57 protein-coding genes (1 of these 57 only partly in view) are annotated in these 57142 nt (G+C 46.8%); 23 read left to right on the top strand and 34 right to left on the bottom strand.

Annotated features, from left to right (window positions below; all coding sequences use genetic code 11):
• Both BCT27_RS23735 and BCT27_RS23730 read left to right on the top strand, forming a co-directional pair.
• Window positions 1-43, top strand: partial view of a DUF6500 family protein gene (locus BCT27_RS23735; RefSeq protein ID WP_102396979.1) — the 3' portion only. The gene continues 182 nt to the left of window position 1, outside the view; only the last 43 of its 225 coding nucleotides appear in the window; the start codon falls outside the window, past its left edge; the stop codon is at window positions 41-43.
• A gap of 52 nt (window positions 44-95) precedes the next feature.
• Window positions 96-491, top strand: a complete 396-nt coding sequence (locus tag BCT27_RS23730; protein ID WP_102317858.1) for a VOC family protein — start codon at window positions 96-98, stop codon at window positions 489-491.
• Window positions 492-563: 72 nt separating this feature from the next.
• On the opposite strand, the gene BCT27_RS23725 is transcribed toward BCT27_RS23730, so the two are convergent.
• On the bottom strand, window positions 564-1076 hold the full coding sequence (locus tag BCT27_RS23725; RefSeq protein WP_102396978.1) for a hypothetical protein: 513 nt from the start codon (window positions 1074-1076) through the stop codon (window positions 564-566).
• A 337-nt stretch (window positions 1077-1413) separates the two neighbouring features.
• Entirely contained in the window at window positions 1414-2214 is an 801-nt protein-coding gene (locus BCT27_RS23720; RefSeq protein WP_422386148.1) for a delta-class carbonic anhydrase, read from the bottom strand.
• A 570-nt stretch (window positions 2215-2784) separates the two neighbouring features.
• Here BCT27_RS23720 and BCT27_RS25520 point away from each other — a divergent pair.
• Complete coding sequence (locus BCT27_RS25520; RefSeq protein WP_157939250.1) at window positions 2785-2946, top strand: hypothetical protein; 162 nt, start codon at window positions 2785-2787, stop codon at window positions 2944-2946.
• Between the two features lie 149 nt (window positions 2947-3095).
• Entirely contained in the window at window positions 3096-4343 is a 1248-nt protein-coding gene (locus tag BCT27_RS23715) for a coiled-coil domain-containing protein (protein WP_102396976.1), read from the top strand.
• A 56-nt stretch (window positions 4344-4399) separates the two neighbouring features.
• Here BCT27_RS23715 and BCT27_RS23710 read toward each other — a convergent pair whose 3' ends face one another.
• Window positions 4400-4648, bottom strand: a complete 249-nt coding sequence (locus BCT27_RS23710) for a DUF3653 domain-containing protein (protein WP_338418006.1) — start codon at window positions 4646-4648, stop codon at window positions 4400-4402.
• Between the two features lie 760 nt (window positions 4649-5408).
• Here BCT27_RS23710 and BCT27_RS23705 point away from each other — a divergent pair.
• The 8 genes from BCT27_RS23705 (at window position 5409) to BCT27_RS23670 (ending at window position 14233) form a co-directional block, all read left to right on the top strand.
• Window positions 5409-5993 (top strand): cysteine dioxygenase, encoded by a 585-nt coding sequence (locus tag BCT27_RS23705; protein ID WP_102389942.1) that lies wholly within the window; start codon window positions 5409-5411, stop codon window positions 5991-5993.
• A gap of 97 nt (window positions 5994-6090) precedes the next feature.
• Complete coding sequence (locus BCT27_RS23700) at window positions 6091-6435, top strand: YajD family HNH nuclease (protein WP_017011059.1); 345 nt, start codon at window positions 6091-6093, stop codon at window positions 6433-6435.
• A gap of 263 nt (window positions 6436-6698) precedes the next feature.
• Window positions 6699-7448: a winged helix-turn-helix domain-containing protein gene (locus tag BCT27_RS23695; RefSeq protein WP_102396975.1), complete on the top strand. Its 750-nt coding sequence runs from the start codon at window positions 6699-6701 to the stop codon at window positions 7446-7448.
• Window positions 7445-10027, top strand: coding sequence for a PAS-domain containing protein (locus BCT27_RS23690; protein ID WP_102396974.1), 2583 nt, complete (start codon window positions 7445-7447; stop codon window positions 10025-10027). The genes BCT27_RS23695 and BCT27_RS23690 overlap by 4 nt, the downstream gene beginning before the upstream one ends.
• Before the next feature lie 184 nt (window positions 10028-10211).
• Complete coding sequence (locus BCT27_RS23685; protein ID WP_102396973.1) at window positions 10212-11234, top strand: sugar ABC transporter substrate-binding protein; 1023 nt, start codon at window positions 10212-10214, stop codon at window positions 11232-11234.
• Window positions 11235-11336: 102 nt separating this feature from the next.
• Window positions 11337-12395, top strand: coding sequence for an ABC transporter permease (locus BCT27_RS23680; protein ID WP_102389934.1), 1059 nt, complete (start codon window positions 11337-11339; stop codon window positions 12393-12395).
• Window positions 12392-13186 carry an ATP-binding cassette domain-containing protein gene (locus tag BCT27_RS23675; protein ID WP_102396972.1) on the top strand — a complete coding sequence of 265 codons (795 nt, stop codon included), beginning with the start codon at window positions 12392-12394 and terminating at the stop codon, window positions 13184-13186. Before BCT27_RS23680 ends, BCT27_RS23675 begins: the two co-directional genes overlap by 4 nt.
• An 87-nt stretch (window positions 13187-13273) precedes the next feature.
• Complete coding sequence (locus BCT27_RS23670; RefSeq protein ID WP_102389930.1) at window positions 13274-14233, top strand: substrate-binding domain-containing protein; 960 nt, start codon at window positions 13274-13276, stop codon at window positions 14231-14233.
• A gap of 93 nt (window positions 14234-14326) precedes the next feature.
• On the opposite strand, the gene BCT27_RS23665 is transcribed toward BCT27_RS23670, so the two are convergent.
• From BCT27_RS23665 to BCT27_RS23655, 3 genes are all read right to left on the bottom strand, one after another.
• Complete coding sequence (locus BCT27_RS23665) at window positions 14327-14788, bottom strand: RES family NAD+ phosphorylase (protein ID WP_102317871.1); 462 nt, start codon at window positions 14786-14788, stop codon at window positions 14327-14329.
• Window positions 14788-15210 carry a type II RES/Xre toxin-antitoxin system antitoxin gene (parS, locus tag BCT27_RS23660; protein ID WP_017011067.1) on the bottom strand — a complete coding sequence of 141 codons (423 nt, stop codon included), beginning with the start codon at window positions 15208-15210 and terminating at the stop codon, window positions 14788-14790. The genes BCT27_RS23665 and parS overlap by 1 nt, the downstream gene beginning before the upstream one ends.
• A gap of 209 nt (window positions 15211-15419) precedes the next feature.
• Window positions 15420-15872 (bottom strand): Lrp/AsnC family transcriptional regulator, encoded by a 453-nt coding sequence (locus BCT27_RS23655; RefSeq protein WP_198597622.1) that lies wholly within the window; start codon window positions 15870-15872, stop codon window positions 15420-15422.
• A 247-nt stretch (window positions 15873-16119) separates the two neighbouring features.
• Between BCT27_RS23655 and BCT27_RS23650 the strand changes: the two genes are divergently transcribed.
• Window positions 16120-17949 (top strand): trans-sulfuration enzyme family protein, encoded by a 1830-nt coding sequence (locus BCT27_RS23650; RefSeq protein ID WP_102396970.1) that lies wholly within the window; start codon window positions 16120-16122, stop codon window positions 17947-17949.
• Between the two features lie 199 nt (window positions 17950-18148).
• On the opposite strand, the gene BCT27_RS23645 is transcribed toward BCT27_RS23650, so the two are convergent.
• On the bottom strand, window positions 18149-18691 hold the full coding sequence (locus BCT27_RS23645) for a hypothetical protein (RefSeq protein WP_241908636.1): 543 nt from the start codon (window positions 18689-18691) through the stop codon (window positions 18149-18151).
• Window positions 18692-19351: 660 nt separating this feature from the next.
• Between BCT27_RS23645 and BCT27_RS23640 the strand changes: the two genes are divergently transcribed.
• Window positions 19352-20860 carry an alanine/glycine:cation symporter family protein gene (locus BCT27_RS23640; protein WP_102389924.1) on the top strand — a complete coding sequence of 503 codons (1509 nt, stop codon included), beginning with the start codon at window positions 19352-19354 and terminating at the stop codon, window positions 20858-20860.
• A 124-nt stretch (window positions 20861-20984) separates the two neighbouring features.
• Here BCT27_RS23640 and yciH read toward each other — a convergent pair whose 3' ends face one another.
• From yciH to BCT27_RS23625, 3 genes are all read right to left on the bottom strand, one after another.
• Window positions 20985-21311, bottom strand: coding sequence for a stress response translation initiation inhibitor YciH (gene yciH / locus BCT27_RS23635; RefSeq protein ID WP_017011073.1), 327 nt, complete (start codon window positions 21309-21311; stop codon window positions 20985-20987).
• Between the two features lie 141 nt (window positions 21312-21452).
• The gene (locus BCT27_RS23630) at window positions 21453-21791 is read right to left on the bottom strand and encodes a DUF3319 domain-containing protein (RefSeq protein ID WP_102317876.1); all 339 of its coding nucleotides are present in this window, start codon (window positions 21789-21791) and stop codon (window positions 21453-21455) included.
• A 140-nt stretch (window positions 21792-21931) separates the two neighbouring features.
• On the bottom strand, window positions 21932-22285 hold the full coding sequence (locus BCT27_RS23625; RefSeq protein ID WP_102318022.1) for a DUF3319 domain-containing protein: 354 nt from the start codon (window positions 22283-22285) through the stop codon (window positions 21932-21934).
• Between the two features lie 218 nt (window positions 22286-22503).
• Here BCT27_RS23625 and BCT27_RS23620 point away from each other — a divergent pair, with 218 nt between their 5' ends.
• Window positions 22504-23466 (top strand): tyrosine-type recombinase/integrase, encoded by a 963-nt coding sequence (locus tag BCT27_RS23620; RefSeq protein WP_102389922.1) that lies wholly within the window; start codon window positions 22504-22506, stop codon window positions 23464-23466.
• Here the strand turns inward: BCT27_RS23620 and BCT27_RS23615 are convergent.
• Both BCT27_RS23615 and BCT27_RS25930 read right to left on the bottom strand, forming a co-directional pair.
• Complete coding sequence (locus tag BCT27_RS23615; protein WP_102389920.1) at window positions 23463-24464, bottom strand: D-alanine--D-alanine ligase; 1002 nt, start codon at window positions 24462-24464, stop codon at window positions 23463-23465. The genes BCT27_RS23620 and BCT27_RS23615 overlap by 4 nt on opposite strands.
• Window positions 24465-24752: 288 nt before the next feature.
• A complete protein-coding gene (locus tag BCT27_RS25930; protein ID WP_241905054.1) occupies window positions 24753-25352 on the bottom strand; it encodes an SPOR domain-containing protein in 600 nt (199 codons plus the stop codon).
• A 314-nt stretch (window positions 25353-25666) separates the two neighbouring features.
• On the opposite strand from BCT27_RS25930, the gene BCT27_RS23600 reads away from it, so the two are divergent.
• Window positions 25667-28351: a bifunctional acetate--CoA ligase family protein/GNAT family N-acetyltransferase gene (locus BCT27_RS23600; RefSeq protein ID WP_102396969.1), complete on the top strand. Its 2685-nt coding sequence runs from the start codon at window positions 25667-25669 to the stop codon at window positions 28349-28351.
• Window positions 28352-28464: 113 nt separating this feature from the next.
• On the opposite strand, the gene BCT27_RS23595 is transcribed toward BCT27_RS23600, so the two are convergent.
• Both BCT27_RS23595 and BCT27_RS23590 read right to left on the bottom strand, forming a co-directional pair.
• Window positions 28465-28761 (bottom strand): Dabb family protein, encoded by a 297-nt coding sequence (locus BCT27_RS23595; protein ID WP_102317881.1) that lies wholly within the window; start codon window positions 28759-28761, stop codon window positions 28465-28467.
• An 88-nt stretch (window positions 28762-28849) separates the two neighbouring features.
• Window positions 28850-29746: a LysR family transcriptional regulator gene (locus tag BCT27_RS23590; RefSeq protein ID WP_102396968.1), complete on the bottom strand. Its 897-nt coding sequence runs from the start codon at window positions 29744-29746 to the stop codon at window positions 28850-28852.
• A 322-nt stretch (window positions 29747-30068) separates the two neighbouring features.
• Between BCT27_RS23590 and BCT27_RS23585 the strand changes: the two genes are divergently transcribed.
• Complete coding sequence (locus BCT27_RS23585; protein ID WP_102396967.1) at window positions 30069-31697, top strand: DUF2813 domain-containing protein; 1629 nt, start codon at window positions 30069-30071, stop codon at window positions 31695-31697.
• Between the two features lie 18 nt (window positions 31698-31715).
• Here BCT27_RS23585 and BCT27_RS23580 read toward each other — a convergent pair whose 3' ends face one another.
• From BCT27_RS23580 to BCT27_RS23520, 13 genes are all read right to left on the bottom strand, one after another.
• Window positions 31716-32237: a DUF3833 domain-containing protein gene (locus BCT27_RS23580; RefSeq protein WP_102396966.1), complete on the bottom strand. Its 522-nt coding sequence runs from the start codon at window positions 32235-32237 to the stop codon at window positions 31716-31718.
• A gap of 2 nt (window positions 32238-32239) precedes the next feature.
• Window positions 32240-32914 carry a chalcone isomerase family protein gene (locus BCT27_RS23575; RefSeq protein WP_102396965.1) on the bottom strand — a complete coding sequence of 225 codons (675 nt, stop codon included), beginning with the start codon at window positions 32912-32914 and terminating at the stop codon, window positions 32240-32242.
• A gap of 47 nt (window positions 32915-32961) precedes the next feature.
• Window positions 32962-33483, bottom strand: coding sequence for a DUF2878 domain-containing protein (locus BCT27_RS23570; RefSeq protein WP_102396964.1), 522 nt, complete (start codon window positions 33481-33483; stop codon window positions 32962-32964).
• 71 nt (window positions 33484-33554) lie between these two features.
• Complete coding sequence (locus BCT27_RS23565) at window positions 33555-34793, bottom strand: SAM-dependent methyltransferase (RefSeq protein ID WP_102396963.1); 1239 nt, start codon at window positions 34791-34793, stop codon at window positions 33555-33557.
• A gap of 2 nt (window positions 34794-34795) precedes the next feature.
• Entirely contained in the window at window positions 34796-35533 is a 738-nt protein-coding gene (locus BCT27_RS23560) for a DUF1365 domain-containing protein (protein ID WP_102396962.1), read from the bottom strand.
• Complete coding sequence (locus BCT27_RS23555) at window positions 35530-36816, bottom strand: NAD(P)/FAD-dependent oxidoreductase (RefSeq protein ID WP_102396961.1); 1287 nt, start codon at window positions 36814-36816, stop codon at window positions 35530-35532. The genes BCT27_RS23560 and BCT27_RS23555 overlap by 4 nt, the downstream gene beginning before the upstream one ends.
• Entirely contained in the window at window positions 36813-37544 is a 732-nt protein-coding gene (locus tag BCT27_RS23550; RefSeq protein WP_102317890.1) for an SDR family NAD(P)-dependent oxidoreductase, read from the bottom strand. Before BCT27_RS23550 ends, BCT27_RS23555 begins: the two co-directional genes overlap by 4 nt.
• Window positions 37541-38008 carry a nuclear transport factor 2 family protein gene (locus tag BCT27_RS23545; protein ID WP_102396960.1) on the bottom strand — a complete coding sequence of 156 codons (468 nt, stop codon included), beginning with the start codon at window positions 38006-38008 and terminating at the stop codon, window positions 37541-37543. The genes BCT27_RS23550 and BCT27_RS23545 overlap by 4 nt, the downstream gene beginning before the upstream one ends.
• Window positions 38005-39456, bottom strand: coding sequence for a deoxyribodipyrimidine photo-lyase (gene phrB / locus BCT27_RS23540; protein WP_102317892.1), 1452 nt, complete (start codon window positions 39454-39456; stop codon window positions 38005-38007). The genes BCT27_RS23545 and phrB overlap by 4 nt, the downstream gene beginning before the upstream one ends.
• Window positions 39453-40397, bottom strand: a complete 945-nt coding sequence (locus tag BCT27_RS23535) for a MerR family transcriptional regulator (RefSeq protein WP_102396959.1) — start codon at window positions 40395-40397, stop codon at window positions 39453-39455. The genes phrB and BCT27_RS23535 overlap by 4 nt, the downstream gene beginning before the upstream one ends.
• A 10-nt stretch (window positions 40398-40407) precedes the next feature.
• A complete protein-coding gene (locus tag BCT27_RS23530) occupies window positions 40408-41364 on the bottom strand; it encodes a YbgA family protein (protein ID WP_102396958.1) in 957 nt (318 codons plus the stop codon).
• Window positions 41365-41528: 164 nt separating this feature from the next.
• The gene (gene sbmA, locus BCT27_RS23525) at window positions 41529-42533 is read right to left on the bottom strand and encodes a peptide antibiotic transporter SbmA (RefSeq protein ID WP_102396957.1); all 1005 of its coding nucleotides are present in this window, start codon (window positions 42531-42533) and stop codon (window positions 41529-41531) included.
• 285 nt (window positions 42534-42818) lie between these two features.
• The gene (locus BCT27_RS23520; protein WP_102317896.1) at window positions 42819-44339 is read right to left on the bottom strand and encodes an EAL domain-containing protein; all 1521 of its coding nucleotides are present in this window, start codon (window positions 44337-44339) and stop codon (window positions 42819-42821) included.
• Window positions 44340-44931: 592 nt separating this feature from the next.
• Between BCT27_RS23520 and BCT27_RS23515 the strand changes: the two genes are divergently transcribed.
• A complete protein-coding gene (locus BCT27_RS23515) occupies window positions 44932-47112 on the top strand; it encodes a putative bifunctional diguanylate cyclase/phosphodiesterase (protein ID WP_102396956.1) in 2181 nt (726 codons plus the stop codon).
• A gap of 64 nt (window positions 47113-47176) precedes the next feature.
• Here BCT27_RS23515 and BCT27_RS23510 read toward each other — a convergent pair whose 3' ends face one another.
• The 3 genes from BCT27_RS23510 to BCT27_RS23500 all read right to left on the bottom strand — a co-directional run bounded on the left by BCT27_RS23510 (window position 47177) and on the right by BCT27_RS23500 (window position 48788).
• Window positions 47177-47728, bottom strand: a complete 552-nt coding sequence (locus BCT27_RS23510; RefSeq protein WP_102317898.1) for a YaeQ family protein — start codon at window positions 47726-47728, stop codon at window positions 47177-47179.
• 12 nt (window positions 47729-47740) lie between these two features.
• Entirely contained in the window at window positions 47741-48073 is a 333-nt protein-coding gene (locus BCT27_RS23505) for a GIY-YIG nuclease family protein (RefSeq protein WP_017011101.1), read from the bottom strand.
• A 73-nt stretch (window positions 48074-48146) separates the two neighbouring features.
• Window positions 48147-48788, bottom strand: coding sequence for a YceH family protein (locus BCT27_RS23500; RefSeq protein ID WP_102389909.1), 642 nt, complete (start codon window positions 48786-48788; stop codon window positions 48147-48149).
• Window positions 48789-49091: 303 nt separating this feature from the next.
• Here BCT27_RS23500 and BCT27_RS23495 point away from each other — a divergent pair, with 303 nt between their 5' ends.
• Together BCT27_RS23495 and BCT27_RS23490 are read left to right on the top strand one after the other, a co-directional pair.
• Window positions 49092-49514, top strand: coding sequence for a bactofilin family protein (locus tag BCT27_RS23495; protein WP_017011103.1), 423 nt, complete (start codon window positions 49092-49094; stop codon window positions 49512-49514).
• Between the two features lie 131 nt (window positions 49515-49645).
• A complete protein-coding gene (locus BCT27_RS23490) occupies window positions 49646-50080 on the top strand; it encodes a DUF3069 domain-containing protein (protein ID WP_102317902.1) in 435 nt (144 codons plus the stop codon).
• Window positions 50081-50130: 50 nt separating this feature from the next.
• Here BCT27_RS23490 and BCT27_RS23485 read toward each other — a convergent pair whose 3' ends face one another.
• The 4 genes from BCT27_RS23485 to nhaD form a co-directional block, all read right to left on the bottom strand.
• Window positions 50131-51042 carry a BRCT domain-containing protein gene (locus BCT27_RS23485; protein WP_102397028.1) on the bottom strand — a complete coding sequence of 304 codons (912 nt, stop codon included), beginning with the start codon at window positions 51040-51042 and terminating at the stop codon, window positions 50131-50133.
• Window positions 51043-51212: 170 nt separating this feature from the next.
• Entirely contained in the window at window positions 51213-51491 is a 279-nt protein-coding gene (ppiC, locus tag BCT27_RS23480; RefSeq protein WP_017015542.1) for a peptidylprolyl isomerase PpiC, read from the bottom strand.
• An 83-nt stretch (window positions 51492-51574) separates the two neighbouring features.
• Entirely contained in the window at window positions 51575-52027 is a 453-nt protein-coding gene (locus BCT27_RS23475) for a dCMP deaminase family protein (RefSeq protein ID WP_017011106.1), read from the bottom strand.
• Window positions 52028-52174: 147 nt separating this feature from the next.
• A complete protein-coding gene (nhaD, locus tag BCT27_RS23470) occupies window positions 52175-53602 on the bottom strand; it encodes a sodium:proton antiporter NhaD (protein ID WP_102317904.1) in 1428 nt (475 codons plus the stop codon).
• An 810-nt stretch (window positions 53603-54412) separates the two neighbouring features.
• On the opposite strand from nhaD, the gene BCT27_RS23465 reads away from it, so the two are divergent.
• From BCT27_RS23465 to BCT27_RS23455, 3 genes are read left to right on the top strand one after another with little or no spacing between them, the layout of a single operon-like run.
• On the top strand, window positions 54413-55381 hold the full coding sequence (locus BCT27_RS23465; RefSeq protein ID WP_102396955.1) for an ABC transporter substrate binding protein: 969 nt from the start codon (window positions 54413-54415) through the stop codon (window positions 55379-55381).
• Between the two features lie 14 nt (window positions 55382-55395).
• Window positions 55396-56307 (top strand): ABC transporter permease, encoded by a 912-nt coding sequence (locus tag BCT27_RS23460; protein WP_017011109.1) that lies wholly within the window; start codon window positions 55396-55398, stop codon window positions 56305-56307.
• Window positions 56304-57098, top strand: a complete 795-nt coding sequence (locus BCT27_RS23455) for an ABC transporter ATP-binding protein (protein WP_017011110.1) — start codon at window positions 56304-56306, stop codon at window positions 57096-57098. The genes BCT27_RS23460 and BCT27_RS23455 overlap by 4 nt, the downstream gene beginning before the upstream one ends.
• Window positions 57099-57142: the final 44 nt, after the last annotated feature.

Genomic DNA, 57142 nt, shown 5'->3' with positions numbered 1-57142 from the left:
CACCAAGATCTTGTCCTTGGTGCGCGAAGACGTTGATGGATGAAACATATCACCAACAAACGCACCAATAACCCAAAGCATTCTAGGAGTATGCCATGACCATTTTTAGCCACGTCACGTTAGGCACCAATGATTACGAAAAAGCCGCGTTATTCTATGATGCCGTGCTCGCGCCACTGGGTATGCATCGCGTGCCAAAGCCTGCCGGTAAACCGCTCAAGTATGCAAAGGGGGATGAATTCACCGTGCTCTACATTTATCTCCCGTTCGACGGAAACCCAGCCTCATGGGGAAATGGCACGCACGTCGCGTTCTTAGCAGAAAGCAGAGATGCTGTTGATGCGTTTTATGCGCAAGCCATAGCAAAGGGCGGTGTTGATGAAGGCAAGCCAGGGCTGAGAGAAAACTACAGTGCCAATTACTACGCCGCGTATGTGCGGGATTTAGATGGGAACAAGCTACAAGCGGTCTGTTATGCAGAGCAGGCGTGAAAAGGTTAACTTATGGAAATGAAGCACGTCGCCCAGCAACGTGCTTCAGTAATCATGATTGCACAAGCATCATTATTGAACAGGCATCATGGGATATTGTGGGTCAACCACTTTCACAAAAGCGACTTTTTCAGCCATGTGACAAGCGTTGCACACCGCTTTTGTTGTTTCGTATGTTTCCCAAATCTTCTCATCGTCTTTTGAATCAATGGCAGCCTGCATCACTTTCCATTGGGAATCAATAAACATGGCATCGGCGTTGGCTTTTCGTGCAGGGCGACGCACTGTGCCATTCACGATCGTTTTCTTTATCTTCTTCCATTGATACGTTGCCATATCGTAATTCTGGTTTTTAAGCGCAAAGTAAAACGTATTAAAGCGTGCGCCAGTCTCGAACATGGTCATGTCGAAGCCACGCATTTGTTTTTGAAGCACTTCGAATCGCTCATCATTGGTTTCTTTATTCATCACCCAATCGTTTTGGCCTTTGAATTGCGTCACGGTCGCAGTGGCCGTTGCGGATGAGAGCAGAGCAGGGGTTAGCACTAAACCGATACACAGGGCGCGTTTTAATATTGGCAACATTGTTCACCGTCCTTATTTCATTGTGATTTATTGAGCGTTGACAGGCTAACGCAATCAAGAAGACGAGGGATACAGTGAAAGCAGGGTATTAGAACGAGAGAGCATGAATAGAGCATCAATCAATGTATTAATACGCACTGCGTCATGATGAGAAAACGACATAACATCGACAAATTATTGATAGATAACGCTTTAAATTTCACAACTCCTGACAAGTGCGCATTAATAAATAGTGTTATGGTAAATAGGAAGGCAAGAAAAGAGGCCATGAGTCTTGCAGAGAAAAGGGCGCACTGACACGGCTAAAGCACGTGCTGCGCACCCCAATCGTTAAAGATTACTTCTCGATGTCAGAAAGCAGATCTTTGTTAACCACAAGGTTTCTTACACCGTGTGCGTGGTCTTCATCAAAATCATTGCCTTCACACCACTCGCCAACGGTCGCGATGTTAACTTTGGCAATTTTTGGACGAACGCTCCATGTCACTTGGAACGGTGAGCCTTCTTCATTGTAACCTGGGCCCGTCGTTGAACCTGCGTACTGAATAGGCTTGCCTGTGTTGTTAGGAATGTTGATCGCCTGATGCACACCGTCTTTTTTCTCGTACTCATTCAGTTCTTCAAAATCCAGCGCATCGGCATCATTCACTACCACGTAAACTTGGGTTTCTACGCGCAGTTGTGGGTTTTTGTTCGCATCGTTAAAGCATGAACCCAAAGTCGCGCCTGGTTCAACCTGCGCAGTGGTATGTACATAGTGTACTTCAATGGTGTCACCCGGCTTTACGTCGCCATGTTTGCTTGGGCACATTTCGCCTTTCACCGGCGCCAGTTCAGCCGCCGTCAGTTGACCAGAATACTTGAAGCCGCTTTGGTAACCATGACCATCGCCATTACCCGCGTACTTAGTGAATTCCCCACCTTTATGCTCCGCATTTTTATGGAAGTGGATATTACACAAATTCATCTCTGTGTATGCCGGCGCAGCGTTGAACGATAACGTGTTGCTACCTGCAGTTGAATCAATGTCACGTGGCGATTGAGGGCCAAAGCCTTCGCCTTCAGTATTCTCTGCCAGCTCTTGACGCTGTTCCGCAATCACCTTGTCAGATACGTTCTCATGGCCGCTTTTTGCCATCGCACCAAAAGACGCGGAGACGGCGAATGCGATGATGCACAATTTGGTAGTTTTCACTGGTTCATTCCCTTATTCGTTGAAATCAGAGGGTCGGCACATAGAAATACGCAATGCTTTACGCGCCGATCTGCATTCACTAAGACTGCGAACACCTTAGAAGAGTAACGAATGTTAGACATGTTTTTTACCCAATCACCAAAGACCTGCCACGTATTTGAGGCAATTCTCTAAATTGCATCACATTGAAACAGACAGGTCGGCATGACTGTGAAGCAAAACAGAAACAGGGCGCATATTGATAGAAGCGTTGATAGAAGGGCGCTGATCAGAACGTAGTGCTGCACAGAAGAAACAAGCAACTTCCGCTCTTAGTGCATTACGTGTCGAATCGACCGCAAGCCTTAATTCAAACTCAATATTGACTCAAACCTCCGCTCTCATCCTCCAACTTTCCAAGGGGGAGTTAGTGGGGGGTGTTTGCTCGAAGAGCAAAGGATTTTAGCTTTGAGTCAGAGACAAAGTGAACGACCATGAGCGCCGCATTCGTGAACTAGAAGCCATGGTGACGAAATGTCTAAATCACTCACAGTAAAACAAGCAGGCCGTAAAGGTGGTAATGCGACGGCCAAAAGCTGGAAGAATGACCGCAAGTTTGCCGCCACCATGCGCAAGAAATTGAGCGCCGCAGGTAAAAAGGGCGCAAAGGCTAAGAAACAGGGGAGACTGTTTTGATAAAGCACGCCAGAAAGACAGCACGCAAGGTTGATAGAACGTTTGCGAAGAAGCGCAAACAGGAAGAAGAAAAAGCCCGCAGTTAGCGGGCTTTTGCATAACCTTGGTGATATAGTGGTTACTTGAGATGTCAGATAGTCAATGAGAAAATGAAAGACTTCCAAAACCTATATTCCGCAATAAATCCACGTTACCTTCAAACAACACCCAGTTTCATCCATAGCCCATTTAATGAAGATGCAGAAATTGTATTTTTTAATGAAGAAAGCGCTATAATATATAAATCAGAAGAGTCTTTCTGGATTGATTCTTTATTTGTCATGACGCCACTTGGAGAAGTATCTAATGGTTCGTCACTTTCCATTGAGTTATTTAATGGGGATACAAAATCCACAATTGGCTATTCAAGAAAAACAAATGAAAGAGGAATGGATAAATTCCATTTCACTATCGAAGGTTTGTTTAAACAGATATCATTAAAATCAAATGATTTTAGTAAAAGTGTTTGTGTCAAAGGAGCTTCTGTTTTAGGGTGGTCAGTTAACAATTTAATTTCCATAGGTAGTGAAATTAGAGACGCTAGGGAAGGATACAAAAAAGAGCTCCAAGATATTACTAATGAAGTAAGTGATAAAAATCTAGAAATTACTGTATTAAGTGAGCAGATTGAGCTAAAAAAAGATGAGGTTGCGAGTCTTGATACAAGCATTGCTAACAAAAGTGAATTCAGAAAACAGATTGATGAGGAAATTTCATTATCCATAGGAAAAAATGGCGATTTAAACACAGAGTTTGAATTACTCGAAGATAAAATCAAGGTGCTATCGTTAAATTTAGAAAAAAAGAAAAATGAAAAAATAAAACTTAGCTCAGAGTTATCTAGTGTTAAAAATAGTATTCTTACATTGGAGGCTACAACAATAGAAAAAAAAGAAAAACTAGCTAAGTATGAAAGTAAATTGCGGTTTTTCTCAGAGGACTATGAAGGATTAAAAGCAGAGGTTTTCTCTCAGAATGGAACGTTATCATTCGGCGTGTTTTTTCTATTAATAGTATCATGCATAGTGGCAACCAATATGTTCACATCTGCGACCATGGTGATAAATGAATTCACAGCCTATCAAAGTGTAAATGTTTTCAATCTATTTCTTAGTAGGCTCCCTTTATTATCTATAAACTTGATGGTTTTGGGTTTTGCGATAAAGGTTATAACTAAGTTAATAGATGAGATTCTATTGAATAATAAGACAATCACAGACATTAAAAAGATTGAGTTCCTTGTTAGTCAGACGGTAACAAGTGAGGCGTTAAACGACGAAGAAAGAAGAAAGAAAAATATTGAACAGAAAATAGATGTTATAAAGTCCTATTTGAATTTTAAGAATGAAAATACTTAAAAATATCAATAATTCATTGAAGAGATAAAAAAAGCCCGTAGTAGCGGGCTTTTTTATCACTTCAATTTATCCCGAATCGGTATCCACGGCGCAGGCTGTTGGCGTTTTCCGCCACGATACGAGCTCATAGAGTCGAGCGGTTTTTGTGGCTGCACAATCTCAATGACGCCATAACGCTCACGCAGCGCATAATATTGGTCTCTCCATAGCGGGAAGCCATCAAGCTCACGGAGGTTAAATTCTTGGCCGTCTGGGGTGATAACAACGGCACGGTGCTCACTGACGCGAAAGCCTTGCCAGTTCATTTAATTGGGCAAATACCCACGGGCTTTGATGAGAAGCAGCTTTTCAGCCATCGGATTGACCATCACGGAGCTATCGAGCCCGCGACGAACCGTGACAGGTTGAACGTGAAAATAGGTCGCTTTCAGTAAATGTTAAATCATCACGATTCAGTGCGCATTATCTATCTTATGTTAAATAATATATGCAGGAGAATGAAATCTGCTTCCCTCGTGTCCGTAATCACCTTCTTTTGGTGCACTTTTCTCTTGTCCTTCAATCTATTGAACGTAATTATCTATTTACCATAAAGTAGATAATTACCATTCTACTAAGACGCCTGCCATGAAACGTGGTTTCCTGTGGCTTCTTCTTACTCTGGGAATTATTTAAGAGCGCGCGGATTTGAATCCTTTTAGCAAACGACATCATTTACGTTTTGTTGTTGCGTTTGATTCTGCACGAAGCACAACAATGCAATGTGGTTTGTCGTTGGGTGCAGACTTCACATGAACCTTTGCCAGATTAACCGTTAGGTTGTTAAGCGCAAATGGATGAAGGCTATTGCCATACCTGGATGGTGAGAATGAAATCCTTACCGGTTTTCACAGCGATACCATTTACGGTTTGTTCGCTACAACACAATGACAACCTGTGGAATCGTGACCTTTTATCCAGATCCTAAACTTTTCAACTGCTCGCGCTTGTGGCACGTAATCATGGCGCTATATTCCACAATGGTCTAAATAATAACATATAGACATTAAGGGAATAATAACGCGTATGGATATCACTAAACCCTCGTCGTTGCCGCTTGTGCCGTTGTTTGATGCGGATTATCAGTTCACCTTTGATGAGCTTCTGGCGCAATTGGCACAGACGAAAAAGCCATTGTCATTGCCTAGCATTCGGTTTGTGCTTGAAAATCTCGCACTCGGTGACGAGCAGATCAGCACTCTGTCGAGTTTTACATCCGATACTTACTGTCGTAAGCGTTTGTTTAAAAATGAATGTTGTGAGATTTTGATTCTGAGTTGGCTTAATGGTCAACGCAGTAAAATTCATGATCACAAGCATACGTCATGTGGCGTGCGTGTCCTGAATGGCGAAGCAACCGAAACCACCTTTGATACCGCTGCAAACGGCCATATTTACGCGACACAATCATCGTTATTTGCAGAAGGTAGCGTTACGGCGAGCAAAGATGACGACATTCACCAAATATCCAACCTTCAATGTGACAACAAACCTTTGGTGACGCTGCACATCTATTCACCACCATTGCATCAGTTCAATATCTACAGCCTAGAAGACGGCAAAGTGACACTGCTAGATATGCTCGAAGATTCATGGATTTACGAGATTTAAGCAGCGTGTTTTCACATAACATTGATTTGAAATCTGGTAACTCTCTGCCTGTTTGATATATTGAGCCCATACCAATAACGGAAAGCAAGATACCAGCATGTCATCAGATTATTACGGCACCAGTGCCAGTTACGCGCGTCAAGAAAGCGGATACCGTGAAAAAGCGTTGAAGCTCTATCCTTGGGTTTGTGGCCGTTGTGCGCGTGAATTTGTGTATTCAAACCTGCGTGAACTGACGGTTCACCACATCGACCATGATCATACCAACAACCCGCCAGACGGCAGTAACTGGGAATTGTTGTGCCTTTTCTGTCACGATCATGAGCATTCAAAGTACACCGATCATGACCAATATGGCTCTGAAATCAAAGCTGGGGATGATGATCACGTAGCCGCTACGCACAATCCTTTTGCCAATTTGAAAGACTTAATGAAGAAATAGCATCGGTTTTTATTGCCATTAAACGTCAGCGTTTAAGGCCTAATTATCGACAACAGAAGCCAGAATGAGCGCGTTTAAGACACGCCAATCTGGCTTTTTTACGTCTGCTTTTCCAATAAATACATCATATTCTCAAACCTCAATCACCACGCAACCCTTGATTAGCCCTATGGTAAACAAGCAATTGTTAGAAATCAGTGGGTCGACAAATGCAAAGACATGATGTCTGTAAGGTCGGTTCACTCTACGCAGGAGTTGTACAGTTGAAACCGGCAAGGATTGTCATCGTAGACGACGAAGCGTCTATTAGGGACGTTTTATCTGATGCGCTGTCCCAACAAGGGCATGATGTAGTGTGTGCTGCCAATGGCCAAGAAATGGCGGCAGTGGGTGCCGTTGATTTAGCTGTCATCGATCTCAGGTTAGACAATGAAGATGGACTGCAACTGGCTCGAGAAGTGAGGGAAACCAGCAACATTCCCATCATGATGCTCACGGGGAAAGGCGATGAAACCGATAAAATCGTAGGGCTGGAAGTCGCGGCTGATGACTATATGTTGAAGCCATTTAACCTCCGCGAGTTTACGGCACGCATCACCGCCCTACTTCGCCGAAGTTTCGCTCCGCAAGCCTTGTCTGCGGCGACAGAGCCAGTCACCACAGAAGAAACCGTCTACCGTTTTTCATCCTGGACATTAAATGCAACGCGCAGGCAATTGACGCATGAAGACGGCCAACAACCCGTGTTAACCCATGGCGAGTTTACTTTGCTTGAAGCCTTGGTCAGCGCGCCTCATCGCGTGTTATCCCGCGAACAGTTGATCGTACAAACGCATGGATACAACTGCGATTCATTAGACCGAACTATCGATGTGTTAATACTGCGCTTACGGCGGAAAATTGAACCCAACCCACGCGTACCTTCGCTGATCAAAACCGAACGTGGCATTGGCTATGTCTTTGCGCACGATGTACTGCGTTCCTCTGGTGTGAATCAGGATGCGTTCGCATGATGAAAACAACCAGCATCCGATTTCAGTTGATGTTAGCGTTGTTTGTTTTGCTCGCGCTCACCACCGGCATGGCTGCGGTGTCCATGTCGACGCTTTGGAAAAACCAAACCATTCTGGATACCGTCTCCACCACCACACTGACAGATACCAACACGGCGCTCAATTTGTCAGAGGGGGTTGCGCAAATCGCCGCGATTGCACCGTATGCCGCCAACTCTGTTAGGCCTATTTTGGTACAGATAGAAAGAACGCACCTTGAAACCCGCATTGATGAATTAAAGCGCCAAGCCTTGAGCCTTCACCAGAAAGAGTTCTCTGACGAGCTGTTGTCGCGAGTATCACAAGTAGAAACCTTGATCTATCAACTGCTGGCAAACATCGAGAACGAGCTGTTCATTCGCGAAGATCTGCTGGCGAGCCAGTTTTCCCTCGATCCTTTTTTATCTTCGCCAACGGAATTGAGCTTCATAGAAGCCTTGTCTCAAGACCCGTCATCCATTCCTGATGGCTGGATTGCTTTCATCGAAAATGCGCTCACTCAAACCTACCGTGCGGATTCTGTTGTGTTGCAACAACTGCTGCCCGTGCTTTCGTCACTGCGCCGCAGCAAGGTGCAAATCCAAGCCCTTAAAGCAGAAAATGCCTTTTTACTGTCGTCCATACGCGCCCAATCAGACCGAATGGCAGCGTATGTACTTAACCTGGTGAAAACGCATCAAGCTGACGTTAAGCAGCAGCAAAAAGAGAGCCGTGAAGCCATTAACAGTGCCTCAGGAATCATGGTGTTTATCTTGGTGATCTTTCTTGGCGGGGTGTATTACCTTTACCGATTCAACAGCAAGATGACGAAAGATTTATCTGCCGTCACCGATGAAATGTTAAGCCTTGCCATGGGGGAAACCAACATGACTGCGGCGCATATTCCTCGGCAAGATGAGATTGGGCAATTGGCGAAAGCCTTTCGCGCATTTCATCGCAATGCGTTGGATAAACAACGTGTAACGGCGGATCTCAATAGACAAAACATCATGCTCGAAACCATTTTCAACCAGATGCAAGATGGCCTGAGCGCGTTTGATGGGAACAACCGCTTGCTGGTGTGGAATCAACGATACCCGATCTTGATGAAACTCAATCCCGCCTTGCTCTCCCCAGGCATGCACCTCGACGACATCAAAGCACTGATAGCAAACACAGGACATGAAAACCGGTTGCCCGACCGATCTGTTGCGGAATACGACGAAATGGCGGCAAATCGACACATCAAGCCCGTGGTGTTTGAACGTCATTTTGAAAACGGCACCATCATTGAATTCAGCAGCCGCCCTATTCCGTCCGGCGGCTTTGTCACGCTTTACCGAGATTTAACAGAACGCCGCAAGATAGAACAGCAGCTTGTTCAGTCACAGAAAATGGAAACGTTAGGTCAATTAACGGGCGGGATTGCCCACGATTTTAATAATCTACTCGCCGCGCAAAAAGGCAATTTAGAGCTCATGGACATGACGGCCAGCCTCGATGATACCAATCGACGGTATTTGAATCGCGCGCTGACGGTCACGGAAAAAGGCATTCAAATGGTGGAACGTTTGCTGGCCTTTAGCAGCAAACAAGCTTTGAACCCGAGTGCGGTGGTGATTGATGCGTTGATTGAGGAAATTCTCGACCTATTAGATTACACCGTATCGTCTGGTGAAGAGCTTCGCGTCGAACTCTCTACGACGCCATCTGAGGTCTATGTCGACATTGGTGGCTTAGAAAATGCATTGTTGAATCTGGCACTTAACGCCAATGCAGCCATGGATGGACAAGGTACTCTCACCTTGAGTACCGGGCATTGTTGCTTGGTCGCGTCAAAACAAATGGCCGTTGCCATTGAGGTGCGAGACACAGGTAAAGGCATGGATAACGATGTGTTGAATCGCGCCATTGAGCCTTTCTTTACGACCAAAGAAAAAGGACAAGGTAGCGGATTAGGATTGAGCATGGTGTTTGGGTTTGTGCAGCAATCCGGCGGGGAATTATGCCTTTCATCCAGCCCTGAACAGGGTTCCTCTGTGGCTATTCTGTTGCCTCTTCATGAACGGGAGCACCTTTTGAGTCATGAAGAAACACATGGCGATGATGAGCGGAATAAAGCACACGACAAAGACGCGGCATTGTTGGCCAATGATCAGGCAGCCTTAATCGGAAAACGGGTGTTGTTGGTGGAAGATGACGCGGATGTCGCTTCGCCACTCATTGAAATCCTCACACATTATGATCTGGATGTGTGCCCTGTTCGCAGTGCGGAAGAGGCACTCAATGTATTGCGAGATACAGGCAATGAAAACAATGTCGATCTGGTTCTGAGCGACATTAACCTCGGCAGCACCCGCACTGGCGTTTGGTTGTATGAAGAGGTTTCAACACAATATCCAAACGTACCAGTGGTGCTCATGTCGGGGCTGCCCGCGCATGAACTCGAAATGCACTATATGCTCAAGCCACATTGGCCACTGCTTGCGAAACCTGTTTCCCGCCAACAATTGCTTCGCGCCCTCAGTATGCAATTAAAAAGGCACACTGAGTCGGATTAACGTGCGCCTTTCTTAATGTAAACCCTTGAACTATCAGCTTCTTAGTCGTTTTATTTCAATTGTTAATGGCAATTCTTCAACACTGAAACCGTTCATTCGTATTGCACCGTCATTCTCTCTATTACGGAATGGAGGATGCGACTTTCCTTCGAATTTAGCGTGTTACCGTAATTGGAGAATAGACATGAAGTCTTTGTTTAGAACTACCCTTCTCGCAGCCATGATGGCGTCAGTCCCTTTCGCAAATGCACAAGCTGAAGACGTGCTTATCGGTCTTATCACGAAAACCAATACCAACCCTTTCTTCGTCAAAATGAAAGAAGGGGCAAATGCCAAAGCGGAAGAGCTGGGTGCAAAAATCAGTTCATTTGCAGGACGCTACGACGGCGACACCGATTCACAAGTGCAAGCGATTGAGAACCTGATTGCGGCGGGCGCAAGCGGCATCCTTATTACGCCAAGCGACCCTGATGCACTCGCACCTGCGGTTAAACGTGCGCGAGATGCGGGCGTGCTGGTCATTGCTTTAGATACCCCTTTTACGCCAGCAAGCATGGCAGACGCGACATTTGCTACGGATAACTTCCTTGCAGGCAAGCTGATCGGCGAATGGGCAAAAGCCAAAATGGGCGACAAAGCGGCGGATGCAAAAATTGCACTGTTGGATTTGAGCACTTCAAACATTTCTGTCGATGTGGCGCGTAATCAGGGCTTTTTGACCGGGTTTGGCATCAACGTGATGAAGCCAAACATCATGCGGGATGAAGACGACCCACGCATTGTCGGCAATGACGTTACGCAAGGTTCGGAAGAAGGCGGACGCCGCGCCATGGAAAACCTGCTGCAAAAAGATCCAAGCATCAATCTTGTTTACACCATCAATGAGCCTGCTGCTGCGGGTGCGTATGAAGCGTTAAAAGCCGTTGGCAAAGAGAAAGAGGTGCTGATTGTGTCTGTTGATGGCGGTTGCCCTGGCGTTGCCAATGTGGGCGACGGCGTGATTGGGGCGACATCCATGCAGTTCCCGTTGCAAATGGCCTCTTTGGGTGTAGAAGCCGTGGTTGAGTTTTCTAAATCAGGCGTGAAACCCGGCGCGACACCCGGTAAAGCCTTTTTCGATACCGGCGTAGAGCTCATTACTGACCAACCTGCTGATGGTGTTCCTTCTTCGACATCAAGCGAAGGCAAGTCGAAATGCTGGGGCTAACTTAACCCGCCAGCCCCCAAGCGCAGTGCTTGAACTCTGATGCCTTGGGGGCAATGCCTCATTTTACATCTTTGTTGTTGGCCACTCTCTACAGGATTATTCATGGGAACTTCACAAGGAAATGAAGACCAAGATCAACGCCGTACAGCCGGTGAATCGCTAGGCGATCAATCTTTACCGCTCGGGCTTCGCGTCCAACGTTATCTGCATAACCACCCTACTGCCGCCCCCATTTTGGTGCTATTGCTCGCCGTGACCGTGTTTTCTGCGTTGATTGGCGATCGCTTTTTCCACCCCTTTAACCTCTCTTTGGTGGTGCAGCAAGTCACCATCATTGGCATCATCGGCATTGCTCAAACCTTGATCATTCTGACAGCAGGTATCGACTTGTCCGTTGGTGCCATCATGGTGCTGTCATCTGTGGTCATGGGACGTATGGCCATTGATTTTGGGCTGCCGCCCTCGGTGTCATTATTGATTGGTATTGCGGTTGGTGCTGCCGTGGGTGCAGTGAACGGCTTTTTGGTTTCTCGGATCAAGCTGCCGCCTTTCATTGCAACGCTCGGCACCTGGAACATTTTCTTTGCCCTCAACCTTTGGTATTCGAACAGCCAAACCATTCGTTCTCAAATCATTGCCAGCCAAGCACCGCTGTTACAGTGGCTCGGCACCACCATCGACGTGTTCGGCGCACGGGTGACGTACAGTTCCCTCTTAATGTTGGCGCTCTTTGGCTTCGTTTGGTATTTGCTCAACTGGACAGCATGGGGCCGCCATGTGTATGCCGTGGGTGATGATGCGGATGCCGCACGCTTAGCAGGTATTCGCGTGCGTCGCATCCAGCTCTCTGTTTACGTTCTCGCCGGTGTGATTTGTGCGATTGCTGCGTGGGCACTCATTGGGCGTATCGGCTCTATTAGCCCGCAATCAGGGTACACCGCCAACCTTGATTCCATTACGGCGGTGGTGATTGGTGGCACCAGTTTATTTGGTGGACGCGGCTCGGTACTGGGCACCTTAATTGGAGCATTGGTTGTCGGGGTGTTCAGAAATGGCTTGGCACTGTTAAGCGTTGATGTGCTGTGGCAAGAATTCACGGTGGGGTTATTGATCATCATTGCGGTCAGCATTGACCAGTGGCTAAGGAAGGCGTCGTCATGACTGTAAATCAAGAGACAAATGTGACCCCCGCACTGCAAGCTCGAGGGTTAGTTAAGCGTTATGGCAGAGTAACGGCGCTAAATGGGTCTGATTTTGACCTGATGCCGGGTGAAATCCTGGCGGTTATCGGCGACAACGGCGCAGGAAAATCCAGCTTGATAAAAGCGCTCTCCGGTGCAATTACACCGGACTCAGGCGAGATCATGCTTGAGGGTAAACCGCTACGCTTCAGCAATCCGATGGAAGCGCGAGAGATTGGCATTGAAACCGTTTACCAAAACCTCGCTGTCGCACCTTCACTGAACATTGCGGATAACCTGTTTTTGGGGCGTGAACTCTTGTGCTCTGGCTTTCGTGGCAAATGGCTGCGCATGCTTGATAAGAAAGCCATGCGTGAAAAGGCAAAAAAACAGCTGACAGAGTTGGGGCTTTTGACGATTCAAGATATTACTCAGGCGGTGGAATCCTTGTCTGGCGGTCAGCGACAAGGCGTAGCAGTGGCGCGTTCGGCTTTATTTGGCAGCAAGGTAGTTATCATGGACGAACCCACCGCTGCCCTTGGTGTGAATGAATCTCGCCGCGTGCTGAATCTGATCCAAGAAGTGCGTGCAAGAGGTTTGCCCGTGATCCTTATCAGCCATAACATGCCCCATGTGTTTGAAGTCGCGGATCGGATCCATGTTCATCGCTTGGGCAAGCGCATCGACATTATTTCGCCACAAACGCATACTATGTCGGATGCTGTTGCCATCATGACCGGGGCTATGGCCCCTAGCGAGGTGACAGCGTAACGTAGGAGCTAACGGAATCAGCCCTCGTTTATACGCAGATAAAACCGACGACTAACGCTTAAATATCATAGAGATAAGGACGCTTACATGAAGCAATGTTTGTACCGAATAGGCGGGTTCATCGCTTTATTGTTGGCTTTCTTATCCCCTGCAAAAGCCACGTCGGAATCCATCACCTCTGGCTTTGTTTTTAAAGAGAAAGTGACGGTCGGCATCAGCGTATTTGACCTGAGCAACCCTTTCTTCGTGACCATGGTGAGAAGCATTCGCGATGAATTAACCGTGATTTATGGTGAACCGCCGCATTTATTGGTGCGCTCAAGCGCTCATATGTTTGAGCGCCAAGAACGCCAATTGGCGGAGTTCATTGCGGAAGGTGCAGACATGATTTTCTTGGTCGCATCAGATGAACACAGGTTGAAGCCCACTATTCAGCGTGCAATCAGCAAGAACATTCCCGTGATTGCCGTTGATGCGCATGCCATGGGTGCATCAGCCAGTATCACCACAGACAATGTCCAAGCAGGCGAAATAGCGTGCCAACGCTTAGCTGAACATCTTGATAATCAAGGCAACATCGTGATCCTCAATGGCCCTGCGGTTTCTTCCGTGATTGAACGTGTTGATGGCTGCAAACGGGCGCTGTTGGGCACTGAGATTAACATTCTGTCAGACGAGCTAAATGCGACAGGCAGCTACGAAGGCGGGCTTGAAACCATGGCCTACGCGCTTCAAGCCTTTGAACGCATTGATGGTGTGTTCGCCATTAACGACCCTTCAGCCTTGGGCGCAGAGCAAGCGTTAAAACAAGCCGGGGCAGACGCGGTGTTGGTGTCCGTTGATGGGAGCCCAAAGGTGCGTGAAGCATTGCAGCAAAAACGTCAATGGTGGTTAGCAACAGCCACACAATTCCCTGACAGAATGAGCCGTGAAGCGGTAAGAATTGGGCATCAAATTCGCCAGAATGGCGTGTTATCAAACACACATAAACTGATCCCCACCGAACTCATCGACAGTGAAAACGTTCACCAGTTTGTAAGGTGGTAAGGTGGTAATTGAGATTGAAGCTGCGCTTGATGGGCTTTTGAAAAGGCGCTTGAGATAGCGCGTTCAAGAATGAGCGTAAAGCCTTTGCTTGCCTTAACGCATCATGCGTTTTAAGCGGCTATCGTAATAGAAATCACGCTCATCGATGATTTTAATGGCGCGGCTTTCTGGGTGCATAGGGTTAATCAGGAAGTTGTACTCGCTGGCGATAATGGCGGAAGGCAGCTGGATCACCGGTGTGCTCATGCTTTGTAGCCACTCTGTACCATAACGCCTTGATACATCCGCATCCGGCACGGCATCCCACCCTTCAGGCAGCTCTTTTTCGCTAACGCGCACCATGGCAATATCGTCGGGAATGTAGATGGTCATCATCACCAACTGCGGCATTTGCACTGGGCTTTCATGCACAAAACGTTCAAGCGCTGACAATGACCGTGAGCCTGCAGTGTAAAGAATAGGCTGCCCTTTTTGGTGCCAACGTCCTGAACCAAACATGCCGCCTGTGCCCGTCAAATCGGCATAGCGTTTTACGGAAAGGCGGAACACTTCCATTATGCGGTCATGCCATGCATGAGGCGGTTCAAGATAGTTTCGACATATTGAATGCCGGTGTTGGTATCCAAGTAATCCACGGCAGCTTTCCCACCGAAGGCCACTTGCGGGGTTTTCAACCAATCCAATGCGACAGGACGGCTCCCGTAGTAATCGACGGCTAAATCGACGACTCGGCGGATTGCTAAGGTTTTTTCTGATTGAGAAGGCGTGAGTAAGTCAGTATCACTTTTACGCTGCAAACTGCGCGGGCTTAAACCAATCAGGCCTACCCATTCGCCGCTGCTCATGGCCATGTCTTTCATGACTTTGCGTGCGTGCTTCACTGACAAACCGTGTCGGATAATGTCCAACTCTGTGTCTTGGTTAATCACCTGCCCTTTCTTTACAAGGCCAAGCGACACTAGCTGTTCTGCATACATACACACCTCCACATACCAATGGTTAAATTATGAGCGCCATTTGTCGTATTGTAAAGCGTCATTTGTCGCACACCTACTTTCAAGGGCCTACCGAATTTCAAGAACACGCCTTACTCCAAGAGCACAACCTATCTCAGATGCGCTGCCTTCTCGTATCCGACGTTTTCTTCAAAACAACAACGATGCCATAGCGATGCGGGTGATAGAACTTACAATGGAAGACGAGAGCGTTTCTTCACTTGCCCAAACGCGAAGCTGGATTCAATGGCCGCGATGTTTGGCAGCGGCGTGAGCTCTCGTCGTATAAAGCGTTCATAGGTTTTAAGCGACTCACTGACCACGTGCAGCAGGTAATCATGGGTGCCTGTCATGAGGTAACACTCGAGTACCTCATCCATGTGATTGATCAGGGATTCAAATTTACGCATGTTCTCTTCTGTGGGCTTTTCGAGCTTTACTGACACAAACACATTGATGGCGAGGCCACACATGTCTTGGTCCACATGCGCGTGATACCCAGTAATAATGCCTTTCTTTTCTAATGCACGAACGCGCCGCAAACAGGGCGATGGCGAAAGGGAAATACGATCAGACAATTCTTGATTGGTTAAGCGCCCTTCTATCTGAAGTTCATCAAGGATTTTCTTGTCGATATTGTCCAGCTCATTAAGAGGATGCGCCATATCTTCATTCTCCTTTGCCTTTAGCTGCCCTTTTGAAGACTTCAATCACATGATTGATTAAAGGGTATATACCTAACGGTAGTAGATATAAGCGCAGTGAGTTTTGATATTGGCAGAAGCTGCCAATTTTATGGCCAATCCAGGCAGAATTAGCAATGATTCACCCTGCACCCTTAACTAACTTGAAAGTAAGCATGTCGAATTTTCAACGTTAAGGGATCTAGCCATGAATAAAGCCACGCAATTGAGCCCACTACGAAAAAGTACACGTCACGAAGATGCGAGCGCCCTAGCGACCGAGCAAGCTGAACATTTTGGGATTGATACGCAGTCCGAGTTTGGCCAAACGTTGATTGAGCTTGCAACCACACTCTACACCGCGAACCATCACACCCATGATTTGTGGGCCATCACGTTAGATGGATTGTCAGAATTAGACAAAAACGACCGCATTGCCTGGTTCAATGCAAAACGGTTCTTGTCTTTTCAGTTAGCGAAGATCCTCGATAACCTGCAAAACCCGATGCGTGCGACGTATAAAACCATCGCCACAAACAATGGGCATTTTGCGTCCAAAGGGGCTTACCCCATTTTCGATAATGTCGCGGCCATTTTCTCTGCCAGCCCCGTGATAACAAGAACGGCAACTTACCTCTTCGCGTGCACGGAATGGGTGGAAGATGCGTTCAATGGTCGTGAACCTTTACACGACATTTACTCACGCCTGCTCAACCCCACCTCAATCAGCCTCGCGAACCACATTGTGGATATCGAAGCCGGTGACATGGCCGATCAGTATTTGGCATGGAATTTCAATTCTGGCATGGCGGCGATCGACGGTTTACTGAGCCACCTGCTGGGGCGTGAAGACATTGTGCTCGCCTCACGCAATGTTTATGGCGGGTCGTATCAGTTGCTGCAGGACTGGTACCGAAAATCATCAAACCTCGACGTGGCCGTGGAATGGGTTGATGGCTATGATGCGGCAGCTTTTACCAACGCAATGGATGCGGCGGCAGTGAAATATGCGGACCGTATAAAAGCAGGACGGAAAATTTATGTGTATCTAGAAAGCCCATGTAACCCACATGGTTTCGTGCTGGATGTCGCAGGTATCAGCCGGGTAACCCATGAGCGTGGATGGCGGATAATGGCTGACACCACAGTGGGCACGCCCTTCTTACACCCCGTACTGAAACGCAGTGATCCAATGGAACGCCCAGACTTTGTGATCCACTCTTACACCAAAGAGTTAGCAGGGTCCGGCACGACAACGGCTGGCGTGGTGATTGGGCGAAATGAAGACATGTTCATTCCAAAGGGTGACACTGTCACGACAAAAACACCCAATGGCGAAGATCGCACAGTCAGTTGGGATAACACCCTGTTTTGGAATGTCTATTACATCAAAGGCGCATTCCTGGATGCAGACAAAGCGTTCGAAGTGCTGAATGGCATGAAAACCTATGAACTCAGGGTGATGCAAAAAACCATCAACACCTTAACGCTCGCAAGAATATTCAATCAGCACCCTGACATCAATGTCTCTTGTCCGGCGCTCCCTGACAGCCCGAATTACGCTTTGATGCAAGAGAACATGCGACTGGGGCTTCCGGCTGCCCTTTTTACCATTGATATGGAAGGTGCACCTGATATGGAAGGAGCACCTGGTCGGATGCCGATTCATCCCGACGCCTTCAAACAGTTTTTCGACATGCTTGAGCCTGCCATTGGCATGCAAGTTAGCTTAGGGCAAACCAATACAGTGGCACTTTGCCCTGCAATGACAACACATTCAGAGCTCTCTGCCGATGCATTAGATCGCGCGGGCATTAAGCCAACCACCTTGCGCATCGCTGTTGGCTTGGAGGATCCGCGCCAATTCATTGCCCATATTCAACGCGCAGCTGAAATGTCGATAGACAATAAGCACCCTGAGTTTTCTTCCTCGTTTCCTTCGCCAGACCGCATTGATGCGCTGTATAAGCAAACGTATATGGATGTGCAAAAGCGCTTTTTAGAAGACCTACCAAGCTATGACACTTTGCTGAAATAGGTGTGATTAAACGGCTCTTTATGAAATGGCTATTGATCAAATAGCTTGTAGTGAAATAGCTCGTGATCAAATAGCTCGTGGGGAAATAGCATGGGGGAAAACGGGCACGTTGCTCAATGGAGCGAGGTATTGTCAAAGTAAGGACTGTATCGAGAAGGCCAAAGTAGAACGCGTTGGTGTGAGTGCTGCTGTTTACTGCCTACTGTTGATGGAACACAGGTAATGATGACGCGCTCACGCGAATGTGTTGATCATGCATATCGACATAGCACAGCGTTACTTGGTACTGACTCGTCATGTCTGAATGGTGCCTCAATTCTGTATGCATCAGTTGAATCCTATCTATCAACTGATGGTGAGGCTCACAACCATTATCGCCAAATCGATAAAGTTCGCTGTGAGGCTGGTGATTTATGTTTTCCCTCACAATCTCTATTTTCATCGCCAGTTGCTCGCGTTCAAACAACGATGATTGCTTCTTTAGATCCCTCGCTAAACTTTCCTCTAAGCTTGAGAACTGAGTTGGAGTTAAAACCTGTGAACCACTATCTATTAGAGAACTTTGTACTTTTACCATCTCTAAAGCGATGGGTGTCAGTATGTGAAGATAGCCGATGAGGATTCGCTCTTCTGTGCATTGGCGTTTCTTGAGCCAGATAAAACCCACGGAGATAGTCAGGACAAGGCAGGAAGCGACAAATAGATATCGCCGAGTTAATCCTTTTAGTGAAGTTTTTTTCATGTTCGCCATAACCGAAAATTACATTATGAATACCTATTCTAATGTCTCGAATTTCTATTCAAGTCACTGCGAAATGTATACAAAAGCCATCATATAAATAAAAGATATATCTTATACTCCGTAGTTTAAATATGGGTCATGTTGCATGACTCATTTGTGAGAATTGCGTTATTTATACGTCACTAATACTTTTCTAGTTATAGTGTTAATTTCTTATTAAATTACATTTGACTCATATTTGAGACGAGGCTCAGCTAAGAGAAATAATCATTAAACCCCGAAATAATAGGGTTTTTATTAGTGCAACAATGACGAATTTTACACCCCCCACCAACACCCCTAAAGCCTTATACACAAAGGCTCTCAGGCACTATGAGTAAGTGCCGTCATTTCGTTGCACTATTTATTGTGCAATACATGCACACATATAAAGCCATCCTCAATATTTACTGACATATATATTAACGGCGTATCATTCGAGAAAAGTGTGAGCCTTATATCTACTTATAAAAAATGAAGAATTAGCGCATCGAAAAATATTGCAAATATGTTTATAAATGGAATAATCCGCAACGTAACAATTGTTAACATTCCTGTTACATGGTTACGGTTCGGTAGGAAATACATATAAAGCAATAAAAACTGAAAAGGACTCGGTAAATGAAGCGTTTAATGACGATGCTTGGCCTTTCGTTATTTGCGAGCTCTGCAACAGCAGGGATCGATGAGCAAATTAATGAAATTGTTGCCCCAATAGTAAACCCATTCGTGGGTATGATTTTCTCAACCATTCCCCTCCCCTTCACAGACACGCAAGCACCATGGATTGTGCTTTGGCTTGTAGTCGCAGCTATTATCTTCACCCTCTACCTCGGCTTCATCAACGTTCGTGGTTTCACTCACGCTATCCGCCTTGTTAAAGGTGACTACACAGACCCTAAAGAGCCTGGCGAAGTATCACACTTCCAAGCACTGACTACAGCACTGTCTGGTACTGTTGGTCTTGGTAACATCGCAGGTGTTGCAGTCGCAATCTCTATCGGTGGCGCTGGTGCAACGTTCTGGATGATCCTTGCAGGTCTTCTTGGTATGTCTACGAAATTCGTAGAGTGTGCCCTTGGTGTTAAATACCGTAACACGAACCCAGACGGTTCAGTGTCAGGTGGTCCAATGTACTACCTGAGCAAAGGTCTGGCTAACCGTGGTAACCCAGCACTCGGCCGTACTCTAGCCGTTTTGTTCTCAGTTTGTGCAGTTGGTGGTGCACTGGGTGGCGGTAACATGTTCCAAGCAAACCAAGCATTTAAGCAAGTGGTTGGTGTAACTGGCGGCGACATGTCTTTCTTCGCAGATAAAGGCTGGTTGTTCGGTCTTATCATGGCTGTCATCGTAGGTGTAGTAATCATCGGCGGTATCAAGTCAATCGCGAAAGTAACCGAGAAAGTTGTACCACTGATGGCTGTTGTCTACGTTGGTGCTGCTTTGATCATCATCCTTCTGAACCTGGGTTCTGTTGGTGATGCGTTTGCAGCTATCTTCAATGGTGCATTTACTGGCGAAGGTGTTGCGGGTGGTATCATTGGTGCGATGATTCAAGGTTTCAAACGTGCAGCGTTCTCGAACGAAGCGGGTGTTGGTTCGGCGGCAATTGCTCACGCAGCAGTAAAAACCAAAGAACACATGTCAGAAGGTTTCGTATCTCTGCTTGAACCGTTCATCGATACCGTTGTTATCTGTACGATGACTGCACTGGTAATCATCATCACTGGCCAACTTCACGATGGTCAAACACTGACAGGTGTTGAACTGACGTCTGCAGCATTCGGAAGCGCAATTTCTTGGTTCCCGCTGATTCTTGCAGTTGCCGTTGTTCTGTTTGCTTTCTCTACCATGATCTCTTGGTCTTACTACGGTCTGAAAGCATGGACTTACCTCTTCGGTGAGAGCCAACGCGCTGAGATGATTTTCAAAGTTATATTCTGCTGCTTCGTCGTTATCGGCGCATCTATGAACCTCGGTCCAGTTATCGACTTCTCTGATGCAATGATCTTCGCAATGGCATTGGTGAACATCATCGGTCTTTACCGTCTTGTTCCTGAAATCAAAGTCGACATGCATGATTACCTTGCACGTTTAGACAGCGGTGCAATCGCACGCTTCAAAGGTTAATTGCACCCCCTCTTGCAATGCATAACCTAAAACAAAAAGAGATGCCAAATGGCATCTCTTTTTTTATGTCTGTTGGTATGCGTTAAACGCGTAAGCAGCAAACAGAAATCAGCAGACTGAGCGCTTAACCGCCAGCAAGCTTTACGGTATGGCCTTTCTTCTCAAGGTACGCTTTGATTTGATCGCGCTTGTCACCTTGAATCTCGATAACACCGTCTTTCACTGCGCCACCACAGCCACACACTTTCTTCAATTCAGCCGCGACCAACTTAAGTTGCGTGTCGTCCACGTCTAGCCCTGTTACCAAACATACACCTTTACCTTTACGGCCTTTGGTTTGGCGTTGAATGCGAACAATGCCATCGCCTGCATCACGTTGAGGTGCTTGCTTCTCTTCCTTAATGCGCCCGGTTTCCGTAGAAAAGACCAAGCGGCTGTTATCGTCGTTCATAATCCACTCTATGACGTGTCAATTTAGCAATATGGTATCAAATGTTCCCTGCCTGTATATACAGAAAACAAAAGGCATTCACCTTTCGGGAATGCCTTTAAATACAGTAATGTTATCTACAAGCGCTCTAAAGGCTCGTGTTTAGCGAGACAGTGAGTTTTGGTCGATAAACTGTTTTAGCTTCGGCAGTGGCCCTTTTAGCAGTTGACCACGGACAAGCATGTACCAAAGCCCAGGTTGCTTCTCGTCGACCATGATTTGAAAACCTTTATAGCTTTCAGAAGAACGCGATTGCGACGCTTTGAAACCTTGACGTTCGAATTCAGCAGGACGACGGAAAATACGCGTGTCGCACCACCAATCAATGCATTGTTTAACGCCTAGCAAGCTGCCAGATACACTTTTTCCACCCACATTTGATGAGTAAACCTCATCACGGCTTTCGATGGTATGCCCACGATGCGTGAACCGCTTCTTCATGCTGACCTTTGTTAGATGTGTAATATTTTACTTATGGTGGGATTTTAATGAATTGCAGATGTATTGACGATATTTATTGATGCATATGACGCAAATATTCTGTCTATCTGCTTCACAATTAAACAAATATTTGCGAGCGGTTAAGTCTTTGTAACGACATTTTTATCAATAAATTGCTTTAGTGCAGGAAGTGAACCTTTGAGGAGGTTGCCTTTGATGATCATGTACCATGCTTTATCATCGTCTTCGGCGTCATTCATGATCTGAATGCCTTTATACTCTTCTTGTTTCTTGGTTTTCGCATCGTCGAAATCTTGCTTATCAAAATCATTCGGCTCACGAAGGATGTTGGTATCACACCACCAATCTATGGACTGCTTTACGCCAAGCAGCGAGCCTAAGACGCGCTTCCCCCCAATGCGGGCACTGTATTCTTCCGTTTTTTCATCAGCAAGTTCTACATTGTAACCGCGATGGTAGAGACGCTTTTTCAAAAGACTCACCCTAACTCGTTATTAATGATAAACATACGACATTCATACTGCATTAATCACAAATTAGACCAGTTTTTATTGCAATGCCAAATTTCATCATTAGCTGATGATTCTATGGTATTTAGTCCATCCACGGCTTAATAAGCATGAATACTGTTTAAATCCACATAATTTATGCTAATGTTGTAGATAACATTTAAGTTATAGTGCGCTATATCATGAAAAAGATACAAGCTCTTACTGACCCTGAAGAAATCAAAGCAAGCGTGACGACGTTTCGTAAAGGTGATGTATCACTTGAGACGTGGAAATCGCTGACGCATGGCGCGTACAGTCACAATTCTCTATTGAGCTTTCAAAATGACTGGGAAACGTTTTTGGGCTTTTGTCGTGAGCACAAGGTGTCACCCCTTCCTGCAGCCGTGACCGCCGTCAGACGTTTCGTCGAACAAGCCGCGAAGACACGCAAAGCAGCGAGCATAAAACGCTACATCATTACCATTTCAATGATTCACCGCGTTCATGCTCACCCTGACCCCACCAAGCACCGTGAAGTACGGTTTACGTTGAATAAACTCTATCGTGAAAAAGCGGATGACGCAGGCCAAGCGACGGCATTTCATCTTGAACACCTGAATGCCCTTCATGAAAAACTGAGCGACAGTGATCGTTTGAAAGACATCCGTGACTTGTTAATTTGGACGCTGTGTTTCGAAGGTATGCTTAAACGCAGTGAGCTTTCCGCGTTGTCTTATGATGCACCACAGAAAACAGACAACGGTTTCGTACTGCATGTCGGTGAACACGTCATTTCACTCAGCGAGCAGGCTGGCGATTTGATTGAGCGATGGTTGTTGGTTTCAGGGGTTGCTGATGGCCCACTCTTGCGCGGTATCAATAAGCACGAACAACTCGGTGATACACCCATGGATCACTCTTCTATTTATCGTGTGTTTCGAAGAGCTGCCAGTGAATTGGGTGAAGAAAATGCATTTACGTTTTCAGGCCAATCACCGCGCGTTGGGGCGAGCCAAGATCTGTCACAGGCAGGATTGTCGATAAAGGAAATTCAGCAACAGGGAAGATGGAAAAGCCCCGCGATGCCCGCTCAGTACGTGGGTAATAAGCAAGCAAGGGACGAGGCTATGGATAAGCTAAAACGCAAAATCGAACTGGATTAGTTCGCAGCAACTCCGCTTTTAATGCAGCTTTCTAAATAGTCGGCAAAGACGTGGCCGTTATGTTCTACCAGTTTAGGGAACATAGAAATCGGCGTCATACCAGGGAAGGTATTGATTTCATTCAACAGCACTTCACCTTCGTCCGTTAGGAAGAAGTCGATACGCGACAAATCTTTCAGCTTCAAATGCACAAAGGCTTTTTCCGCATACTCACGCATTTTCGCAATGTTTTCTTCCGTTAAGTTATCCGGCGTTACCGTCGTCAAACTGTGGCTTGATGTGCTGTATTTCTCTTCGTAGGTGTAGAACGTATCTTCCGGCGCACAGATCTCACCTGGGTTAGTCACAATCACCTCGCCATTAAAATGGTAGGCCGCAATTTCAAGCTCGCGTGGGCGTACTGCTTTTTCAACAAGCACTTGATGAGAAAAAGTAAACGCGTCTTCGATGGCCTGCTTCACTGCCGCTTTGTCTGTGACTTTATAACAGCCAACAGATGACCCCTGACACGCAGCTTTCACGAAAATAGCGCCCCAAAGGTCAAACGCTTCTTCTGCCTGTGCAATGCTTTCGGCGTTATTGTCTGTTAAGAAAACATACGGCGTGTTTGGAATACCAATCGCATCAAACCAAAGCTTTGATGTGATTTTGTTGAAGCAGACGATGCTCGCTGACGCATCACACCCCATAAACGGCAAACCCGATAACGCTAACAGTGATTGAATGTCACCGGTTTCGCCCGGGAAACCGTGAATACAGGGAACAACATAATCAATGGCGACTGTTGTATTGCCTACATTTAGGGTTTTATCGAGGTTTAGACGGCAAGGTTGTCCATTTGCATCTTTCCAGCCTTCGTCTTTCGTGATTTCAACGCGAATGACAGAGACGGAAGACACTTTCGAAAGCTCTGATTCGAGATAATTCGCGGAAACCATTGAAACTTCATGCTCTGCGCTGCCACCGCCGCACAGGAGTAAAACTTGAGTTGGGTTCATGACCTTACATACTCCGCCCTAAAACAGTTTAGGGATAACAAAAATTCTGCTGCACAATCCGGTGCATAACATGGAAGGTGAGCCGCCTATAGTAGACAAACCCCTGCCACCTTTCATCCAATCGAGATCAATTAACTCGCAAAATTTGTCCAATCGCTCAAAAACGCGCCGTATTGCAAGGTTCCAGTCGTTACACGACTGAATAAATATAGAAAAAGAGAGCAAATGCTCTCTTTTTCAGCGTTCTTTTTGTCCCAAGCTCACCCAGGTATTAGCGAGTTAGACGCGTTAATTCAGTCGTGTCATGTCTGGCGTTGACGAACCTTTAATCGAAGAGAAGGAACGAATAAAAGGACCGTACTCTTTGATGGTTTTCGGCAGCGCATTCAATGCAGATTTCGCGGCTTCTTTTGATGGGAATTCGCCATACAGCAACGTATACCAAGGCAAACCTTCAACCATTTTCTTGTTTGACCACACAGGCTTGTCAGACGGCAACTTGTCCATGTACTCGGTGAAACCTTTATTGTGGCTGAGTGCAATAACCTGAATGGTGTATTTTTTCGATGATGTGGTTGCCGTCGTTTTCATCATCGGTTTTTCAGCTTTCGTGCTTGCTACCATGGGTTTTTCTTTCATGGGAACAGGCATCGGCTTAGGTGTGGCCGTCGCTGCAACCTTGGGCGCAGGTTTTGGCATTGGCTCAACGTTTGCCGGCATCTTAGGTGCCGGTTTTACAGTCTCAGGCGTAACATTCGACGGCTCAGTAGTAGACAAAGGCATAACCTCAGCCCCAGAGCTTTGCGTCAGTAGCAACTGAGTTGTATTCGATCCACCAGCACAGCCGGCAAGCGCTAATGTCAGCGCGACAGAAAGGATTTTCTTCATGAATATTCTACTTTTAGGACTCACTTTCTTTATTCTGACCCCAGCATAGGATTCATTCAACCTTAACGACAGCAACTCTCCCAAGTATCTGCCACGTATCACACATCCCTACAATTAGCGTGCGACGGATGATCCACTTTCTTGGTCAACCCTCCCTTATTTCGCGGTGGATCACAGGCAAGTCAATGGAGACATGCAGCATTGAATAAACACGGTAATATATACCCAAACAACTTGAAGATGCCGGATTCAGCGAGCACCGTCAGGTTGTTTGTTTATACTTCAATAACTTGAAGATTCTTCAGGAGAGGGAAATGACTAACCTCGATGCGCTATTCAAACCAAAATCGATTGCTGTTATCGGCGCGTCTAACACTCCAGGGCGCGCGGGCAATATCATCATTAGAAATCTGCAGTCCGGTGGCTTTCAAGGCCCCATCATGCCTGTCACGCCCAAATATCAGGCCGTGGCTGGGATTCTCGCGTATTCCACGATTGAAGAACTCCCCCTTGTTCCTGACATGGCAGTACTTTGTACCCATGCGAGCAGAAACAGTGAACTGATTCGCCAGCTTGGCGAGAAAGGCGTTAAAGTCGCGATCATCCTTGCGGCAGGCATGAAGAATACACTGAACGAAAACGGGCAAGCTGAATTTGATGTGATGCGCGACATCGCATCACAATATGCCATGCGGGTGATTGGCCCTAACAGCCTGGGGATGATCCAGCCTTGGATTAACCTCAATGCGTCGTTCTCACCGATTCCCGCTAACCGCGGCAACATTGCCTTTGTTTCTCAATCCGCCGCGGTGTGTACCACGATCCTCGATTGGGCGAAAAACCGCCGGGTCGGATTTTCAACCTTCATTTCTCTTGGCGAAGCCAGCGACATCGATTTCCCTGAGTTGCTCGATTACCTCAGCCGAGAAAGCAAAACCGATGCGATTTTGCTTTATATCGACAACATCCAAGATGCGAGGCGCTTTATATCCGCTGCCCGTGCCGCATCACGTAACCGCCGTGTGTTGGTGCTGAAAAGCGGACGAACACCAGAAGGTGCAGGCGCACTTCCCCACCTTTCTGAGTTCTCTCATGGCCTTGATGGTGCCTATGATGCAGCTATCCGCCGTTCAGGGATGCTGCGCGTACGCACGACGCATGAACTGTTTGCAGCAGTAGAAACCCTCTCCCATTCTGTGCCTCTGCGAGGCGAGCGCTTGGCCATCATTTCAAACGGGGGTGGCCCTGCTGTTATGGCGGTGGATACCTTGGTGGAGATGGGTGGAAAGCTTGCCGTGCTCAGTGATGAAACCATTGCGAAGCTCAACGAGGTACTGCCCGTGAGTTGGTCGCATGGCAATCCCATCGACATCGTCGGCGATGCAGACACCACGCGTTACCAAAAGGCTACCGAGATTCTATTGGAAAGCGATGAAGCGGACGCATTACTGATACTGCATTCCCCTTCAGTGACGGCGCCAGGGTTAAGCACGGCGAAAGCCTTGATCCAAACGTTGAAGAACAACCCAAGGGCGAAACGCTTTAACATTTTGACCAACTGGCAAGGTGAAAGTGACGATGCCACCGTAGCGAGGCTTGCCTTTGCCCATGGCGGTTTTCCTGCCTACCGTACACCGGAAAGTGCGGTTACCGCATTCATGCACTTGGTCGAATACCGCCGAAATCAAAAACAACTGATGGAAACACCGGCTTCAATGGGTCAAATTGATTACGACGTCGAAGGCGGAAATGCGCTGATTCAGCAAGCATTGGAAAACCACCAAACCACATTAACAACCCACGAAGCTCGCCCTTTCTTGGAAAAATACGGCATCAATGTGATGGCGACATGGCTAGCCGCAGACCCATCAGAAGCCGCACAAATTACCGAGCAAGTGGGCTATCCCGTTGCCGTAAAATTACGCTCACCCGACATTCCACACAAATCAGATGTCAACGGCGTCATGCTGGATTTGAACAACGCAACTGAAGTGGCCAATGCAGCACAACTGATGTTGAACCGTGTGTCCTTGGCGTATCCAACCGCACGTATCCAAGGCTTACAGATTCAGAGCATGGCAAGCCGTGCTGGCGCACAAGAATTACGGGTTTGCGTTCGCCATGATCCTGTTTTCGGGCCCATTATTTTGGTGGGTGAAGGCGGTTCAGAATGGGATGTAAACCGAGACGCCGCGGTTGCAATTCCTCCATTGAACATGGCACTCGCTCGTTACTTGGTCATCGGCGCGGTTAAATCGGGCAAATTAAGGCAGCGTAGCCATCCTTATCGCCTGAACGTGAATGCGCTTTGTCACTTCCTAGTGACGCTGTCACAAATAATCATCGATTACCCTCAAATTGCAGGGCTCGATATTCATCCGCTGCTCGCTTCGGGCGATGAGCTGCGTGTATTGGATGCCTCTATCAAGCTATCTCCCTACGAGGACGACATACATTCTCGCCTTGCCATTCGCCCATACCCGAAAGAATTAGAACAACGCGTTACGCTGAGAGATCGCAGACCCGTGTTGCTTCGCCCCATTCTCCCTGAAGATGAGCCTAACCATAAAACCTTCATCGAACATGTGTCCGTTGAAGATCTATACAAACGCTTTTTCTCCGATGTGGGCGAGCTAAATCATGAGGCGTTAGCAAACCTAACCCAAATTGACTACGACCGCGAAATGGCGTTCGTCGCCGTTTACAGGAACGATGAAACGCAGGAAGACGACATCCTTGGCGTGGTCCGTGCGCTATCAAACCCAGAACACACTGATGCCGAATTTGCCGTGCTGGTTCGCTCTGACTTAAAAGGTGTTGGCCTAGGACGCATTTTGATGGAGAAAGTGATCGACTATGGTCGTGTAAGCGGATTAAAGCGTTTCAACGGCATGACGATGCCATCAAACTCCGGCATGATCGCCCTCGCACAGAAAGTCGGATTTAGTATCGATGTGCAGTTGCAAGATGGCATCGTTGAAATGGAAATGATGTTATAGCGCGGCAGTTAAAGCGACAATTCAAACAGATAGAAAAGGCTGCATAGCAGCCTTTTTTCGATCACACACCGACCAAGTCAAGTGACAGTGTAACCTTTATTAAGTCGTTGGTTTCAAAGCGTATAATCAACCACGATCAAATCTTCGATGTGAGGACCAAACACCACTTTGAGTGCATCGTGTTCTGGGTCAACAAGGTAACGCTGACGTGCATCTTCATCTGCAAACGTCATAAAGATGACATGGGTATACCCTTTGTTTTTACCTTCAGGGCTGTCGTTTTCACCCCACTCTACGGACACAACCCCTTCCACACGCTCTGTCATTGATTCAAACTCTTCACGAATCTCTCCAAGATCAGCTTCATTCGTGGTTGTTTTGAAGGTTACCAGTAATATGTGTCGGATCATCTTGTTGCTCCATAAAGGTTTTAGCGAAACAACCGAACACAATGCTTAGCATGTGTTCGGCTGATTTATGATGGTGTTTCCAGCCTACTCATTCTTTCGGCATAGGTTGAATTACTTTTAGTACTTTCGGCAATTCACGGATCATCCAGCTTTTCGCATTTCCCATACGGTTCCGCTTCCACGCCATCACCCACTCCAAGCGATACACCTCGCTCCCTTTAATGATTTTCAGGTCACCGTCATCCAGTTCCTTTTGTATCCACCAATCCGGCATGGTACCTATGCCCAGCCCCTTCTTAATGGCGTGGTATTTTTCTGCCATCGAGGACACGGTGAGTCGTGGCTGTTCATCCAAAATGTTAAAGGTGTACGTTTTGGCATTGCGCGCCGTATCTGCAACCGAAATACTGCGATACTTACGTCGCGTGTCCGCGTCATACGGATTGGCTTCGCTATGAATAGGATGGTCTGCATGTGCCACCCAATACCCTTCGGAGAAACCCAAAGGTTGCACTTTCAAACTCTGAGGATAACTTGGTGCTGTTGGGCAAATCAGTATATCTGCGCGATCTTCTTCCAACGCTTCCCATGACCCCGCAAGAATCTCTTCCTGCAAGCGAACGCGGGTGGTTGCCTCATTGCTTAACTTATCAATAAGTGGAAAAAATTGGCGAGCTGATAGCAAGCCATCATAGGCGATGGTGATATCTAATTCCCACCCATGCGCTAGCGATTTCGCATCCGCAACGAGCTCGTCCGCCGCATTGCTAAGAATGCGTCCTCTTTCTAGTAGCAATCTTCCTGCATCAGTAAACGACGCCTTATGGCCAGAACGGTCAAAAATAACCAAATCTAAATCTTGTTCGAGCTTTTGCACCTGATAACTCAGGGATGAAGGCGCACGGCTTAAGGAGTCTGCGGCAGCGGCAAAACTTCCCTTTCGATCAATCGCGTCCAATACTTGCAGCGCTTCGAAAGATATCATTGTTGTGTCTCCCTCTTCGTGTACTCGCTTTTACTCAAAACCTTCTGAAACAGGGTGGCTTCTTGATGAGCCTATCCCCCTCAATGTTGCATTGTTCAGGGTTGTGTCAAAACTGTTCAGTTCTTTATCATATGTACCATTGCGAGTTGACCTGTCTTTCAACTATTTCTATTCATAGCAATGCATAATTTTAAAAAAACCTCATTTTAATCTGTCACAATTCACTGAATAAAAACAACTTTTAGGCACCCAATCGCTAATTTCGTGATGTACACATCGCCATAAGCCCCTTAACTGTCTTACTCTTACTTAAGAGGTGCCTATGAAGTTAGATCGCATTGAAATAGCAGGGTTTCGCGGCATTCGTCGACTATCGCTAAGTCTCGATGAACTCACCGTGCTTATTGGAGAGAATGCTTGGGGCAAAAGTTCACTCTTAGACGCACTGACACTCTGCCTACCATCCACTGGAGAGGCATACCCTTTCCAACGTTCCGATTTTCATATCGACCATACCCTTGGAAATGCCCAAACCAACCAAATCCTCATCGTCTTTCGATGGCTAGAAAGCTTTTCAGGTGAGCACCGAGCAAGGCGATACCGGAAATTCTCCCAAGTGTGGAACGGAAATACTGAAGGGGTACGCCGAATCGATTTTCGTATCAATGCAGAATTTGATGATGGAAAGATCACCGTGAGTCGAGACTTTCTGACGGAGCAAGGCGATGTTATTGATATCAACAACAATGAAGAACTCGCTCACCAGCTCGTCGCACTTCACCCTATCATACGTATGCAAGATGCACGGCGCTTGCGGGACGCAGAGCTTCTGCAAAATGGCAACAAAACACGCTTAGAGAAGCGGCTAGAAAACACCGTACGTCGCTTACAGCAAAAACCCGGTCATGTGAATAAGGGAGAGGTACGAAGCGGCCTAAAAGCCATGCGTACTTTGCTCGACCATTATTTTGCGTTCGATTCCCATAATCGCTCCCCCAGCGATGTTGAGCCTGCACGCCACCTCAACATGAGAGCTAATTACATTCACCCGCTAGAACATGTCGCAAAAAACACATCAAACCAAAGTCGATTGCTGTTGATGGGGTTGCTCAGCGCCTTTGTGCGAGCCCGAGGCCCCAAACAATTAAAGGCCAATGCGCGTCCTATCGTTATATTTGAAGATCCCGAAAGCCGCTTGCACCCAACTTTACTGAATCAAGCATGGCGCTTGATTCGACTGATGCCGATGCAAAAGATCTTAACCACCAACAGTGGCGATCTTCTCTCCGCTACGCCTTTGGCAAGCATACGACGATTAGAGCGCGGTTCGACACACACAGTGTCGCATCAGGTATCACCCGATGCGCTGTCGAAAGATCAAGAAAGGCGCGTCTCATTCCACGTTCGTATTCATCGCCCGAGCGCACTCTTTGCGCGATGTTGGCTACTGGTGGAAGGCGAAACGGAAGTCTGGTTGTTCAACGAATTAGCGCGGTTACAAGGCTATGACCTTGCCGCGGAAGGGGTGCAACTGATCGAGTTTGCACAAAGTGGCCTTAAGCCGCTGATTAAGCTGGCCATCGAGCTCGGTATTGAATGGCATTTGATTGCTGATGGCGACATGGCGGGACAGAAATACGCATACTCAGCACGCAATATGCTCAATGGCGATCAAGAAAATCATCGATTGACGCTCTTACCCGATCGAGACATTGAGCATTACCTTTTTCACAATGGCTACGAGCCACTGTTCCGACAAATGGCTCATCTGGAAGGACAAACAAAACTGTCGACGAAGAAGATCATTGATAAAGCGCTGAAGAAATATGCAAAGCCAGACGCGGCGTTAGCCATTATCGAATACACAGAGCAACATCACGATGAAAACATTCCTCTCTTGCTTCGCTGGACGCTTCAACGTGTTATTGGCATGGCAAGAGGCTCAGGGTGATTGTCGGGCTTCAGCCCGCTACTGCTTTTCAAAGAAAATGGTGATGCGCCCTACTTCAATGCCGAACTTTTTCATGGAGGTAAGGTTGAACACGCGCTTATCGTCTTGTCGGTACAACCAATCATCCAGCGTCAGCACATAATTGCTTTCTCCGACATCAACGCTCAAGTCATACGCCCAATTTAGTGCGTTACCTTCTTCACGCCCCGTCGCAATACCCACCACATCGCCCGCTGTGCCTTGATATGAACCGTCCGCATTTTGAGTGATCGTCCACACTCGATTCTGCTTTTCACCGTCCGCGAAATCGAAGTCTTCATCCAAGATGAGTTGATTGCCCTCAACAGTGCCTTTAATCACCACCTCAAAGCGACGTGTTTCCATTCCTGTATAGTCTTGAACCATTCCCCAAGCTTTCACGTCGCCATCGAAATACTCAAACAAATTGAACGCAGGTGTCGTGGCTTTGTAGTCATCGATAGAACTAGAGCATCCCACCAATCCAAAAAAGATGGCGCTTAAAAGGGCGAATATTTTCATGTTTATTTCCTGTTTGAAGCCTCGCCGCCAATCAGCGCGAGCCTAAGTGTCGGGTAAGCGGTATCTGGGGAAAGCCAAATGTTGGCGAAAGCATCAGCAAGTACCGCTTCGTTCAACGAACCTGTCGGTTTTGCCGTGTCGTTCAATGCTTGGTAATAGAATTGACCTGTTTGATTTGAAAGCACATAAATCAAACGGTCACCCTCTTCCACGTTTGGCCAGACGCCCTCCATGTTCGGCAACCAAGTGTCAATCTGGCTTTTGGTGTACCCGAGGTGTTCCCATTGTTCAACGGTCGCATCCAGTAAATCTTCAGCATCAATATCTCGGCTATAGGTAATCACCAACGCCAAAGGCTCGTTGCTTTCAGCGACGTATTTGCCGTTTTGAGTGCGCAGCTCACTGTCGTAGATTTTCCAAAAGCCCCAGGTTAACGAGGCGTTGCCGACAGGTTTCCACCACATCCATTGATCACTATTGGCATTTGCATTTAGAGCGTGTTGAGCGTCCACCACAGAACCAGATGACGCTTCTGTCGCCATCGCATCTGCAAACGACGTTGATGACGCTGTTAACGCCGCCATAAACAAGCACATAACCCAAGGCTTTGTCTGTCGCGAACAGACTTGGCTTGATGTTGAGCGCTGGTTTTTCGTAATTGCAGAAAATGGCTTCATCGGTATCGAGTCCTTATTTATTTCCAGATACTGTTTCTTTGCAGCTTCTATTTTTTAGCAGGTATTGCAGAATGACTGTCGGGGCCAGACTTTGCTTTTCTGGTTAACACCTTCAGCATGGAGAGGAATACCACGGTATACATCAGCCACATGCCAAACAAAATCAGCGCTGTTTTCTCAATGGGCTCTCCAAACGTAACAGCATCCAAGCGTTCTCCACCAAGGTAACTAAGCATTCCCCCTACACTGCCTGCGATGAGCAATATCCACGTCTTTTGAGACATCATCCAATCGCGAAGCAACCAAAGGTACGATGCAAACCCCGCCCACATCAGGCACAACCAAAGTGGCAGATGCGGATGGGGAAATTGAAGAATGCCCAAATGAGAGAGAACGCTGTCACCGACGATGCCAACAACAGCAAACAAAGGCATCGCCCAATACAAGGAACGATCAATCAACAACGCCCCAATGAGCAGCACCACCAGCACTGGGATCCAATCGCTACGACCAACAACAGCGGCGAACCAAAACACATTGAACGTTAATGAAAGTAAAATGACGCGCATACGTTCCCCTTTATCGACCTTGCCGTTGTTTACGAGCGAATACTCCGCAAAAAATGTTGAATAACCTGTCGTTACTCTCTCCACCCCGGACGGCTCATGACCAATTGCACCGTGCTGATCGTGCGCTCACGGAAGCCGCCTTCGCAGTAACAAAAGTAATAACGCCACAAGCGGATAAAGCGCTCGTCATACCCCAGCGAAATCAGCTCTGATTGGCGTTCGTTAAAGCGTTCATGCCAGTCTTCAAGGGTTTTCGCATAATCTAACCCGATGTCTTTCAAGTCGCGCACCACTAAGTCGCTGTGGCGCGTGAAATGAGAAAGCAACACGTTAACAGATGGCAGGAAGCCCCCAGGGAAGATGTGCTTCTGGATGAAGTCCACGTTGTTGCTGTAATAGTCATAACGTTGGTCAGCGATGGTAATGGCTTGAATCGCCATCAGGCCGTCATGCTTGAGCAGTGATTGGCATTTCTTGATATAGGTTGTGAGGTATTGCTTGCCCACCGCCTCGATCATTTCAATGGATACAAGCTTGTCGTACTCACCGGTCAAATCGCGATAGTCCTCTTTGAGCAAGGTAATCTTGTCTTCCAACCCTTCTTGCTCGACTCTGCTTTTTGCCCATTCAAATTGCTCGCTGGAAATCGTGGTGGTGGTCACGCGGCACCCGTAGTGCTTTGCCGCATGTATCGCCATTGCGCCCCAACCGGTACCAATTTCGATCAAGTGGTCTGTTGGCTTCAATTCGAGCTGGCGACACAGACGATCCATTTTCTGAAATTGGGCTTGTTCTAGGGAATCTGACTCTGCTTCATAGATACCGCTCGAATACAGCATCTCTTGGTCGAGAAACTGTTCATACAATGCATTGCCCAAATCGTAATGCGCAGAGATGTTATTTCTGGAGTTCTCTTTCGTATTGCGGTTTTTCCAATGCGCAATTTTTGTCACGATGTCTGCAAGCCAACCTACTTTGCTTTCTAATCGGTCAAGCGCCGGCATGTTTCGACAACACACGCGAATCACGTTGGTTAAGTCTGGAGAGTCCCACCAGCCATCAACATAAGCTTCTGCCGCACCGATACTGCCACCTGTCAGCAACCTTTGATAAAAGCCTGGGTGTTTAATAATAATTTCCGCATGTAGTTCGGCAGACGTATCGCCGAGCTGATGCGTTTGTCCATCATGATCAACGAGCGTGAGACCCGCGCCTTCGATGTATCCGAACGTTTTCAACAGCACATTTCTTGCGAAAGTGTCTTTCTTTGTCACTGCGCAGGATGTGGTTTCGATTTGGCTTGAATACATAGTTACTCCTTAACCTGAGCCGGGTGAGAATAAAACGGTGCGCCTTTGATCCAGAGCTTCAATGCTTGCCAATAGATGGAGGCCACCACTTTTACCGTCATCACCGGGGTCTTAACGATGAGTTTGCTGAGTTCTTTTGATGTGAAAGGCTTCTTTGATAGCGCAAGTGTTGCATCAAACTCTTTCTCGCCACGGTGCGTTTCCAAATGCACAAACGCGGTTTTGTCCAAGGGACGAAGCTTCCACACATATTTTTGATCGACCGGGTTAAACGGAGAGACGTGAAACGCTTTGTCGTTCTCCCAACGTTTACCCGCTGGAATCGCATAGTAATGACGCTGATTCCAAGGTGTATTGCTCACTTCGGCAAGAATGTATTGCCATTGGTCGTTCTCGTCGTACAGGTAGTAAAAGTTCACTGGGCTAAAGTAGAGCCCGAAATACCTCAAGTGACAAAGCGCGAGTACTTTCCCCTCAACACGCTTGCCGGTTAACGCATGGATCTTGTCTTTTACCGCTTGTTTGGTGTCTAAACGCCCTTCCATGTAATCAGGACGGTGAAAGGTTGCCACCCCCCACTTTCTTAACGAAAAGCCACGCACGTTCTGTGCCAATGCGTCTAACTCGTCAAGATCAATCAACGGCATGAACATTGGATAGGTGAATCCGTGCTCCACCGGCGTAAAGCGCCGATGGCGAACACTGCCGACAAACAGACCGCTGTTAGCGTCTGAATTCATGACGCGCTCCTTAGCGGAACAGGTAATTCATTAATACCACTCACCACGTCTAGCGCGCTTCTTACACCGTCTTCATGGAATCCGTTGTACCAATACGCACCACAGAACCAAGTGCGATCAATTCCGTTTACCAAATGACGTTCTTTTTGTGCGTCAATGCACTTTTGGTCGAAAACAGGGTGCGCATAAACAAACTCACGAAGTACTTTTTCGGGCGTGATGTGGTCAGTTTGGTTGAGCGTGACACAGAAAGTCTCTGGCGCTTCAATCCCTTGCAGGATGTTCATGTCATAGGTCAGTGCCGTGGGCCTTTCTTCGCGTCCATCACTCGCGCCCAAGTGATAGTTCCAGCTTGCCCATGCCGCTTTTCGGCGGGGAAGCAGTGATTCGTCGGTGTGTAAAACCACGTCGTTATTCTGATAATCAATCGCGCCAAGAATGGATGATTCATCGTTGGATGGGTCTGCCATCATTTTGAGTGCTTGATCGCTGTGACAAGCGAAAATCACGTGATCAAATCGCTCAACGCCTCGAGACGTTTCAATGATCACGTCATGTGATGTACGTTCAACGCGGTGTACTGGCGTGTTAAGGCGGATTGAGGATTCAAAGGCTGGCACCATTTTCCTCACGTATTCACGAGAGCCACCAGGGATCACGTACCACTGCGGACGGTTGGTCACATCCAGCAAACCGTGGTTTTGGAAGAAGCGCAGGAAGAATTTGAGCGGGAAAGCACGCATATCTGACAAGGTAGAAGACCAAATGGCCGCCCCCATTGGCAGAATGTAGTTCTGACAAAAGTAATCGCTGAATTTGCGTTGCTCGAGAAAATCGCCCAGTGTTTGTTCGATCAATGGGTCGCCGTGGGTCGCAATGGAATGTGATTCTCTGGCCTCTTTGTTAAAGCGCAGGATCTCACGGATGAATTGGTAGAATTTCGGATTGAACAAATTGCGCTTTTGCGCAAACAAAGAAGACACACTGTGGCCGTTATATTCAAGGCCGTTATCTTCGTTACGAACGCTAAAGCTCATCTCCGACTCTTGCCCAGTGATACCAATGTCTGCCATCAATTTCTGAAAGTTTGGATACGTGCGATCGTTAAACACGATAAATCCGGTGTCGATGGCGTATTTGCCGCTAGCGACTTCAACGTCGACCGTCGCCGTGTGGCCACCAATGTAATCGTTGGCTTCGAACAACGTGATGTCATGATCTTTATGTAGGTAATGCGCACAGGTAAGGCCTGAGATACCTGAGCCGATGATTGCAATTTTCATTGGGCATTCCTTGTTATTTTTTTAACGAGCGCAAACTGACATGCCATTGGCAAGGTGGCTAAAAATTTGAGGATATAACTGAATTTTTTCGGGAAATGCACTTCGGCTTTTTTCTTCTCTAAGCCTTGGCGTATTGCTAACGATGCTTCTTCAGGAGAAACCATCAGGGGCATCGCAAAATCGTTTTTATCCGTGAGAGGTGTTTTGACAAACCCCGGAGAAACAAGTGACACCGTCACCCCTTTAGTTTCTAAATCCACGGAAAGCGAGCGAGAAAGATAAGACACTGCGGCTTTCGACGCGCCATAAGCTTCTGCGCGCGGCAAACCCAAGTAAGCGGCGGTAGACCCCATTAGTGCGAGGTGCGTCCCTGAAGTAAACGTGTCTTGCAAGGCTTCAATGCAATTCAAAATACCAAACACATTGATGTCGAACACACGTCGAAACAAGGTCACGTCAATGCGCCCATCTTCGATATATTCGCACGTGCCAGCATTTAAGATGATTAAGTCGAAACGCGCGTCTTGAGATGCCAAAGCACGCTTAGTGTCATCCAAATCCGTGGCATCAAAGCGTAATGATGTGACATTGTCACGCTCCTGGGCCAGCGCTTCGATGTGCTGTGTATTGCGGCCGCAGCCCACGACGCTCCAGCCATTGTCTGCGTAGTCTTTGGCCAGTTGAAGACCAATGCCCGATGATGCGCCAGTGATTAATACACGTTTCATTGGCCCAACCTCTTTTTGATCATTTTGACCGCAGACCCTAACACTGGCAGCGCTTCATACAGCATTTCTCCCAAGTCAAAGAAATCGCGGTGCATCACAACACGCCCTTCTTTCAATGTTAATTTGGTGCACCCTTTAACGGCACGCTCTGCTCCACCTTCGAGCTTCGGATGAGACAAGGTCATCGTCCAGCTGATAAAAGCAATGTCGCCGTTGACAGCGTGATCATGAATCTCAAAGCGGCAATCCGTCACGTTGGTGTACATGGTGTCGAAATACCGAGCGAGGTTGTCATACCCTTCGATGCGGTGCGCAGGGTCTTCGAACACGACATCATGGCTGTAAATGCTGTCTAGCGTATCTAGGTTGTCTTTTCTAAGCGCCTGATAAACGTGAATAAATCGTTCAAGCGTTGCCGCTTCTGATGAAGAAATGTGGTCTGACGTTGCGGTGCTTTGCATCATGATTCAACCCTTTGTTTGGACTGTCCCGATTTCGCCGTTTCGAACATTTCTATCGCTTTTAGACGCGCAAGCTTGTGGTCAACAATGGGTTTCACATATGACAATTCGATGCCATTTTTTTCAGCCCATTTATGCGGTTCATGTATCGACTTATCAGGAACAGTTTCTAATTCTTTCAACCATCTACGGATGAATCTCGCATTGGGATCAAACTTCTTTCCCTGCGTGGTTGGGTTAAACACTCTGAAATAAGGTTGGGCATCGGTGCCCACTGATGCAGACCACTGCCAGCCGCCATTATTGGCAGCAAAATCGCCATCAATGAGTTTCCAATTGAAGTAACGCTCTCCCCATCGCCAATCGATGTGTAAGTCTTTCACTAGGAAACTTGCCACAATCATTCGGAGACGGTTGTGCATCCAGCCGGTTTCATTCAATTGGCGCATGGCGGCATCAACGATCGGGTAACCCGTTTTCCCCTGCTTCCATCGCTCAAACAGCAGCTCGTCTTGGTTCCACTCAATGTTATCTGTCCATTCGAGGAAGGCTTTTCCTCGACTGATTGCAGGATACGTTGCCGTGATGTGCTGATAGAACTCACGCCATACGATTTCAGACAACCAAACGTTCGCCCCACCCGTGCCTTTTTCTAAGCAATCTTTCGCTTCCAACATCAAACGCGCGATGCATTGTCTCGGCGACACCGCTCCAATCGCGAGGTAAGGCGACAATTGGCTGGTGGCAGGAATGGCGGGGAAATCGCGTAAGTTTTCATACTGCTCAACACGGTAGCGGCAAAAATCACGCATACGTTGAATGATGGCACTGTCATCTACAGGCCAGCTCACCGAGTCATCTTGGCGATAGTGCAGTTCTATGTCACCTTGCCCTCTAAGCATGCCTGAGGTGATGGAAGAGGCTTGCACAGGTTCAGGCGATGGCAATGGCGACACGCCATGTAAGGCAAGTTTCGCTAACCACGTTTTCTTAAACGGCGTGAATACGCGATACATTGATCCTGAGCCATTCGTTATTGAGCCTGGTGCAAACACGCATTTGTAATCAAATGCATGGAAGCATGTCCCTGTGAGGCTCAACAATCCTGCAATGGCATTGTCACGGTTAATTTCATCGATCTCATGGTCGCGTGTACAAAACACGTCCGAGATTTGATATTGCTGACAGAGCTGTGCAATCAAAGGATTGATATCACTGTAGTAATCCGCACAACGCACCATCAGTGGAATGTTCAACGCCTCAAGCTCTGTGCGTAACACTTGCAGGCGTCGACGAATCAAATCAGCCTGAATGGGAGCGTTGCAGTACTTTTTCCACTGCAAAGGCGTTTCGTAGTACACCGCAATAACGGGCTCTCCTGACTTACACGCTTCTGTAAGTGCAAGATTGTCCTTTACGCGTAGATCTCGCCTAAACCAAACCAATTTCATTGAAATTGCTCCCTCTCGCTTTTCTCTTTCATGGATGCTGATGAGTCTGACGTGACGTCTTTGCGCGCAGCCTTATCGACATGTTGAGTGTTTAGATTAGTGAATAAGTCGGAATGAATGACACTGCATTTCCCCAACAAGGAAACAGACACTGCACCCGTATCAACAATGATGACAATATCGCGTTTCATGGAAGCAGAAAGCGCGTCTTCAGAAAAAATGAACAACTCGGTCACGTTGCTAGGTTTTATTGTTTTCACTAGGGAAAAAAGATTAGAATCAAGCCCTTCAATTATTGTTACAGCGTAACCTTTCGCTTGATAATTGAGTGCCTGACCGTAGAAAAGGTGCAGGTCATTAAGAGATGTCGAAACCAGAACACAGCGTTTTTTACTCGATGATTTTTGCCCCAATTGAAAACAGCGCAACAGCTCGTGTCGCAACACGGTCAACCAAGTGCTCAAACAAAGGCCTATCACGTCAGATTTCTGTTCGGAAAAGAAATCCGTCAAAGGCCCGAATAAGTTCTTTTCCAATACCGAAATAGGGTAATGCCGTGTTAGCTCAGACAACTGGCGCTTCACGCGCAGCACGTCAAAATCCATCACGGCTTTCTTAAGCTCATCCGCTTCCCTCGCGATTTCTGCATCAGGCGACGTTTTCGGCGTGAAGGTTTCATCATTCAATAACGCTTTTACTTGGCCCACCGGAACACCACGGTCGAGCCATTTAAGAATGCTCTCGATAACTGCCACATCTTGACCGGTGTACATGCGATGACCCTTGGGCGTCCTCTGAGGCTTTAATAAGCCATAGCGACGCTGCCAAGCTCTTAGCGTGACGGTATTAACACCCGTTAGCTCAGAGACTTCTCCGATTGAGAGCAGTGCCTTTTCATCCGAAGGGTTATTCTCTGTTGAATGGTCATTCATCGCTTTCATTACGCTACCCTCACAGTCCGTAACGTAGTCGTAAACTGTTTGGGTACGGGTTGAGATAGCTTTGCTGCGATAAGTACGCGTCTGGGTGCGTTTGCAAATGGTGATTGATCAACGTGAGTGGCGCGAGTAACGGCATTTCGCCCTTACGATAAGCAAGGATCAAATTTGAAAGTTCTGCTTTGGCAGTTTTGTCCAAATCACGCTTGAAATAGCCTTGAAGGTGCATCAACACATTGGTGTTGTTCTTTTTACTGGCACAGTGGGCAATGGCTTTCATGAAGCGCGTGCGGTATTCGGTGAAGAACTCGTCAAGGTCGTAGTCAGCAATGTTGGCAACATACTTTCCGAGGGATTTGTATTCTACTGGGCGATGCGCCATCAACACCAATTTATAGCGGGAGTGAAACTCTACGATTGCGCGGCGTGTAACACCCTCTGCCATTGAGTCGTGTAAATCTTTCAGCGCAAAAACGCGGAACACAAAGTTTTCTCGAAGCACGGGGTCATTCAAACGACCATCTTCTTCTACCGGTAACCAAGGCATACGTTCCATCAATTGCTTGGTATACAGACCCACACCGCTTTTCTCAGACGCTGCATAGCCGCTTTCTTTGTATACCTTCACACGTTCCATGCCGCATGTCGGCGATTTTGCGCACACGACATAGCCACATAGATCCATACCTGCCAGTTGCTCCGTCTTTTTGCGACTGAACGCTTCCATCTTTTCGGTGTGGTCAGCAGTGCTGTCTTTGGTTTCTACCAAGCGGATGCCGATTTCATCTTTGTCCAACAAACGAATGGTTGGACGAGGAATTGACATGCCGATAGCAACTTCAGGGCAGACAGGCACGAACTCTACATACGGCAACAATTCTTTCGCCACAAAGTGGCTGCGCTTATGGCCACTATCAAATCGGACGTTCTCTCCGATAACACACGCGCTTACCCCTAACTTAATGCTCATCACACATCTCCCTGTTGTACATGCTTTTATATTTGTACAACTTCGATAAGAAAAAAGATCACTCTTGTACAAAACTTTTTATGTGTACAGTTTAGTAATAGCAAAACGCCCCGACATTTTCATGTCGAGGCGTAACAGTTTTCTTATTAATTTTTAATGTGTTATTAGTCAATAGTGGCGGATTTCTCGGCTTCTATAGCAAGATCAATTTCTTGCTCAAAGGCTTTCAAGCGTTTGTGAATAGACATTAACTCAACAATTGTTTTCCAAGAGTTCACCAAGAATTGGAACGACTCTTCGACTTTGCCAAAGGCGCGAACGATTTGCTGAAGCACACCCAGCGTTATCACACCCGAAATGATGGTCGGGCCGAGTGCAATATAAGGAACGATCACGGTGCCCTGTAGATAGGACCATTTTGCGATGTCGAAGTATAAATAGTGTTTATACAGGTTGAAGTAGTTTTTACGGACATTCGCAAAAAGCTCTTTCAGTGTTTCAGGCTGAGCGCGATCTTCATAATCTTCCCCGTAAACCAACTCTTTGCGATAAGCCGCTTCAACTTTTTGATTCTTAAACTCAAGCCCTGGCAGTTTAATACCCACAATGGCCAGCAACACCGTACCGAACAACGCTGAAATGATCGCGATGTAGACAAGGGAGTGCTCTACCGGACCAATCCAAGGCAATTCAGTCACATTCTTACTGAGTTCCCAAAGTATTGGTAAGAAGGCCACCAGCGTCATCAATGAGCGCATAAAGGCCACACCCAAGGTTTCGACAATGCCAGCGAAACGCATCGTGTCTTCTTGAACACGCTGAGACGCACCTTCTATATGACGAATTTTGCTCCAATGAGAGGTGTAGTAATCATTCATCGCGGTACGCCAGCGGAACACATAGTGACGAATGAAAAAGTCGAGAACGACGGCAACGGTGATATAAATTGTCGCGATTTTCAGGAAGGTCAAACACGACGCGAGATATTCTTCGAACGTGACTGAGTTTGGCGTCGCAAGCGCCTGTTGAATCAAGTTATAAAAAGAACCAAACCATTCATTAATTTCTACATCCAGTTCTACTTTGTACCAAGTCACGTACAAGATAAGCGCACTACCGAGGATGGACCAAAGAAACCATCGCTTATCCAGAAAGAAAGACTTAAACATCCACACATCCTTAATATTTTGTGTCATTCGCTCTTTGAGTCGTAAAACCACAAAGAGTTTATTCGCGCATTCCTAGTTGAACGATTTTCGACCGAACATATTTCAATTCTAGACGTAATATTCGGGAATAACATCCAGTTAACAAATTGATCTTATTGATAAATGTATCAAATTAGAGGGGCATTGACGACTGTGTTTTCGAGGAAGAGTACGGCATACGCGGAAATCAGGACGTAAATATACCCAAACGACAGCCACGGCGTTTGGGTATAGATCGAGTATTTGCTAAATGGCGAGCTCGTTGTTCTCAGAAATATCTTGGCTCAACACGAATTGCTTGAACGCATCGAACGGGATGGGATCAGCAAAGTAAGAGCCTTGAAGCATTTCAACACCGTTATTTATCAGGTGTACCGCCTGCGCTTTGGTCTCTATCCCTTCCGCAACGACATGCAGATTAGACTCTCTCGCAAACGCTAAGATTGATCCTAGAATGTTATTCTTAAACTCTGTAAGGCCAATGCCCGTGACAAACATGCGGTCGATCTTAATCGTATCAATGTTTAACGTATGGAGATAAGAGAACGCCCCATAACCCGTGCCGCAATCATCCAGTTTGATCGAAATACCCTTGGCCGTTAACGCCTCAATGCAAATGGCAGCCTTTTTCAAATCACTGAACTTGGTGCGTTCCGTAATTTCTAGAGACAACACATGAGGGTCAAGCCCCGCGCATTCGATTTTGTTTAACAGTTTTTCAGCGGTATCCCACTTTTCTAGGTAGCTTGGCGAGACATTGACACTGACAAAGAAGTCTTTTGGCAAGGACACCGTCATAATGTCTGCCAGCACATTATCAATAAGCTGATCCGTGATTTTATCTATCGCACCGTTTTGTTCTGCAATGGGAATAAACGAATCCGGTGGAATAAACTCTCCACTGTCCGCCAGCCAACGCACCAACACCTCTGCGCCAACGACTTTATATTTGTCGCCTTCAGGCATCACTATCGGCTGATAAAAAGGAACAAGCGCGTTTGACTCTATGGCCTCATTCAGCAGACCACTCAGCCCTTTACGATCCGACGTGTTTAATTCCACACCGACAGCGAGAAGTACACCAAACAAAACCACGAGAATAGAAAAGAGATCAACCAAATCCCCCACTAAGAATTCAACACCGCGCTGGTTGATGTAAAGCTTCACGCCCATACCATTATCTAGCGTGCCATTAAAGGCTTCTTTATAGGGCTCTTCAGTGCGCTCATACAGTTGTACGTCGCGCCCACTGACGTCTACCGTCATGAACAAGCAATTATTGCAGTTTGTGAGGAAGTTCCTAGGTTGTTGAAATGCAAAACGCAGCATGCCATCTTGGCTGCTGAATCGCATTTCTTCAAATTGATTACCACTCAGAATGAGCGAGACATTACCGAATTTGAGTTGATCGTGATCTGCAAATACCATTAACGGTCTGCCAGCATGATCATTGTTATAAATTGAGCATGACTTTCCGTTTTTAAGATGCAAATCGACATATTCAACGAAGATATTGCGCGCTTTTGCCTGACTCATAAGCTCAATGTCGCCATCATCACAGACGAACGACAATTGCTCTGACAGGCCCCTCATTTGTTCAAACCCTTGTCGATATAAGCCGGTATATAATTGAGAAAGGACAGCGACGTCTTCTCTAATTTTTTTCTTTACCAGCCAATCAGACACAGGTACTTGAGAAAAATAAGCAACTAGTACAGCAACAACAAGAATAATTAGTGCTTTAAGGTGTTTCTTGAGCCAATCCACTTAGGCTCCCACAGTTTTCCCAACAGATAGCTATAAGAATAGGACAAGTGCAAGCCTAAGCTTTGAAAAAAAACGAGACTTAAGTGAATTTTTTTTCAATCTGATGATTACCAACCTATCTATATATCAGTAACATGCCTCGTAGCTGATACAATCACCCATTCGGTATGCCAATTTCCATGCATTCACTAGCGTTCTCTAAAAATCCCTCCTCTCTCTTTAACCCAGAAAATAACGTGCCTGGGTGCTATGCAACTGATTTTCCACGTAGACACATTAATCGCTCTACGCATTATCGATGTATATTTATTCATTTTCATTGCCTTACGGTCATTTTACTGTCAAAAGAGATTAAAGATAGAAATCCAACGTTTACACGTTAACTTCGACCCACAGATCCTCAATACGTTCTCCCTCCAAGCGTCCCATTTTTAAGACTTTTTTGGCTACACCTCACATTGCGCTTTACCATATTTGTCATAGACTTGATACAGAGACAAGTGACTCACAATTAAGGCTGCCCTCTTTGTTAAGCACACCAAAAGAAGACACACCCGACTATCAGAATCCTAACGGTCCTCGGTTTACCTCGATGGTCGCAATTTCTGTCATTTGTATGCTCATCCTGATCTCGACCTTCACTTTGTATAAAAGCGCGCAATCTCGTCAGGTAGATTTACAGGGGAAAATGCTCAACGTAGAAGTAAACCGCGTTCAGCGAGCTATTGAAGTCAACCTTCAGAAAGAAGCCTACTTTCTTGTGTGGCTTGCCAGCAGTTTCGAAGCGGAAGGCGTGATAGACGGGAAATCTTGGCGCGTAGCGACACAAGATGTCACCCGTACTTTTCCTTTTTTCTCGGGACTGTATTGGCTAAACCTAGAGCATAAACTTCAGTGGACAACACCAGGGGCATTCAGCCCAAATCATTTGAAAGCAGATTGGAAAATTTCACCCCCCGTCGGCCTTAACAACATGCCCGTTTTGTCAAAGCTGTCCACATCGGGTGTGATCAGACACAGCAACGGCGATCTATCCATTGAAATGCTCCACCCCGTGATCATTGAAGGAAAGGTTGTGGGGTATTTGGGGGCAAGCTATAACATCAAAAAAATGGTAGAAGCCATCGCAACCCAATTTCTTACGGGTAACCAAACCTTAGTGTTAAGCGCTGGCACAGTGCCTTTCTTCGGTGGACTACCCGACGCTTTTGTTGCGCTGTCCACCATGGTCGAAGTCATTGCGCTGGGTGATGTATGGCAAATGACGGTATGGCAACAATCCAATTTCGATATGTCTTATTTCTCATTGCCTATGCTGATTTTCATCGCAGGCATTGTGGTAACCGTTCTGGTGGGTATTTCTTTATATCTATTGGAAGTGAATATCATTGGTCGACGCGCAGAATCTGACACCGTATCGATGCTAAAGGAAGAGATCCTGCAACGCAGAGAAATGGAATCGCAACTGCAGTTCACCGCAAATCATGACCCGCAAACCCATTTGCCCAACCGTTTTGCAATGGAAACCTACTTAGAGCGATCTATCCGTTCGGACCAAGACATTGTTCTACTGTGCGTAGCGCTTGATAAACTACAAGAAATCAACGATATGTACGGCCACATCGTGGCAGATCAACTCTTGATGGAAGCAGCGAAACGCTTTAAAACCGTCCTCCCGCCCCATGCAATTCTGGCACGTGTGAGCAATGATCAATTCATGGTGGCCTGTGCAGGCATGTCACAGCTTGAAGCAGAAATGCAGGCAAATAACCTCAAGATTTGCCTCGAAGAAGAATTCTACATTGAAGATAACGACATTCTAACGACCTGTGCGATTGGCATCGCTTACCGTTATAACAACGATTTACAAGCAGAAGAACTGCTGCGACACGCAGACACGGCAGCGCATAAAGCCAAAGCACTTGGCAGCCGAAAAGTGGTTGCCTACAACCAGACCATGCAAGAACAACTGACGCGCAAAAAAGAACTCGAGCGCGCCATTCGAAATGCCATTAACAACGATGAACTCAAATTGCATTTTCAGCCGCAAGTTGACCTGCGAACTCGCCAAATTGTTGGCGTGGAAGCACTGGTGCGCTGGGAATCTGACAATGGCACGATGATCAGCCCCGACATCATCATACAAACCGCGGAAGAAACCGGGCTGATGCAGCGTTTAGGCCACTGGGTTGTCGACACGGCACTCAAGCAATTTTCGCATATGCTGGATGAACGCTGTGCGCCAAAATGCATTGCTATCAATGTGTCAGGTCATGAATTTCAAGATGGGTATTTGGCAGATTACGTGATTCGCTCCGTCACTCGCTACGATATTCCCCCTTCTCGCGTTCAGATAGAATTGACGGAGCAGGTCTTTATCGAAAACCTAGAGCGCAACCAACACATTCTTAATCGCTTAACAACGTCTGGTATTAGCTTGGCAATTGATGACTTCGGCACTGGATATTCATCCCTCGCCTATCTCAAGCACTTCCCTGTAAACACAGTGAAAATTGACCGAGGCTTCATTAAGGATTTACCGCAATCAAAAGATGACTTAGTGATTTGTCAGGCGGTCGTCAGCATGGCGAACTTGCTGCAATTGAAAGTGGTTGCGGAAGGCGTGGAAACGTTAGATCAGCAAGAACTGCTCAGAAATATCGGCTGTAACTTTGCACAGGGCCATTATTACTACACCCCAATGCCTGCGGAAGAACTGATGGTGCTGCTCAAAAAACAAAGAGCCGGGCGTCTATTCCCGGCATCTAGTTAAACGCATATTGGTTAACGAGTAGCAAACTGCAATATGCAATGCGATTCGCTACTTGTCTATTTGGCTACTTAGCTTCGCCGGTTTTCCACATATCAGGCTGGATAGAAATCACCATTTCCCCGATAGAGAACCAAACTTGTCCGTCTTCGATCGTTGCTTGAATGCTCATGTTGCGGCTAGATGCTGCCGCCGCTGCATTAAGTACTTCATCCATCACGTTAATCACGGTTAGGTTCTTGTAAGGATGGAGTTTGTTTAGCAACGAGGCTTTCCATGCCGCTGCGGCATTATCGCCATAGGTGAAAAGAACGACGTGTTTTGACTGTGTGCAGGCTTTCTTGATGCGCTTGTCATCCGGCAAACCTAGTTCAACCCAAAGTTCAATTTCATCACTGTAGTTTTTGATCCACAACTCTGGCTCAGACTCGTCACAAAGGCCCTTGGTAAACTGCAAACGTTCATCAGCATACAGGGTCCATGCGAGTAATCTCAGCATAAGACGTTGTTCTGTTTCAGATGGGTGCTGTGCAAGCGTCACCGTATGATCGATATAAACCTGACGGGTCATATCGGCCACATTGATGGATGCTTTATACACCGTTGCTTTAAGTGCCATGGTATTTCCTAATTAAATGCTGTCGTTTATTAAGACCTGAATCAGGCCATTTTCAGTACAAAGACGTTCTTTCTCTCGCTTACTCAAGCGTTTAATTTTCCACTCAAGTGACATTGCAAGCCGCTTATCCCCTACTTCGTAGGACCAAGCCAACGTCAATGGCTGTTTTCCTCGTAAATACTTTGCAGTTTTTGTGCCGTTTTTCTGGTGCTCATCAAAACGCCGCGCAACATCTGTCGTTACACCACAGTACAATGCGTTGTTTTTGGTTCTGATGAGATACACATGCCAAAGAGGCGCAGAAAGCGCCTCTTTATGTTCGTCGGATTGGGGCTGAGTTGTCATTGTCTGCCTGTCGTCGGCTCGTTATGGTCGGCTTCAGGCTTATACGTTCAGCCTATCTGAATTGAGCAATACGTTAAGAAAGGAGTGAGTTCACTAACTCTTTCAATTCTTCCACTTCACGTTCTAGCGACTCTACACGCGCAGCTAGATCAGAAGATGGCGCTGAAGTAGGTGTGCTTTCAACGAACGCCACAGGGCTTGCTGTTTCAGGCGTTTCCGTCCCAAATAGATGGGTATAGCGACTTTCACGTTTACCTGGCTCTCGCGGCAATGCGGCAACATACGCTTTTTCTTGCATTACAGCCAGCACACTTTCCACTTCTTTCACGTCTATGAATTCACACAAGCGGTTTGTGCGTGTTCTTAATTCGCCCGGTGTTTGTGGACCGCGCAGCAACAGCACGCAAACCATGCCGCGTTGTTGGTCGGAAAACTGGAGAGAACCAAACTCTGTATTGCAAAAGCGGTGCTGATATTTCGTCACACGACTACCGAACCCTTCAAGATCGCTAATCAATCGTTTTGCTTTGAGCTGCTCAACGGTATCGAGCACTTCTGCTTCCGTCAGTGAGTAAACCGGATCGCGGTTACTCTTCTGATTCACTGCAGTGGTTAGGCCATTCAGGGTCAAAGGATATTGTTCAGGGGTCGTCACTTCTTTCTCAAGCAGACAACCAATAACGCGTGCTTCGTACGGAGTAAGTTCAATCGCCATGATATCGCCCTATTCAGGAGTTTCCTTATAACTCGCGGTTATAGCAATCAAAACCCATGACAGCAATATGAAGCCTCGCATATTCGTAAAAAGTAAGACACGACTGACGGAATTATCGCCATGTTTAGAGGAATTTAAGACATCAAGCGGCAGAAGTGTCGCACTGTTGTGAATTCACTTGGATGCATAAAAAATAAAGTCACGCCTCTTTTGCAATTTCAGATAAAATGACCTGTATTCTGATTTTTGTATGAAATAACCATCTCCAATCACGCGTTTTGGGTTGGAAGAAAGGAGAGAGAAATGGGACTGTTTGGTAAAAACACTGCGTCAAAACCATCAATGTCACTGATTGCAAAACAATGCCGCGTTGTCGGTGAGTTCGATTTGGACGGTGATATTCAGTTCGATGGAAAAGGCGAAGGTGCAATTCTCAATGCCCGCAATGTTGTCATCTCTTCAACTGGCCACTTCAAGGGTGATATTCACGCTGAACACGTTACCATCAACGGTCTGGTTGAAGGCAGCATCGTTGCACGCGAAGTGAATATCCTGAGCGAAGGTAAAATGAAAGGCCAAATCCAAAGTGAACAGCTCACCATTGCGAAAGGTGGCTGCCTATTGGGTGAAAACACACAAAAAGACGAGCCTTCGCTGTCAGTGGTGAACGAAGACGCGCCAAAAGCAACATCGCCTTCGTCCGATTCTAAGCAAGCGTCTGCTTGAGCCTTTGCCACAAAATTTACTCACAACCGCTTTAATTATCATCAGTTAATCGGGATGAAACGGCTCAATGCTTGACTTCATCCAAGTGCGATATACGATGCCTGCTGATGAGCGTTATCAGGAATAAAGAAATGTCTGAACAAGCAAACGAAGCCGTAGAGACAGTAAAACTGGAAAACCTTTCAGCTGAACTGCAACAAGTGATCAAATACGAACAAGTACCAGCAGAGCTATACACTATGCTGGCGTCAGTGCATGAAGCGGCTGAAGACGTTGTTCGTGAAGCATGGGATGCACTTCCAGCAAGCGCACAGAACATTCTGGACAACTTTGAACAATTCCACGCGCTAGTGAGCCTAAGCCAAAGCTACGCGGGCATTGATTTCCTGCAAGAGTGTCAAGATCTTAAGTTCGACGACATGACGCAAGAACAAGCAGACGACTACAAAGCAACCTTGCTTGATAAGCTTCTGTTCAACTGCGTAAAAGACCTTGCTAAGCAATTAAAGCAAGCACGCATGAAGCCAACAATGAAGCGTGAATTCCGCGAAATCTTCCAAAAGTAAGCCTTCGCTAAAACGAATAAAAAAAGAGGTGACGTTGTCACCTCTTTTTTTCATGTACAATCAGTTAACGAATTCCACGTCTCTTCGTTGATGATTTCAGTTCTAGCGCCAGCCAACCTATTTCCCAACGCCAATTCAATTTTCCGACCGTAACTCGAAAATCTCCAGTCTCTACTAGCCACGGAACCTAGAACTAATATATCCAGATTCTTTGCTACATTACTTTTAATTTCCCCACCGAGCTCTAAAGCTTTTCTCTGCTGTGTGGCTCTAGAACCACTAAGAAACTTTCCGGTAAAACAGACACTTTTTCCCTGCAAGCAAAGACGGCCATCTTGAGTTGTAGAGAAATCAGCAGACATTCCATATGCAAGGCCAGTATCCATTAAAGACTGACCAGATATAGACTTTATGAGACTAAGTAGCTCAGTTCGCTCCGACTCATCGACTTGACCGTCAGCGAGTACCTCGTCAACCCGATGCTTAATTGCATTCGCTGGCCAAGTGCTGGATAAATTCATATCACTTCGTAACAACTTCGCTAATGAGCGAATTTCACGGTCGTTTAGCCTTTCATCAACACTAATACCGCTAAGAAAGCCAAGTAAATGATTAACGGTAGACTCATACCCTCCATCTTCAAGATCACCGTAGTCTAGAATGTCCTGAAGCATAGCCTGCATATCTTCAAGTTCTAACTTGGTTATAACGTTGTCTTCGAGGATGTCTTCTATCTGTGCGTGTATATCTACAAAATCACCATCTCTATAGCTAAAAGCGTCATTATCTTTCCAAGCTCGCAGGTAAAGAATCTCGATGTCATTTAACTTGGCATCTGCATTGATACCATCAAGTATTCCCTTGAGTGAGAGAATTGCTTTCGCTTTGTTTCTTTTATAATTAAACGAAATGTTAATAGGTTGGCAGTGCTTGTCTAAAATTGCATCTAACTCGTTTGGCATTTGGAATGTCCAGAAATTGATAACAACCACATGAAACCCTCATTATTCATAATATACAATGAGTTATGTTTAAATATTCAATCCAAATAACAAATAAATTATAAAGCAGATTTGTAGGTTAACTGATACAAAAAAGCCCCGAAGTCGGGGCTTAATAGATTCGATAATATCTATGTACGATAAAGCACTTTCACCACGTGCCAACCAAACTTGGTTTTCACCAGGTGTGGTGTTAATACTTCGCCCGAAAAACACACTTTATCGAACTGTGGCACCATCTGGCCTTTACGAAATTCACCCAAATCCCCGCCCTTTTTACCTGATGGGCATGTAGAGTGTTTACGAGCAAGATCTGCGAACTTCGCACCTTTGTTAAGTTGCTTGATGATGTCTTGCGCTTGCTCTTGATGCTTCACCAAAATGTGAAGCGCATGTGCTGTGCTCGCCATGCTATTTACCTTTTACTGACCGTTTTGGTTGGTGCGCGATTATAAGGAATCGCTCTAAAAAAGCGATACCGTTATACACCGCGCTAGTCTTTTGTTGGCAATTCCGACAACGGTAGCCAAGTGACGTTCACGCCTGATTGCTCAAACATGTCCGCACTGATCTTAATTTTCTCGCCCCAGCGCGATAAGAAATCTTCGCTTTGCTCTGGGCAGTAAACGTGGGTAATGCCCGTTTGAATGATTTTTGCAGCACAGTTCGGGCAAGGGAAATGCGTTACCCAAATGTCGCAATCACTCAGGTCACGCTTAGCGAACAAGATGGCGTTTTCTTCGGCGTGTAGTGTTTTAAGCAGCTTCATTTCGCGATCATCGGTCGCTGCGCTGTCAGAAATACCATGCGGGTAGCCGTTGAAACCAACGGAAACGATGCGGTTTCCTTTGGTAATCACTGCGCCCACTTGCGTTGAAGGGTCTTTGCTCCAAGAGCCTACAAGCTCTGCCATTTGAAAGAATCGAACAGCCCACTTAGAGATCATTGCGTTTCCAATACGTTAACTGAATCAAGAATGCGGCTATTGTGCAAAACTGTAGCCAATTGCTCAACGAAATTTAAACAGAATACGAAAATGGCACCTCGTAAGGTGCCATTTATCAGGTATGAACGGTGTTATCTGGCATTTGGTCTAAAACGCGCCACCGTTTAGCCACAAATGGCACAAAATAGAGGCTGCGTATCCGAGCAAGATAACCGGCGCCCATTTAAGGTGCCCGAAGAAGGTATACATACCACGCGCTTGACCCATCAAGGCCACACCCGCTGCAGAACCTAATGACAACAAGCTACCACCTACCCCTGCGGTGAGTGTGACAAGCAACCAGTTACCCAATGACATGTCAGGGCTCATGGTAAGTACGGCAAACATAACAGGAATGTTATCAACCACCGCCGATAGCAAGCCAACAATGACATTCGCCCAAATCGGGTTCCATTCTAGATACATGACGTTCGATATCATTGAGAGATACCCGATCAGGCTTAAACCACCCACACACATCACGACGCCATAGAAGAACAGAAGTGTGTCCCACTCTGCATGAGAGACACGGCGGAACACATCAAATGGCACAACAGAGCCAAGGCGTTTCAGCGCTGCTTCATCTTTCTCGGCCATGGCAATAGCACGTTTACGTGCTAACGAATTGGGTAGCGTTTTGCGTAAGAAGAAGCCAAAGAATTGCAAATAGGCCAAGCCCATCATCATGCCGATAACCGGTGGGAAGTGAACCAGACCGTGGAAACCCACCGCGGTGAGAATCGTCAGCAAGAACAACACGACAATACGCCTTGCCCCGCGTTTCATTTCAACAAACTCTTGGACCACGTTCGGTTGTTCTTTAGGAATGAACAGCGACATGATGAACGCAGGTATGACGTAGTTGACCACTGAAGGGATAAACAAGGCGCCAAACTGCCCAAATTCAACAATCCCAGCCTGCCACACCATCAGCGTTGTGATATCACCAAATGGACTAAATGCCCCGCCCGCATTCGCTGCAACAACGATATTTACACAGGCAATGTTGATGAATTTCGGATTGTCACCGCCAATTTTTAACACCACCGTACACATAAGCAGCGCGGTAGTGAGATTGTCGGCGATAGGTGAGATAAAGAAGGAAAGAATACCCGTGATCCAGAAAAGCTGACGAAGATCGTAGCCTTTACTGACGATCCACGCTTTCAGCGCATCAAAGAGCCTGCGCTCTTCCATTGCGGCGATATACGTCATCGCCACAAGTAGGAACAACATCAGTTCCGCATACTCGAGCAAGTTATGCTCAATGGCAGATTTGGCCACATCTATTTGCCCTGCCCCCGAATAGGCAAAGCCCAACAGCAGCCAAATTAGGCCAGCCGCTAAGAGTACCGGTTTTGATTTTCGAAGATGCAATTGCTCTTCGAGCATGACGAGGGTGTAGGCTAAAACGAATATAAAAAGGGCGATATAGCCGACAGCAGAACTGGTTAAATCGAGATGGGTACTGGCATCACTACCAGACGCACCAACACTGCAAGAAAATAGCAGTATTAGCGCAGTAAAAAGCTTCATCCTTGTGCCTCCAAAGCAAACAATTTTGGGAAAATTAGTGACTAGGATGCCTTGCGCACTCATGAAGAGTTTGGTGGTGAGAATTCCCAAAAAAGCGCAATCAGCATCGCTTCATTCCTTATTAGTGTTTGAATTATATCGCGAGTCTTTGACAGCAACGGAGCTCGCGCTAAAGGAATGAGTAGATATAACGGCGTTATAATAGATGCAGGGAGAGACGATTGCAGAGTGATTAATGTCACTTTTCAGCCCCCAGCCACAAACATCATCATCCGTCGCAAATTATTCCTAAACATCTCCGTAAATGAGAGAACGATCGTCCAAATTATTATCGAAAAATGATACGCGGCGGGAATTGTTCAATGGCTACCTAAAAATCGTGGGTAGCGGACCAAAGGATGTTCATTCTATGCCACTCTCTATTTACAGTGTAAAAATTGGTCATGCACTTAAACGCACTTCAAATTTTCTCATAAAAAGAATGGTTGTCTCACAGCTTCAACATTAACAATATATCAACCTAATTATGTAACTTATATTAGAGACATATACTCGTATGTAAGAATGCACTAGAGGTTACGGTGGATCTTCATGCATATGCATGAGAAAGCTAGACATAAAGTTTAGCCATTAAATACAGTGAGTTACTGAACATGGCGAGAAATCAGGTTGGTTTATGCTCAGAGAGGTAGTTTTAATCTGCAACATTACCTCCTGATTTTCCGTCAATTTTTGGATATAACAATGGATTAACACGTGACAACGCCATGTGGCGAACTTGTTATATGTCACTCATCAGGGAGATATAAGATGAAACTATCAAAATTCTTGGTATCAGCGTGCTGTGCCGCAACACTGTTTACCACCCCTTTTACCGTTTCTGCAAAAACAGCCACGGTTGCCGTTTCTCAAATTGTTGAGCACCCTGCCCTCGATGCTACCCGCCAAGGCCTGTTGGATGGGCTCGCAAAGCTTGGGTATGTTGATGGGGAAAACTTGGCGTTTTCTTACCAAACTGCGCAAGGTAACCCTGCAATTGCCGTGCAAATCGCACGTCAATACGTTGGCGAACAACCTGATGTGTTAGTAGGTATCGCAACGCCTTCTGCACAAGCTTTGGTTGCTGCGACCAAATCTATCCCTGTTATTTTCACCGCAGTGACCGATCCGGTTGGTGCAAAACTCATTAAGGATATGGCTAAGCCAAGTGCAAACGTGACAGGCCTTTCCGATCTTTCACCGGTGGCTCAACACGTTGCGCTGGCGAAAGAGCTGGTCCCTGGCATGAAAACGATTGGCGTGGTTTACAACCCAGGCGAGTCAAACGCAGTCACTTTGGTCGAGCTGCTGCGTGAAGCGGCCGAGAAAGAAGGTTTGAAAGTGATTGAAGGTACGGCATTGAGAAGCGCTGATGTTCAATCCGCAGCACAAATTGTGGCATCACAATCTGATGTGATTTATGCACCAACGGATAACACCGTCGCGAGCGCCATTGATGGACTTGTAGGCGCAGCCAACCAAGCGAAGAAACCAGTGATCGGTGGCGCAACGTCTTATATCCCGAACGGCGCTGTTGCGGCACTTGGTTTCGATTACTACCAAATTGGAGTTCAAACAGCTGACTATGTCGCTGCCCTTATTGAAGGTAAGTCGGTTGCCGATCTTCCTGCGAAAGTTGCTGTTGGTTCAGACCTTGCGATTAACTTGAAAGCTGCACAAAAACTTGGTCTCGACGTTCCAGCTTCTCTGCTAGACCGTGCAACGACTGTAGAAAAGTAAGTCAGGAGCAGTAAATGACCTCAATTGCCTTCTTTGGCACTCTGGAAGTAGGTCTGGTTTATGGCCTAGTCGCACTAGGCGTATATCTGACTTTCCGGGTTCTCGATTTTCCGGATCTCACCGTAGACGGCAGCTTCCCAATGGGCGCTGCTGTCGCTGCCACTCTTATTGTCATGGGCGTTGACCCTTGGATCTCAACCTTTGCTGCGATCCTTGCGGGTGCCTGTACTGGCCTGATTACCGCATTTTTAACCGTGAAATGCGGCATCTTGAATTTGCTTGCCAGTATCCTGACCATGATTGCAGCGTTCTCTATCAATATTCGTATTATGGGCCGTCCTAATGTTGCTCTGCTGGGCGTAGACACCATTCTCACGCCTTTCGAGAACATGGGCATCGACCCGGTTTATGCCCGTCCACTGGTGGTGTTTATTCTGGTTGTGCTCAGTGCTTGGTTCATCATCCGCCTTTTGAGCAGCGATTTTGGCCTTGGTCTTCGTGCTACTGGCGTCAATGGGCGCATGGTGCGCGCACAAGGCGCAAGCACAGCATTTTATACCTATGTTGGTCTCGCCCTCTCTAATGGCTTTGTTGGCTTTTCTGGAGCGCTGTTCGCACAGACAAACAGCTTCGCCGATGTCACTTCCGGTGTGGGGACCATTGTTGTTGGTCTCGCGGCTGTCATACTGGGTCAAACCCTGTTGCCAGGACGCAAAGTCTGGGTTGCTGTGGTCGCAGTAATACTTGGCTCAGTGCTTTATAGGTTGGCAGTCGCATTCGCACTAAGTTCAGGCATGTTTGGCTTGAAAGCGTCGGACTTGAACCTTGTCACGGCCGTATTGGTTGCACTCGCGTTGATTGCACCAAAAGCCCGTGAGCACTACCAAAAAAACAAGAAAATGAAAGAAGCGGGGGTAGCAAAGTGATTGAATTAAAAGATATCCAAGTTACCTTCAACCCAGGCACCATTCTCGAAAATCGCGCACTTCGCAGTGTGTCACTCACCGTGCCTAAGAACGAGTTTCTCACCATTATTGGCTCCAACGGTGCGGGTAAATCTACCCTGCTTGGCGCAGTAAGTGGCGAAACACCGATGGTGGGTGGAAGTGTCGTGATTGACGGTATCGATGTGACACATCAACAAGTCCACCAGCGTGCTGCGCTTGCGGCGAGGGTATTTCAAGACCCGCTGGCAGGCACCTGTGCATCGCTAACCATTGAAGAAAACATGGCGTTGGCATTTAGCCGTGGTTCTCGCCGAGGGTGGAGCCTGGCGCTGTCGAGCAAACGAAGAGACATTTTTAAAGAGCGTATTTCCATTCTTGGTTTAGGCCTAGAAGATCGTCTTAGTGACAGCATTGGCCTTCTCTCAGGTGGTCAACGCCAAGCGGTAAGTTTGATCATGGCAACGCTCTCAGACAGTAAATTACTGCTTCTTGATGAGCATACTGCCGCCCTCGATCCTCGCATGGCTGCGTTTGTTATCGACCTGACAAAGAAAGTCATCACGGAGTTTGGCTTAACCGCATTGATGGTGACGCATTCGATGAAAGATGCCCTCGCCTGCGGTGATCGCACCGTCATGTTGCATCAAGGCAAAATTGTATTGGATGTAAAAGGTGAAGAACGCGCCGGAATGGGCGTGCCTGATTTACTTGAAATGTTCAGTAGAGTGCGTGGTGAAGAATTGGCAGACGACAGTTTGCTGCTGAACTAACCGCTAACTGCTAACTGCTAACTGCTAGCCACTAGCCACTAGCC

It is taken from the genome of Enterovibrio norvegicus (assembly GCF_002876705.1).
Classification (GTDB): Bacteria; Pseudomonadota; Gammaproteobacteria; order Enterobacterales; family Vibrionaceae; genus Enterovibrio; species Enterovibrio norvegicus_B.
Note: the sequence above shows the minus strand (reverse complement) of the source record. Positions and strands in the feature narration are given on the sequence as shown.

Excerpts from the sequence above, each read along its gene's own strand:
- BCT27_RS23730 (WP_102317858.1), top strand. The coding sequence starts at position 96 with ATGACCATTTTTAGCCACGTCACGTTAGGCACCAATGATTACGAAAAA.
- BCT27_RS23725 (WP_102396978.1), bottom strand. The coding sequence starts at position 1,076 with ATGTTGCCAATATTAAAACGCGCCCTGTGTATCGGTTTAGTGCTAACC.
- BCT27_RS23720 (WP_422386148.1), bottom strand. The coding sequence starts at position 2,214 with ATGGCAAAAAGCGGCCATGAGAACGTATCTGACAAGGTGATTGCGGAA.
- BCT27_RS25520 (WP_157939250.1), top strand. The coding sequence starts at position 2,785 with ATGTCTAAATCACTCACAGTAAAACAAGCAGGCCGTAAAGGTGGTAAT.
- BCT27_RS23715 (WP_102396976.1), top strand. The coding sequence starts at position 3,096 with ATGAAAGACTTCCAAAACCTATATTCCGCAATAAATCCACGTTACCTT.
- BCT27_RS23710 (WP_338418006.1), bottom strand. The coding sequence starts at position 4,648 with ATGAACTGGCAAGGCTTTCGCGTCAGTGAGCACCGTGCCGTTGTTATC.
- BCT27_RS23705 (WP_102389942.1), top strand. The coding sequence starts at position 5,409 with ATGGATATCACTAAACCCTCGTCGTTGCCGCTTGTGCCGTTGTTTGAT.
- BCT27_RS23700 (WP_017011059.1), top strand. The coding sequence starts at position 6,091 with ATGTCATCAGATTATTACGGCACCAGTGCCAGTTACGCGCGTCAAGAA.
- BCT27_RS23690 (WP_102396974.1), top strand. The coding sequence starts at position 7,445 with ATGATGAAAACAACCAGCATCCGATTTCAGTTGATGTTAGCGTTGTTT.
- BCT27_RS23685 (WP_102396973.1), top strand. The coding sequence starts at position 10,212 with ATGAAGTCTTTGTTTAGAACTACCCTTCTCGCAGCCATGATGGCGTCA.
- BCT27_RS23680 (WP_102389934.1), top strand. The coding sequence starts at position 11,337 with ATGGGAACTTCACAAGGAAATGAAGACCAAGATCAACGCCGTACAGCC.
- BCT27_RS23675 (WP_102396972.1), top strand. The coding sequence starts at position 12,392 with ATGACTGTAAATCAAGAGACAAATGTGACCCCCGCACTGCAAGCTCGA.
- BCT27_RS23670 (WP_102389930.1), top strand. The coding sequence starts at position 13,274 with ATGAAGCAATGTTTGTACCGAATAGGCGGGTTCATCGCTTTATTGTTG.
- BCT27_RS23665 (WP_102317871.1), bottom strand. The coding sequence starts at position 14,788 with ATGGAAGTGTTCCGCCTTTCCGTAAAACGCTATGCCGATTTGACGGGC.
- parS (WP_017011067.1), bottom strand. The coding sequence starts at position 15,210 with ATGTATGCAGAACAGCTAGTGTCGCTTGGCCTTGTAAAGAAAGGGCAG.
- BCT27_RS23650 (WP_102396970.1), top strand. The coding sequence starts at position 16,120 with ATGAATAAAGCCACGCAATTGAGCCCACTACGAAAAAGTACACGTCAC.
- BCT27_RS23645 (WP_241908636.1), bottom strand. The coding sequence starts at position 18,691 with ATGAAAAAAACTTCACTAAAAGGATTAACTCGGCGATATCTATTTGTC.
- BCT27_RS23640 (WP_102389924.1), top strand. The coding sequence starts at position 19,352 with ATGAAGCGTTTAATGACGATGCTTGGCCTTTCGTTATTTGCGAGCTCT.
- yciH (WP_017011073.1), bottom strand. The coding sequence starts at position 21,311 with ATGAACGACGATAACAGCCGCTTGGTCTTTTCTACGGAAACCGGGCGC.
- BCT27_RS23630 (WP_102317876.1), bottom strand. The coding sequence starts at position 21,791 with ATGAAGAAGCGGTTCACGCATCGTGGGCATACCATCGAAAGCCGTGAT.
- BCT27_RS23620 (WP_102389922.1), top strand. The coding sequence starts at position 22,504 with ATGAAAAAGATACAAGCTCTTACTGACCCTGAAGAAATCAAAGCAAGC.
- BCT27_RS23615 (WP_102389920.1), bottom strand. The coding sequence starts at position 24,464 with ATGAACCCAACTCAAGTTTTACTCCTGTGCGGCGGTGGCAGCGCAGAG.
- BCT27_RS25930 (WP_241905054.1), bottom strand. The coding sequence starts at position 25,352 with ATGAAGAAAATCCTTTCTGTCGCGCTGACATTAGCGCTTGCCGGCTGT.
- BCT27_RS23600 (WP_102396969.1), top strand. The coding sequence starts at position 25,667 with ATGACTAACCTCGATGCGCTATTCAAACCAAAATCGATTGCTGTTATC.
- BCT27_RS23595 (WP_102317881.1), bottom strand. The coding sequence starts at position 28,761 with ATGATCCGACACATATTACTGGTAACCTTCAAAACAACCACGAATGAA.
- BCT27_RS23590 (WP_102396968.1), bottom strand. The coding sequence starts at position 29,746 with ATGATATCTTTCGAAGCGCTGCAAGTATTGGACGCGATTGATCGAAAG.
- BCT27_RS23585 (WP_102396967.1), top strand. The coding sequence starts at position 30,069 with ATGAAGTTAGATCGCATTGAAATAGCAGGGTTTCGCGGCATTCGTCGA.
- BCT27_RS23580 (WP_102396966.1), bottom strand. The coding sequence starts at position 32,237 with ATGAAAATATTCGCCCTTTTAAGCGCCATCTTTTTTGGATTGGTGGGA.
- BCT27_RS23575 (WP_102396965.1), bottom strand. The coding sequence starts at position 32,914 with ATGAAGCCATTTTCTGCAATTACGAAAAACCAGCGCTCAACATCAAGC.
- BCT27_RS23570 (WP_102396964.1), bottom strand. The coding sequence starts at position 33,483 with ATGCGCGTCATTTTACTTTCATTAACGTTCAATGTGTTTTGGTTCGCC.
- BCT27_RS23565 (WP_102396963.1), bottom strand. The coding sequence starts at position 34,793 with ATGTATTCAAGCCAAATCGAAACCACATCCTGCGCAGTGACAAAGAAA.
- BCT27_RS23560 (WP_102396962.1), bottom strand. The coding sequence starts at position 35,533 with ATGAATTCAGACGCTAACAGCGGTCTGTTTGTCGGCAGTGTTCGCCAT.
- BCT27_RS23555 (WP_102396961.1), bottom strand. The coding sequence starts at position 36,816 with ATGAAAATTGCAATCATCGGCTCAGGTATCTCAGGCCTTACCTGTGCG.
- BCT27_RS23550 (WP_102317890.1), bottom strand. The coding sequence starts at position 37,544 with ATGAAACGTGTATTAATCACTGGCGCATCATCGGGCATTGGTCTTCAA.
- BCT27_RS23545 (WP_102396960.1), bottom strand. The coding sequence starts at position 38,008 with ATGATGCAAAGCACCGCAACGTCAGACCACATTTCTTCATCAGAAGCG.
- phrB (WP_102317892.1), bottom strand. The coding sequence starts at position 39,456 with ATGAAATTGGTTTGGTTTAGGCGAGATCTACGCGTAAAGGACAATCTT.
- BCT27_RS23535 (WP_102396959.1), bottom strand. The coding sequence starts at position 40,397 with ATGAAAGCGATGAATGACCATTCAACAGAGAATAACCCTTCGGATGAA.
- BCT27_RS23530 (WP_102396958.1), bottom strand. The coding sequence starts at position 41,364 with ATGAGCATTAAGTTAGGGGTAAGCGCGTGTGTTATCGGAGAGAACGTC.
- sbmA (WP_102396957.1), bottom strand. The coding sequence starts at position 42,533 with ATGTTTAAGTCTTTCTTTCTGGATAAGCGATGGTTTCTTTGGTCCATC.
- BCT27_RS23515 (WP_102396956.1), top strand. The coding sequence starts at position 44,932 with ATGGTCGCAATTTCTGTCATTTGTATGCTCATCCTGATCTCGACCTTC.
- BCT27_RS23510 (WP_102317898.1), bottom strand. The coding sequence starts at position 47,728 with ATGGCACTTAAAGCAACGGTGTATAAAGCATCCATCAATGTGGCCGAT.
- BCT27_RS23505 (WP_017011101.1), bottom strand. The coding sequence starts at position 48,073 with ATGACAACTCAGCCCCAATCCGACGAACATAAAGAGGCGCTTTCTGCG.
- BCT27_RS23500 (WP_102389909.1), bottom strand. The coding sequence starts at position 48,788 with ATGGCGATTGAACTTACTCCGTACGAAGCACGCGTTATTGGTTGTCTG.
- BCT27_RS23495 (WP_017011103.1), top strand. The coding sequence starts at position 49,092 with ATGGGACTGTTTGGTAAAAACACTGCGTCAAAACCATCAATGTCACTG.
- BCT27_RS23490 (WP_102317902.1), top strand. The coding sequence starts at position 49,646 with ATGTCTGAACAAGCAAACGAAGCCGTAGAGACAGTAAAACTGGAAAAC.
- BCT27_RS23485 (WP_102397028.1), bottom strand. The coding sequence starts at position 51,042 with ATGCCAAACGAGTTAGATGCAATTTTAGACAAGCACTGCCAACCTATT.
- ppiC (WP_017015542.1), bottom strand. The coding sequence starts at position 51,491 with ATGGCGAGCACAGCACATGCGCTTCACATTTTGGTGAAGCATCAAGAG.
- BCT27_RS23475 (WP_017011106.1), bottom strand. The coding sequence starts at position 52,027 with ATGATCTCTAAGTGGGCTGTTCGATTCTTTCAAATGGCAGAGCTTGTA.
- nhaD (WP_102317904.1), bottom strand. The coding sequence starts at position 53,602 with ATGAAGCTTTTTACTGCGCTAATACTGCTATTTTCTTGCAGTGTTGGT.
- BCT27_RS23465 (WP_102396955.1), top strand. The coding sequence starts at position 54,413 with ATGAAACTATCAAAATTCTTGGTATCAGCGTGCTGTGCCGCAACACTG.
- BCT27_RS23460 (WP_017011109.1), top strand. The coding sequence starts at position 55,396 with ATGACCTCAATTGCCTTCTTTGGCACTCTGGAAGTAGGTCTGGTTTAT.